Source organism: Citrobacter sp. wls710, from assembly GCF_005281115.1.
GTDB classification, from domain to species: domain Bacteria; phylum Pseudomonadota; class Gammaproteobacteria; order Enterobacterales; family Enterobacteriaceae; genus Citrobacter; species Citrobacter werkmanii.
This window is the reverse complement of sequence record NZ_SZXD01000040.1, coordinates 114,904-164,131: the sequence shown is the minus strand read 5'-3', so window position 1 is coordinate 164,131 and position 49,228 is coordinate 114,904. Positions and strand designations below refer to the sequence as shown.

Here is a 49,228-nt window from a genome sequence, read left to right as displayed (position 1 = left end):
GCAAAAGCTTGTCCTGCTACCCGCGCACGAGGTTGAGTAACGGGTACGGTCGCCCAAGATCGTCCACCTCTGTACGTCCCGTCACGCTGAATCCCATTTTTATATAGTATCCCTGGCGTCTGCTTACTGAAGTTGGCTGCTAACTGCGAGATTGAGTTTGCGTGTGGAGTTGGTGAGAGGTGGTGGCTCAGAAATAGAGTAAAACGATCGGCTGGAAGCTATCAGAAACTACAAAAGCAAAAACCCGCCTTGTGGGCGGGTTCTTTAAATAGTGGTGCCCGGACTCGGAATCGAACCAAGGACACGGGGATTTTCAATCCCCTGCTCTACCGACTGAGCTATCCGGGCAACGGGGCGCATTAAACCGTATTCACGTCTGTCAGTCAATCAAATTTCAGGAAAAAGGGTTCAACCGCTTAATATTGCGGCAATCTGTGCGTTTGTGCCTGAAGTTTGCACAAATCTTCCAGACCGCCATGATGTCGACAGGTAATGCTGAGCGCAAGAAGAGGGCTGTATAGCACAAGAGTGATTCGCTGCATTTTAATAAAACGCTGACCAGGGCGATTAACAGATTATTTCGCACCACCGTGGCGATGGTGCGTTTTCAGCGACTGATGCTCACTCACTTCGGCCTGTACGGGCTTGTTCGCTTAGGTTAGCGCGCCACCCATACGGCACTGGGCAAAGCGCAGAATATCTTCCGCCAGACGGTGTGCCGTTTCGACATCAGCATGGCTACGATTCACCAGCATGCGGCTCAGACATCCCTCCAGCACCAGTTCCATCTGTTTGGCGACCATGGCCGGGTCGTCAACTTCCAGCGTAGTCAGTAGCTCATGAGTGAAGTCATGCGCTGCTTTTTTTTGTTGGTCGGCTAACTGGTGGATTGGATGTCCAGGATCGGGATAAAACGTGCAGGCGGCAATGAACAGGCAGCCGGGATAGCGATTATTGCTCACGCATTCGGATAGCGCGCTGTAGCGTGCCAGTAATTTCTGTTCAGCGCTCAGGGTCTCATCCAGCAAAAGCTGACGCCGCCAAATATCCACCCGCTGGCTGAGGTAACGTAACGCATCATACAGGATGGCCTCTTTATCTGGCCAAAAGCGCTGTAGTTCATCAAGCGGATAATCGATACGTTCGGCCACCATTTCCAGCGTGGTATTGGCTATCCCTTGAACCTCAAGTAATTTCAGGGCTTCTCCCAGGACATCTTCACGTTGCACGGTATTCTCCTCCGTATTTCCTTTTGCAAGTGTCGCTCACGGTTGACGATCGCGCAAATGTGCGCTGAAGGTCGCTGCATCCATAAAACCCGTTACCCGAGCCTCCGGATGCTCTTTACCCTCGGCATCAAAAAACAGGATAGTGGGCAAACCTAAAACCTGTAGATGTTTCAGGAGAGCGACATCCTTGGCATTGTTTGCAGTTACGTCCGCCTGTAAAAGCACTGTGTCGCCTAGCGCTTGCTGAACCTGCGGATCGCTGAAGGTGTACTTCTCAAACTCCTTACAGGCCACGCACCAGTCGGCATACAGATCCAACATGACGGGCCTGCCTTTAGCTTGTGCCAGCGCCTGATTTAACGCCTCCACCGAGGCCACCGGCGTGAAGTTAAGGTGTGTCTGGGTTTGAGCATGCGGCGTGCCAAACGCCCAGTCCTGCAATGGACGTACACTGACAAGCGCTGCGGCTAACAGGACAATCTGCACGATGCGCATCCAGGCGTGCTTTGCCTGCAGGCTGGTAATGAATGCCCAGCTAAAGAACGCGACGCCCAACAGCGACCACAGGCGCACGCCCCATACGTCGCCAATGATGCGTTCAAGCAAGAAGACGGGAAGCGCCAGAATGACAAAGCCGAAAGCGGTTTTAACCTGTTCCATCCATGGACCGCTCTTAGGCAGCAGGCGGTTACCAAAGACGGTAATCAACATCAGCGGTAAGCCCATCCCCAGCGCGTACAGATACAGCGTACCGCCTCCCAGCCACATATTTCCGCTCTGAGCGATATACAGCAAAATCGCGCTTAGCGGCGCTGTTGTGCAAGGAGAACAGATGAGACCCGCAATCGCCCCCATCGTAAAGACGCTACCGGGAGAGCCGCCTTGCTGGCGGTTACTCAGCAACGTGAGGCGCGTTTGCAATGAGGAAGGGAGTTGCAGCGTGAACAGGCCGAACATAGACAGAGCCAGCAGCGTAAAGATGATGGCAAGACCGATCAGAACATAAGGATTCTGTAACGCCGCCTGAAACTGTAATCCGGCGGCGGCAACAACCAGACCCAGCGCAGTATAGGTGAGCGCCATTCCCTGAACGTAGATAAACGTCAGCAGCAGCGCTCGCCCGGTTGATAACCGTTGCTTGCCGCCCAGCACGATGCCGGAAATCAGCGGATACATCGGCAGTACGCAGGGCGTGAAAGCGATGCCAATGCCGATTAGCAATGCCCACAGCGCGGAAAAGGGAAGTTGGGCTGCGGGCTGTGATTTCTCTTCCGGGGCCTCAGTGACAGGTACGGTAGCCGGAGCCCCCCCGACAGCGGCTGACACTTCACTTAAAGGGACAGTTTTAGTTTCCGGCGGATAGCAAAAACCGGCGTCGGCACAGCCCTGGTACGTGACTGTTAATGTTGCGCCAGATGCGGCCCGATTAACCGTAACCGGAATATTCAACTGTTTACGGTAAATCTCACTTTTGCCGTAAAACTCATCTTCATGCCAGACGCCTGGCGGCAGTTTTACTTCGGCAATATCGGCCTGAGATGGCGTAATGCTTATCTGTTTGCGATAGAGATAGTAGCCATCTTTTACCTGCCATGAGAGGTTCAGATCGTGTTGGTTTTGCTGAAAATCAAAAACAAACGCCCGATCGGCAGGAACAAACTGCGAGCGGCCGGGCGCGTCAAATAATCCGGCAAAGGTAGATGTGCTGCACAGCAGCAGGATCAGCGTAAGGATGCGTTGAGCCATGAGCGGTAATCAAAGTCTCCGTGAGTGACGGGTAAAACCAGAAGTTCAGGTGTTTGATACGGGTGATGTGACTTCAGGCAATCGAGAAGGGCTTGCTGGTGCGTGACGGTGGTTTTTAAAATCATCTGGACTTCATATTCCTGCTCCAGTTTACCTTCCCAATAATAGAGGGAGGTTGCTCCGGGCAGAAGTGTCACGCAGGCTGCCAGCTTTTCCGCCAGCACTTTTGCAGCCAGATCCTGGGCGGTTGCTTCATCCGGAGCAGTACAGAGCACTACAACGGTATCGGGGATGGAAATATCCTGACTCTTTACATCAAGCATAAACACCTCGAAAGAACAGAGTAACCAGCTAAAGAGTGGTCACTATACAACGGACGAGGGAAGGATGTTAGCTAAAGCGGGGTGATGAAGCGGAGGAACTGCAGGGTGCAGAGGCACCCTGCAGGAAAATTTTACAGCATGAAGCTGCCCAGCAAGAAGCCGAAGCAGACAGCCAGAACCACACCCAGAGTACCTGGGATGAAGAACGGATGGTTAAAGACGAATTTACCGATACGGGTTGTACCGGTGTCATCCATCTGAACCGCCGCAACCAGAGTTGGGTAGGTTGGCAGAATGAACAGGCCGGAAACAGCTGCGAAAGAGGCAACAGCGGTCAGCGGGGAAACGTTCAGCGCCAGAGCCATCGGCATCAGTGCTTTAGCGGTTGCTGCCTGAGAGTACAGCAGCGCAGAAGCAAAGAAGAAGATGACAGCCAGCAGCCACGGATGGCCCTGAATTACGCTACCTGCAGTATCTTTGATCCAGTCAATGTTGTGAGATACGAAGGTATCACCCAACCACGCAACGCCCAGGATACAAATACAGGCGCTCATACCGGCTTTGAAGGTACTGGAGTTGAGGATGGAATCCGTTTCAACGCGGCAGATGATGGTGGTCAGCGTCGCGATGCTCAGCATGATGATCAGGATAGCGTTGGTGGTGTTCATCAGCGGTTTAGCGACCAGACCCAGGCTTGGGCTGTTGACGATCGCATAGACAACAACGCAAATTACGCCCAGCAGGAACAGCCAAACGGAGGTTTTTGCGCCTGCTTTGATTTCAACTTGTCTTTCACCACGCAGCTCAACCAAACCTTCTTCCAGACGCTTACGATAAATCGGATCGTCAGACAGTTTAGAGTTGAACAGCATAGTCACCAGGAAGGACATTACCAGAACGGCCAGCAGGGTGGACGGAATAACCACGGACAGCAGGTGAATATAGCTGATGCCATGACCTTCCATTACGGAAGACATGTAAACCACGGCTGCAGAGATTGGTGATGCTGTGATCGCAATCTGAGCAGAAACCACCGCAGTTGAGAGCGGACGGCAAGGTTTGATCCCTTGTTCCTTCGCAACTTCAGCGATAACCGGCAGAGTTGCCAGAGAGATGTTACCCGTACCCGCAAAGATGGTCAGGAAATAGGTCACGATGGGTGCAAGGATCGTGATGTATTTCGGGTTCTTACGCAGCAGTTTTTCAGTTTGATGAACCAGATAGTCCAGACCACCTGCAATCTGCATAGCTGAGATGGCAGCGATAACCGCCATGATAATGGAAATGACATCGAACGGGATATTACCGGGTTTTACGCCGATAGCGGCGAGAACCAGGACACCCAGCCCACCTGCAAATCCAATACCGATACCCCCAAGTCTGGCACCTAAAAAGATTGCCAGCAAAACGATGATAAGTTCTAAAACTATCATATTAGCCTTCCTTGTTGTTTAACAAGTTGATATTAAATTGTTGTTTTTAAGTAACTTCGTGCAAGAAAAAAGGCACGTCATCTGACGTGCCTTCTCTGGTACTACCCTACACGATTACTGTTCGCTTTCATCAGTATAACGTTTTGCTTTATAAGCCGGGTGCATCAGGTTCTGTACTGAGAAGATATCGTCCAGCTCGGCTTCGGTCAACAGGCCGCGCTCCAGGACAACTTCACGTACGCTCTTACCGGTTTCGGCACAAATTTTACCAACGATGTCGCCGTTGTGGTGGCCGATGAACGGGTTAAGGTAAGTAACGATACCGATAGAGTTGTAAACGAATGCTTCGCACACTTCTTTGTTAGCAGTAATGCCGCTAACGCATTTTTCCAACAGGTTGTAGCAAGCGTTGCTCAGAATGTGAATGGATTCGAACATTGCCTGGCCGATTACTGGCTCCATAACGTTCAGCTGCAGCTGACCTGCTTCAGACGCCATAGTGACAGTGATGTCGTTACCGATGACTTTAAAGCACACCTGATTTACGACTTCCGGAACAACCGGGTTCACTTTAGCTGGCATGATGGAAGAGCCAGCCTGCAGTTCCGGCAGGTTGATCTCGTTCAGGCCGGCACGTGGACCAGAGGAGAGCAAACGCAGGTCGTTACAGATTTTGGACATCTTCACAGCCAGACGTTTCAGTGCGCCGTGCACCATAACGTATGCGCCGCAGTCAGAAGTAGCTTCAATCAGGTCTTCTGCAGGAACACAGGCAAAACCGGTTACTTCAGCCAGTTTTTTCACTGCCAGCGGAGAGTATTCTTTCGGTGTGTTCAGACCCGTACCGATTGCCGTTGCGCCGAGGTTAACTTCCAGCAGCAGCTCTGCAGTACGCCCAATGTTTTTCACTTCTTCTTTCAGCAGGATGCTGAAAGCACGGAATTCCTGACCGAGGGTCATCGGCACAGCATCCTGCAACTGGGTACGACCCATTTTCAGGATGTCCTGGAATTCATCGGCTTTTTTCTCGAAGCCTTCACGCAGCTGGTTCAGAGCATCAATCAGTTTGATGATGGATGCGTATACCGCGATACGGAAGCCAGTTGGGTATGCGTCGTTGGTAGACTGACATTTGTTAACGTGGTCGTTCGGGTTCAGGTACTGATATTCACCTTTCTGGTGACCCATCAGTTCCAGACCGATATTGGCCAGCACTTCGTTGGTGTTCATGTTGACGGAGGTACCCGCACCACCCTGGTAAACGTCTACCGGGAACTGATCCATGCATTTTCCGTTATTCAGGACTTCATCACACGCCGCGATGATGGCATTTGCCACACTCTTAGGAATGGTTTGCAGTTCTTTGTTGGCCATAGCCGCTGCCTTTTTCACCATTACCATGCCGCGAACAAATTCAGGAATGTCGCTGATTTTGTTGTTGCTAATGTAGAAGTTTTCAATCGCTCTCAGAGTGTGAACACCATAGTAAGCGTCCGCTGGAACTTCCCTGGTACCCAACAAGTCTTCTTCGATACGAATGTTGTTTAACATGTGAACCTTCTTTTTCAAGCTGCCAATGATTTGACTAAACACACAGGATATATGTGATTTCGATTGTTTCTCGACCGACGATTATCCCCTGCATCGGTCTGATACCCGAGATCATATGCTGGTTCAGGATTTCTACCGTAATCTGGATCACTTAAAACGTGGAATTTACCCCTTATTTATTATTCTGTGAAATAGATCACCCCTTTAGGATTAACACTAAATATTAGTGTACAAGCGGCTTGAAATTTTGCTAATCACCACAATATCAAATCGATGCGATTAACATGATTTTTGGACAGACGTTGTACAAAACGCCTGTTATTAACAGGAGTCCCCTTTGCGCTGGATACCATTACTTGCCATTTTTCTCTATGTTTACATAGAGATATCTATTTTTATTCAGGTTGCCCATGTGTTGGGTGTTCTGATGACCCTGATTTTGGTTATTTTTACGTCGGTTATCGGGATGTCTCTGGTTCGTAATCAGGGATTTAAGAACTTTTTACTGATGCAACAAAAAATGGCGGCAGGTGAAAGCCCGGCTGCAGAAATGATCAAGAGCGTTTCGCTGATTATTGCCGGTCTGCTATTAGTGCTGCCTGGTTTTTTTACCGATTTCCTTGGTCTTCTTCTTTTACTACCCCCGGTGCAGAAGCATCTGACGATGAAACTGCTGCCACATTTGCGTTTTTCTCGTATGCCCGGCGGTGGTTTTAGCGCCGGAACGGGTGGGGGCGAGACCTTTGACGGTGAGTTTCAGCGTAAAGACGAGCATCGCGACAGTATTGAACATAAAGACGATCGTCGGGATTAAGTATCAGTTTGTAGGCCGGATAAGCGTTAGCGCCATCCGGCAAACATGTTTATATGCCGGATGATGGCGTCAGCGTCGACTTATCCGGCCTGCGGGGTAAAAACAGCCACAGCGCCGCCAGCATAATCAGCGCATAGAGACTCTTCCAACCGACCATCGCCAGCAATAGCAGACATAGCAAACCGCCAACGATCGCCAATGCGCGATAGTGTCCTTTCAGTAATCGACAACCTGCCAGCATGCACAGCAGATAAATCATAATAAAGATGCCGTTAGCGTAGACGATTAACGCGTCGAGATTGATTTGCAGCATATAGATGCACAAGGTACTGACCACGCAGCAACCTAGCACGGCGTTCAGCGCATTGCGCGGAAGATGACGAGGGGACAGACGCGCCAGATAACTCTCCGGCTTGTATTGCGCTTGCGACCAGACCAGCCGGGCGAAACTTTGAATATAAATGTTGAGACTGGCAAAGCAGGCCAGATAACCAATAATGCAGGCGACCCACAGTGCCTGTACGCCAAACAGCTGTACAACAATTTCGGGCAGTGATGCCGCCGCTGCCATTTGCTCGCCGTAAGCGTCAAAATGAAGGACGACGACGGTGCATGCCCAGTAGACAGAACCTGCCAGCAGTAGACCGATCATCAGCGCGCGCGGGAAGTCTCGCTCCGGATTTTTAAATTCAGAGGCCAGATGGGCAAATGCTTCAAGGCCGACAAAGCACCAGAACATCACCGACAGCGCGGCGAACAGTCCGGGAAGTTCAATTTCGCTAACCGCAGGGAAAGGGATTTCATTGGGTTTTAGATCGCCCGCCCACCAGATGGCGACAATCAGGGCCACGATCAGCCCGGCAATGACCGTTTGTAGGTTAGCGCTGGAGCTGGCGCCGCGGGAGCCTATGTACCAGACCAACGCCAGCGTGCCGAGTTCTGCCAGCAGAAGCTGCCCGTCATGCCAGCCAAACATCGCCTGGCCGAATCCTGCGGCAATATGTAATGCCGCAGGTAAGCCCACGGGGATTACTGATAAAAACAACCATCCGGTGACGCGCTCCAGGCGCGAGCCAAAGGCCATACCGACAAAATGCGCCACGCCGCCCGCGCTGGGGAAATGGCGGCCGAGCACGGCGAAGACAATCGCCACGGGAAAGACTAAAACAATTAGCACCGGCCAGGCCCACAAGCTATTGTTGCCAGCAACCAGCGCAGCCAGCGCGGGGACGGCAAAAACGCCTGTACCTAACAATGATGTCGACAACAGGCCAACGCCCTGAGCCAGTCCCAGCTCTTGTTTCAGTCCGCTCATAAGTTGTTATCCGGTTATGCCCGTTGACTGGGCTACAGCGCAGATTTTTGATGGTATCACAATCGGATTTGCTTATGACGACGTGACTGAAATCGTTATGGAATGTGAGGTGCGTCGGTGTTTTGACGGGATTTTCTGCTGATAAAAATTTTTTTTCGCTTGCCCCCTTGAAGGCACAAAACCCCATCCCCATCTATCTGGTCACTAGCCGGGAAACCGTTTACGGGCCGGCGTCACCCATAACTGATAAAGACTTTCTCAAAGGAGAGCTATCAATGAGTATTCGTCCGTTACATGATCGTGTGATCGTCAAACGTAAAGAAGTTGAATCCAAATCTGCTGGCGGCATCGTACTGACCGGTTCTGCAGCAGGTAAATCAACTCGTGGCGAAATCATCGCTGTCGGTAAGGGTCGCATCCTGGACAACGGTACCGTACAGCCGCTGGACGTGAAAGTCGGCGATATCGTTATTTTCAACGATGGCTACGGTGTTAAATCTGAGAAGATCGACAATGAAGAAGTGTTGATCATGTCTGAAAGTGACATCCTGGCAATTGTTGAAGCCTAATCCGCGAACGACACTGAACATACGAATTTAAGGGAAAGAGAAAATGGCAGCTAAAGACGTAAAATTCGGTAACGACGCTCGTGTGAAAATGCTGCGCGGCGTCAACGTACTGGCAGATGCAGTGAAAGTTACCCTCGGTCCAAAAGGCCGTAACGTAGTTCTGGATAAATCTTTCGGTGCACCGACCATCACTAAAGATGGTGTTTCCGTAGCACGTGAAATCGAACTGGAAGACAAGTTCGAAAACATGGGTGCGCAGATGGTGAAAGAAGTTGCCTCTAAAGCGAACGATGCTGCAGGCGACGGTACCACCACCGCAACCGTACTGGCTCAGTCCATCATCACTGAAGGTCTGAAAGCTGTTGCTGCGGGTATGAACCCGATGGATCTGAAACGCGGTATCGACAAAGCGGTCGCTGCTGCCGTTGAAGAACTGAAAGCGCTGTCCGTACCGTGCTCTGACTCCAAAGCTATTGCTCAGGTTGGTACCATCTCCGCTAACTCCGACGAAACCGTAGGTAAACTGATCGCTGAAGCGATGGACAAAGTCGGTAAAGAAGGCGTGATTACCGTTGAAGACGGTACCGGTCTGCAGGACGAACTGGACGTGGTTGAAGGTATGCAGTTCGACCGTGGCTACCTGTCTCCTTACTTTATCAACAAGCCGGAAACTGGCGCTGTAGAACTGGAAAGCCCGTTCATTCTGCTGGCTGATAAGAAAATCTCCAACATCCGTGAAATGCTGCCGGTTCTGGAAGCCGTAGCGAAAGCAGGCAAACCGCTGCTGATCATCGCTGAAGATGTTGAAGGCGAAGCGCTGGCAACTCTGGTTGTTAACACCATGCGCGGTATCGTGAAAGTCGCTGCTGTTAAGGCACCTGGCTTCGGCGATCGTCGTAAAGCGATGCTGCAAGATATCGCTACCCTGACCGGTGGTACCGTTATCTCTGAAGAGATCGGTATGGAGCTGGAAAAAGCAACTCTGGAAGATCTGGGTCAGGCAAAACGCGTTGTTATCAACAAAGACACCACCACCATCATTGATGGCGTAGGCGATGAAGCTGCAATCCAGGGTCGCGTAACTCAGATTCGTCAGCAGATCGAAGAAGCAACTTCTGACTACGACCGTGAAAAACTGCAGGAGCGCGTAGCGAAACTGGCAGGCGGCGTTGCGGTAATCAAAGTTGGTGCTGCGACTGAAGTTGAAATGAAAGAGAAGAAAGCTCGCGTTGAAGATGCCCTGCACGCAACCCGTGCTGCGGTAGAAGAAGGCGTGGTTGCTGGTGGTGGTGTTGCGCTGATTCGCGTAGCGTCCAAAATTGCCGGCCTGAAAGGTCAGAACGAAGACCAGAACGTCGGTATCAAAGTTGCGCTGCGCGCAATGGAAGCTCCGCTGCGTCAAATCGTTCTGAACTGCGGCGAAGAGCCGTCTGTAGTGGCTAACACCGTGAAAGCGGGTGACGGTAACTACGGTTACAACGCTGCAACTGAAGAATACGGCAACATGATCGACATGGGTATCCTGGATCCAACCAAAGTAACGCGTTCTGCTCTGCAGTATGCAGCTTCTGTTGCGGGTCTGATGATCACTACCGAGTGCATGGTTACCGATCTGCCGAAAGGCGATGCGCCTGACTTAGGTGCTGCTGGTGGTATGGGCGGTATGGGCGGAATGGGCGGCATGATGTAATCATGTTGTTCTGAACCTCTCAGAATTGAAAACCCCCGGGCAGAAATGTCTGGGGGTTTTTCTTTTGGTCATCTTTTTAGTATATGATTCAGCTACGGACATAACGTCCAACTAATTGATTATGGGGAATGACATGCACGTGAAATATTTAGCAGGGATCGTTGGTGCCGCGCTACTGATGGCGGGTTGTAGCTCCAGCAACGAACTGAGTTCAGCCGGACAAAGCGTACGCTTTGTCGAAGACAAGCCAGGCGCAGAGTGCCAGCTGATTGGCACCGCAACCGGTACGCAGAGCAACTGGCTTTCTGGTCAGCATGGCGAAGAGGGTGGGTCTATGCGTGGTGCAGCGAACGATCTGCGTAACCAGGCCGCAGCAATGGGTGGTAACGTGATTTATGGCGTCAGCAGCCCATCACAGGGAATGCTGTCCAGCTTTGTGCCTACCGCCAGCGAGATGAATGGTCAGGTTTATAAGTGCCCAAATTGATAAACGCGGTTGATGCCGGATGGCGACGCTAAAGCGTCTTATCCGGCCTACGGTACACATGATCGTAGGCCTGATAAGCGCAGCGCCATCAGGCATTCTGAGCTTTATGCGCAGACTGAACGCGTAAATGATGTAGCGCGCGCAAACACTGATCCTGATTGAGCTTTTGGGTTTTATCACCCGTCAATGTTCTGACAAACACCTGGCACGGTACACCGGCAAGTTTTTTCAGTCGTGGGCTGAAGTCCAGAAGGCGTCGGGTAATGGCCTCAGCTTCTTTACTGCCGGAAAGGGCGCGAGTTTTTACTACTGAGCCACAGAATTGAGCTTTACCCTTTTCATCCTTATAGCGGTAGATAATCGCCAGGTAATGGTTAAACAGGTTAAGTTTCCATTCTGGTTGTGTATATGAATCATATTCAAGATTGTCGTTTTGCTGGCAATCAACATCGTACAGCGGTAAGAAATCCAGCAGCGATGTAATTCTTAACGCTAATTCCTGCATGCCAGCATTATTTATTGCATGAATGATTGCATGGGCTAATACCTGGATCTGCAGTTCATTAATCAGTAATTGGTGGGTTTGTCCGTCATGTAGCGTCAGAGAAAATGCTAAGCTTTCTCCTTTGTCATCCACTAACATCAGCGAATTGATGCGACGGTTTATATCCGCATTTTTTAACTCATCTTCCTGAATTAACGGGATATTCTCGTGCATCTTTTTACTGGCTTTGTCGCGTTCTTTTTCATATTGCAAACGCGCTTCTTCGCTAAGCTGGTGCTTCGCATGGAGTCTGCTCTCCAGGGCGATAAGCAAATCTCTTAGCCCCAACGGTGAGAGAAAAAACAGCGACTCTTTATTTCTTGGTTCTTTGATCTTAAGTGCCAGAGCAACAAATTCATTCTTCTGACGAATAACACCGGTATTAATACCCTTAATACTAATAACCATCCAGGGTTCTCCCTAACCATATATTTATTGGAAATCTACATTTGTATTAATTTATAAAATTTGCAAATGAGTTGTTGCACAGTGCTAGTTAAAATAGCACATATTAAAAGTGCGACTCTACCTGCTCGGATATTAAATACTCGGGATTGGTAGTGAGTGTCCATAATCGGACACTCACTAAGAATTATTGCTGGCGTAATTGCAGGTCCAACGGCGTTTTACTAGGTTCTCCGCCAATTTCTCGCGCCAGTTTAGGGACCATGTAACCGGAAACCAGCGTCAGCAGTTCACGCATAATCTGACGCGCTTCCTCGTCGCTGACCATAAAGTGGGCGGCACCCTGCACTTTATCCAGTACATGCAGGTAATAGGGCATAACACCCGCATCAAACAATGCGTTGCTAAGGTCGGCCAGGGTTTGGGCGTTATCGTTAACACCACGTAGCAATACGCTTTGATTGAGTAGCGTAACGCCTGCTTTGCGCAGTCTGAGCATCGCCTGACGAAATGTCTCATCAACTTCATTGGCATGGTTAATATGATTGACCAGCAGAATTTGCAGTGAAGAGTGAGCAAAACGTTCGGTCAGCCCTTCGGTAATACGCGCCGGGATCACAATTGGTAAACGGCTGTGAATGCGCAGACGCTTAATGTGTGGAATGGTTTCCAGCTGCGTGAGCAGCCAGTCCAGTTCGTGATCCTTGGCCATCAACGGATCGCCGCCGGAGAAGATGATTTCATCCAGTTCTGGATGGGCGGTAATATAGTCCAGAGCGACTTGCCAGTTGCGCTTGTTGCCCTGATTTTCGGCGTACGGGAAGTGTCGGCGGAAGCAATAACGACAATTTACCGCGCAGCCGCCTTTGACCAGCAGCAGCGCCCGGTTGCGATATTTGTGCAGCAGGCCGGGAACCACACTGTGCTGTTCCTCCAGCGGATCGGTCGAGTAACCGGGGGCGGCAACAAACTCTTCCTCGGCGGTAAGTACCTGACGCAGAAGCGGATCGTTTGGATTGCCTTTCTCCATGCGCGCAATAAACGCGCGCGGCACGCGCAGGGCGAAAAGTCGTCTCGCGTCGCGTCCGGCCAACAGTTTTTCATCTGCGTCTATATTCAAAAGATGCAGAAGTTCATCGGGATCGGTCACAACATCGGCAAGTTGCGATAACCAATCTTCTCTGGATGGGGTATTTAGGGTTACAATATGCGCCATTTTGTGGCTTAGCTACCAGTTAACAATTTTCAGAGGGCCTTATGGCAACGTACTATAGCAACGATTTTCGTGCTGGTCTTAAAATCATGTTGGACGGCGAACCTTATGCGGTTGAAGCCAGCGAATTCGTTAAACCAGGTAAAGGCCAGGCGTTTGCGCGCGTTAAGCTGCGTCGCCTGCTGACCGGTACTCGCGTAGAGAAAACCTTCAAGTCTACCGACTCTGCCGAAGGCGCAGATGTAGCCGACATGAACCTGACCTTCCTGTATAGCGACGGTGAATTCTGGCACTTCATGAACAACACCACTTTCGAACAGCTGGCTGCAGACGAGAAAGCGGTAGGCGATAACGCTAAATGGCTGCTGGACCAGGCTGAATGCATCGTGACCCTGTGGAACGGTCAGCCGATCTCCGTGACGCCGCCGAACTTCGTTGAGCTGGAAATCGTTGATACTGACCCGGGTCTGAAAGGCGATACCGCTGGTACTGGCGGCAAACCGGCTACCCTGTCTACCGGCGCAGTCGTTAAAGTTCCGCTGTTCGTACAGATCGGTGAAGTGATCAAAGTGGATACTCGCTCAGGCGAATACGTTTCCCGCGTAAAATAAGACACTTATTTGATCTTGTGGCGCAGGTTGCTGCGCCATACTTTTTCCAGGGCAGGAATGATGAAACGTCTTCTCAGTCTTGTAATGCTAATCCTTTTCACCAGCACTCTACTGGCGGGCTGTAATACCGCACGCGGCTTCGGTGAAGACATCAAACATCTCGGCAATTCAATCTCTCACGCCGCCAGTTAAACTTCTCACATAATCTGAAAAACGGTTGTTTATCCATCACACTTCCGGATCTTGTCTATTATTAAGTAGCTATACACAAACAATATTGGCTAGAAAAGGAAGACGTTATGATTAAGAAGACAATTGCTGCGATCTTTTCTGTGTTGGTACTTTCTTCCGTATTAACCGCGTGTAATACCACGCGAGGCGTAGGGGAGGATATTTCTGACGGCGGTAATGCTATCTCTGGTGCGGCGACAAAAGCTCAGCAATAATGCTCAACGGTACGACGCTGGGTCGTACCGTTAACTCTCCCTGTGTGGGAGTGAGAGGAACGGTGAGAAGCGGTTCCCCAGATGAAGCTTCAGACGAATATTTCGTTTATAGGTATACACCGTTTTGCCATGAATGCTGAGCGTGGCGGCTATAACCTGGTTACTCACGCCATCCATCCACATTGACAATACTTTCTCCTCCTGCGGCGTAAGCAGTGGCGTCGCATTTTCGGCTAATGCTAATGTGGGGCGATCTTGTAGCGCTTCCTGAATCGTGTGTGTAAGTGCGTTTAGCGAGGTGTGTTTGGTTAATACCGAATAGGCGGTGGCTTGAGAAGCCGGGATGGACGCGTGCTGTCTGTCCGCTGATTGCAGTAAGATCAGAGGTATGACGCCACAGCTCATGAAAAAGGGCTTAACTGGCGGAGTGGAATGCGCCTCGCTAATAAAACTGTATAAATCCGCAATGACCAGATGCGGTTTCCACTGCAAAATATGCTCTTTTGCCAACAGAAGATTATTAATTCCTGATACCAGAAATGAGGAGTTAAACCTGCCAGAATGATTAAGCAATGCCTCTATCCCTGTGCGGGTAAAGTGGCATCGGTCAATCACTAAAATTTTAAGCATAAACTTTTCGCATTCAGAAGAGGGGCAATAGACTTCCTGATTTCAGAAAGCCCTTCATCATAGAGAACTCCGATGAGTGCCAAATGCGGGAACTACGCCGCTAATTATGCTTAATTCTTGCTTTTAACAGACGGTGAATAAAAAGGTTGAAATTCATTTTCTGTCGGGCAAAAATGCCATTTCACACACAGCTTTGCAGGACGACCTGCAAACGCTTCTTTCACCGGGGACGGCCCCATTGTTCTGGAGCCTGATATGTCCTGGATCGTTTTATTAATTGCCGGTTTGCTCGAAGTTGTCTGGGCGATTGGCCTGAAATATACCCACGGTTTCACACGTCTGACGCCAAGTATTATCACTATTGCGGCCATGATCGTCAGTATCGCCATGCTCTCCTGGGCGATGCGTACTTTGCCAGTTGGGACCGCCTATGCCGTCTGGACCGGTATTGGGGCCGTCGGGGCGGCCATTACCGGGATTCTGCTGTTGGGTGAATCCGCCAGTCCGGCGCGTTTGCTGAGTCTGGGGCTGATTGTGGCTGGTATTATTGGTCTGAAGCTTAGCACTCACTAAGTACCAGGCTGTTTTACCCAAATCAGTTTATTGACGTCAAACCCTTCCCGGGTCGCGATAGCCAACATTTGCTGCTTCATTTCATCTGAAATGGTGGGGGTCCGTGAAAGGATCCACAGGTAATCGCGATCCGGACCGCAAACCAGCGCGTGGCGATATTCCCGGTCGAGCGCAATCACGTTATACCCGCCGTAAAAGGGGCCGAAGAATGACACCTTGAGCGCAGCCCGATTTGGGTCGCCAGTGAAATAGGCTTTACCCTCCGTTTTTTGCCACATCTCTCTGTCCGGGTTATAGCCCTTATTGATCACGTTGATACCGCCGTCGTCGCGCAAGCTATACGTTGCGGTCACTTTTTCCAGTCCACGTTCGAAGCGATGGTCTAAACGTGCAATTTCATACCAGGTACCAAGAAAGCGTTTAGCGTCAAAGTTATTCACAACGGTAACGCCTTTTGGCGGTGTAGGGGTACTGCAGGCGACAACCAGAAATGCAGCGGTAACTGCAGCAACGACGGGCAGAATACGCATAAGATTTTCCTTGCTGTTTTTTTGTTAAGTGTAGATGACAGCAGGAAAAAGAAGAGGAAGAAACAAGGTCCGCTATAGCGGACCTCGTCGTCAGTTACTGTAATTTTTCAAGAATGCGCCAGGCTGCATCGACGCGAGCAGGATTTGGATAGCTTTTGTTTGCCAGCATCACGATGCCAAGATTTTTTTCTGGAACGAAAGCAACGTAGCTGCCAAATCCGCCAGTGGAGCCGGTTTTATGCACCCATGAGGCCTTCACGGCCGGGGCTGGCGGATTGACCTCAACGGCGGGAAGCGCCGCTAACGCGACTTTACTGTCGCTACCGTTGATTATCGAGTCGGCATTCACCGGCCAGTTCAGCATCTCCCAGCCTAATCCCTGGTACATATCGCCAATACGCCAGTAACGAGCCTGCGCGATTTCAATTCCCTGTCGGAGCGTTTTCTCTTGTACCTGGCTGGCGTCCATGTTGGCCTGAACCCAGCGGGTCATATCGACAAGACTGGATTTTACCCCATAGGCTTCGGCATCAAGCTGCCCCGGAGATACATGCACGGGCCTTCCTTCGCGATAGCCCCAGGCATAATCCTTTTGTTCGCTCTGCGGAACCGTAATCCAGGTATGCGTCAGTTTTAATGGTTGCAGGACGCGTTTGGTCATCGCCTCTTCATAGCGCATTCCTGAAGGTTTCACCGCCAATGCGCCAAACAGACCAATACTGGAGTTAGCATAGAGACGTTTAGCACCCGCGGCCCATTGCGGCTGCCAGTTTTGATAAAAGCGCAGTAATGCCGCTTTATCTGTAACATCGTCAGGTACCTGAAGCGGCAGACCACCCGCCGTATAGGTGGCCAGGTGCAGCAGGCTGATACCCTGCCATTGTTTGCCAGTTAATTCGGGCCAGTATTGGGTGACCGGATCGCTGAGCTTAATTTCACCACGGGCGATAGCATCGCCGCCCAGCACACCGTTGAACGTCTTACTGACTGAGCCTAGTTCAAACAGCGTTTGCTGGGTGACAGGACGGTTTTTGGCGATATCGGCTTTACCCCAGGTAAAGTAATAAGGTTTTCCCTGGTAAATAATTGCCACGGCCATACCCGGAATAGCCTGTTCTTGCATCAGCGGTGTGATGGTGCGGTTTACGATATCGGCAATCTGTTGTTCTGTTTTTTCGGCGGCAAACGTTGAGACAGAGGCTGTCAGCAGCAACGCGCAGCATAACGATTTTTTCATCATGAAATCAGTTCCGTAATAAAAAGCAAAAGGGTGTCCGGGCCCGTCAGACGCAATCAGTTTGTTTGATTTGCAGTGTGTTGACAAACGGTTAAATTTAGCAGCAGATATAAGTTTTTCTAACAGGCCAGATGATGACGCGTAGCTATATCCCCCTTAACTCGCTGCGGGCTTTTGAAGCCGCGGCCAGACACCTTAGCTTTACCCGCGCTGCAATTGAGCTCAACGTAACGCACTCTGCCATCAGCCAGCATGTCAAAGCGCTGGAACAGCAGCTAAATTGTCAGCTTTTTGTGCGCGGCTCTCGTGGGTTGATGCTGACGACGGAAGGGGAAAGTCTGTTACCTGTACTTAATGATTCTTTCGATCGTATGGCGGGGATGCTAGATCGTTTTGCCACTAAACAAACCCAGGAAAAACTTAAAATCGGGGTAGTGGGGACCTTTGCGATCGGTTGTCTTTTTCCTCTACTCAGCGACTTTAAGCGTAACTATCCGCATATTGATTTGCATATTTCCACCCACAATAACCGCGTGGATCCCGCCGCTGAGGGACTGGACTATACCATTCGTTACGGGGGAGGAGCCTGGCATGATACCGACGCACAATATTTGTGTAGCGCGCTGATGTCCCCGCTTTGCTCGCCAGAATTAGCCGCACAGATCAAGGTACCTGCAGACCTCCTGAAATTCCCGCTATTACGATCTTATCGGCGAGATGAATGGACGCTTTGGATGCAGGCCGCCGGAGAAGCGCCTCCGTCACCGACGCACAACGTGGTGGTGTTTGATTCTTCCGTCACAATGCTGGAGGCCGCGCAGGCAGGGATCGGAGTGGCGATTGCCCCGGTAAGAATGTTCACACATTTGCTTGGTAGTGAACGTGTCGTTCAGCCGTTTCTAACGCAGATTGATCTGGGGAGCTATTGGATAACGCGTTTGCAATCCCGACCTGAGACATCTGCAATGCGTGAGTTTTCCCGTTGGCTCCCCGCCAATGGCGGGCCTGATAGTTAACGCATGCAATTAGATGGTCAGGATACCAATGGCCGTTACAACGGTCAGGATAGCTGCCAGTCCATAGAATACCCATTTGCCAGCAGGCACGTGGATTTTCAGGTCATGCATCGCGTGGTGCATACGGTGTAAACCGCACCACAGCGGCAGGACAATCATCAGGAACAGGAATGCGCGACCGATAAAGCTCTGCGCGAATGCCAGGACGCGTTCATAGCTGAAGGCATCAGGAACAAAGCCCAGCGGCAGCATAATGCCTACCAGCAGGATCATTACCGGCGCAATGATTGCGCTCCACATACCGCCTGCACCAAACAGGCCCCAGAATACGGGTTCGTCAGAGCGTTTTGGATTTGGATTAATCATTCCGGACTCCTTACCAGAACAGGGCAACAAACAGTATTACTACTGTCGCAACCACAGTAACCGCCCAAAGCCCTTTGATGATTGGCTCTGGCCCCATTTTTTCGTCTTTTACGATGATGTTGGCCGCTTTCGGCGCCAGCTCAAACCAGGTCTTGGTATGCAGCAGCGCGGCTGCCAGGGCGATGATGTTAAGGATCACCACCACCGGGTTCTGCAGGAACCCGACAAAGCCAGCCCAGGATTCCACACCGTGCTTAAGCGCAAACAGGCCGAAGATCAGTTCAATACTGAACCAGACAGCCGGAACGGCTGTGCCTTCACGCAGCATGTAAAAGCGATAAAACGGCAGTTTTTTCCACCAGGTGGACGTCATTGGCCGCACATAGGCGTTGCGTTTAGTCGTCATGTTGCACTCCTTAGCGTGGTTTCAGGGTTGCGATAAGAAAGTCTTTTGAACTTTCAACTTTACCCTGCTGAATGGCCGCAGCCGGATCGACGTGTTTCGGGCAGACTTCGGAGCAGTAGCCCACGAAAGTACAACTCCAGACGCCATTCGGGCTGTTCAATTGAGCCATACGCTCTTTCTTACCGTGGTCGCGGCTATCTTCGTTGTAACGATGCGCCAGCGTAATCGCAGCCGGTCCAATGAACTCAGGGTTCAGGCCGAACTGCGGGCACGCGGCATAGCACAGACCACAGTTGATGCAACCGGAGAACTGATGATACTTCGCCATCTGCGCCGGAGTCTGGGTGTTTGGGCCCTGATCCGGTGTACGCGGGTTACCGATGATGTACGGTTTGATCGCTTCCAGGCTTTCGATAAAGTGCGTCATGTCGACGACCAGATCGCGCTCAATCGGGAAGTTGCCCAGCGCTTCAACCTTCATACCGTTGGTGTAATCACGCAGGAAGGTTTTGCACGCCAGCTTCGGCACGTTGTTGACCATCATGCCGCAGGAGCCGCAGATTGCCATACGGCAGGACCAGCGATAGCTCAGGTCCGGCGCCAGGTTATCCTTGATGTAGCCCAACGCATCGAGCAGAGACGTGGTTTCATCGTAAGGAACTTCGTAGAAAGCACTGTGTGGCGCGGTATCGGTTTCCGGGTTATAGCGCACCACCTCAACTTTCAGGTTTTTCATCTCAGCCATTCGCCTTCTCCTTCTTATCGGCTGCTTCCGCTTCGCCACCGTAAACACGTTTAGCCGGTGGCAGAGTGGTGATTTTCACGTCGCTGTATTCCAGGCGAGTCGTGCCGTCAGCATCGCGGAAGGCGAGGGTGTGTTTGAGGAAGTTCACGTCGTCACGCTCGGTGCAGCCTTCATCCAGACGCTGATGCGCGCCGCGGGATTCTTTACGCGCCAGAGCGGAGTGCGCCATACATTCAGCAACGTTCAGACCGTGACCCAGTTCGATGGTGTACAGCAGGTCGGTGTTGAAGACGCTGGAGGTATCAGTGATACGCACGCGCTTGAAGCGCTCCTGCAGCTCAGCCAGCTTATCAACGGTTTTCTGCATGAGTTCCGGCGTACGGTAGATACCGCAACCTTCTTCCATGGAGATCCCCATTTCGTCACGGATCTTAGACCAGTTTTCGTTACCTTCCTGGTTAACCAGATCTTTCAGACGTTTTTCAATACCGGCAACCTGTGCATCAAGCGCGGCACTGTTTGCAGCGCCAGCCGTTGCAGCACGTTCCGCAGCCTGTTCGCCGGCCATACGACCGAAGACCACCAGTTCCGCCAGGGAGTTAGAGCCCAGACGGTTAGCGCCATGCAGACCAACAGAGGAACATTCGCCGACAGCGAACAGACCTTTAATGCGGGTTTCACAGTGCTGATCGGTTTCGATACCGCCCATGGTGTAGTGCGCGGTCGGACGTACCGGGATCGGTTCTTTAACCGGATCGACACCCACGTAGGCTTTCGCCAGTTCGCAGATGAACGGTAAACGTTCGAGCAGTTTTTTCTCGCCGAGGTGACGCAGGTCGAGGTGAACCACATCGCCACGCGGAGTGGAAATGGTGTTGCCTTTGCGCCATTCGTGCCAGAAAGCCTGAGAAACTTTGTCGCGCGGACCGAGTTCCATATATTTGTTTTTCGGCTCGCCCAGTGGGGTTTCCGGACCCATGCCGTAGTCTTGCAGATAACGGTAGCCATTTTTGTTGACCAGAATACCGCCTTCACCACGGCAGCCTTCAGTCATCAGGATACCGGAGCCTGGCAGACCCGTCGGGTGATACTGAACGAATTCCATATCACGCAGCGGAACGCCGTGGCTCAGCGCCATGCCCATACCGTCGCCGGTTACGATGCCGCCGTTGGTGTTGTAACGGTAAACACGACCTGCGCCGCCCGTTGCCATCACGACTGCGTTAGCACGGATCTGTACCAGCGTGCCTTCCATCATGTTCATCGCGACGACGCCGCGAGCATGACCGTCGTCAACCAGGATATCCAGAACGAAGTGTTCGTCAAAGCGTTGAATCTGTGGGAACTGTAAAGACGTTTGGAACAGCGTATGCAGCATGTGGAAGCCGGTTTTATCCGCGGCAAACCAGGTACGCTCGATTTTCATGCCGCCGAAGCGACGTACGTTGACGCTACCGTCTTCACGACGGCTCCATGGGCAGCCCCATTGTTCCAGTTGCGTCATTTCAGTTGGGCAGTGGTGGACAAAGTAATCCACGACATCCTGCTCACACAGCCAGTCTCCGCCTGCTACCGTATCGTGAAAATGGTAGTCAAAGCTGTCATGATCCTGCGCGACAGCAGCAGAGCCGCCTTCGGCAGCAACGGTATGGCTGCGCATTGGGTACACTTTTGAGATCAGTGCGATTTTAGCGTTGGGATTTGCTTGTGCGGCAGCAATTGCAGCACGTAATCCCGCGCCACCGGCGCCTATAATGGCAAGATCGGCTTGAAAGGTTTGCACGACATTCCTCCAGATTGTTGTTATTTCATCCCCGCCTGAACTCAGATGCTTCATCGGCTTCAAACAGGTTATGAACGCGTTTCCACTGCTCCTTTATAGGTACAATAGTATAGTCTTAGGGATGTGCGGGAAATTTGACGTGTTCGATTTTTTTAGCGTGTCAAAGGGGGGAATTATCATTGAATTTGATTAATTTAATTACTAAACCACCCCATGTCGCTTTTTTTACCCGATTGCCTGTGCTGATTACTACCGCGTGAAATTTGTCTCGTTAGCGCGATACGAGTAGACTTCGTGCCCTTGTCTTAAATCGGAGAAACAACCATGAGCGAAACGGCAACCTGGCAGCCGAGCGCGTCCATCCCCAATCTGTTAAAACGTGCAGCAATTATAGCGGAGATTCGCCGCTTTTTTGCCGATCGTGGCGTGCTTGAGGTTGAGACCCCTTGTATGAGTCAGGCAACGGTAACGGACATCCATCTGTTCCCGTTCGAAACACGTTTCGTCGGCCCTGGACATTCCCAGGGAATGAATCTCTATTTAATGACCAGTCCGGAATATCATATGAAGCGCCTGCTGGTGGCAGGATGTGGCCCGGTATATCAACTGTGTCGCAGCTTTCGTAATGAAGAGATGGGGCGTCATCATAACCCTGAGTTCACCATGCTCGAGTGGTATCGTCCCCACTACGATATGTATCGCCTGATGAATGAAGTGGATGATTTGCTCCAGCAGGTGCTGGACTGCTCTCCCGCGGAAAGCCTTTCTTATCAGCAGGCCTTCCAGCGTCATCTGGAGATAGATCCACTGTCTGCAGACAAAACCCAACTGCGGGAAGTGGCGGCTAAGCTGGATCTCAGCAACATCGCCGATACCGAAGAAGACCGGGACACCTTACTGCAACTGCTGTTCACGATGGGCGTTGAGCCGCATATCGGCAAAGACAAACCGACGTTTGTTTATCATTTCCCCGCCAGCCAGGCATCATTGGCGCAAATCAGTACCGAAGATCACCGCGTGGCTGAGCGTTTCGAGGTGTATTACAAAGGTATTGAGCTGGCGAATGGTTTCCATGAGTTGACCGACGCGCGCGAGCAGCAGCAACGGTTTGAACAGGATAACCGCAAACGTGCCGCACGCGGCCTGCCACAGCAACCTATCGATACCAACCTGCTTGAAGCGTTAAAAGTGGGCATGCCGGATTGCTCTGGCGTGGCGCTCGGCGTTGACCGTCTGGTGATGCTGGCATTGGGCGCGGAAAGCCTGGCTGAGGTTATCGCATTTACCGTCGATCGCGCGTAATTCACGCTCTCTCCATACAAAGTGGCGGATAAACCGCCACTTTGTAGCATATTTTTTCAATTACCCTCTAATAGCCACAATTTACATCTGGATGTTTGGTATCTTTCAGGTATCAATTCTGTGTTAATTTTTTATCGCTGAACTCCGCAATGAGAGCAGTGCCAATCGGTGAGCGGCGTTTGTTAAACGCTTGCCAGAGTAAGGGATGGTTTAATGACCCAAACAATAAAAAAGATGAGCCTGATTGGTCTCATCCTTATGATATTTACGTCTGTTTTTGGTTTTGCTAACAGCCCCTCCGCGTTCTATTTAATGGGGTATAGCGCGATTCCATGGTATATATTTTCCGCATTATTATTTTTTATTCCATTTGCTTTAATGATGGCGGAAATGGGTTCTGCCTATCGGAAAGAAGAGGGGGGAATCTATTCGTGGATGAATAATAGCGTTGGCCCACGCTATGCGTTTATCGGCACGTTTATGTGGTTTTCTTCCTATGTGATATGGATGGTAAGCACGGCGGCAAAAGTCTGGGTACCTTTTTCGACCTTCTTATTTGGCGCAGACATGACGCAGCACTGGCGTATTGCGGGGCTTGAGCCTACGCAGGTTGTCGGTCTGCTCGCCGTCGGCTGGATGATTCTGGTGACCTGCGTGGCCTCACGGGGGATTAATAAGATTGCCCGTATTACGGCTGTAGGTGGAATTGCCGTAATGTGTCTTAATTTAGTTTTGTTGTTAGTGAGTGTCGCTATTTTGTTATTAACGGGTGGCCACTTTGCGCAGGATATTAATTTTATCTCCTCGCCTAATCCGGGATATCAGTCCGGTCTGGCAATGTTGTCATTTGTTGTATTTGCTATTTTTGCTTACGGCGGAATTGAGGCCGTGGGTGGACTGGTAGATAAAACAGAAAAGCCAGAAAAGAACTTCGCGAAAGGGATCGTCTTTGCCGCTATTGTCATTTCTGTCGGTTATTCACTGGCCATATTTTTATGGGGCGTTAGCACCAACTGGCAACAGGTATTAAGTGATGGCTCGGTCAACCTCGGCAACATCACCTATATCCTGATGAAAAGCCTCGGGATGACGTTGGGTAATGCGCTGCACCTTTCCCCGGAAAGCGCGATGGCGTTGGGCGTATGGTTCGCGCGTATCACCGGCTTTTCTATGTTCCTCGCCTATACTGGCGCTTTTTTCACGCTCAGCTACTCGCCGCTGAAAGCGATTATTCAGGGAACGCCGAAGGCATTGTGGCCCGCGCCGATGACCAGGCTGAATGCGGTGGGGATGCCGACGACGGCAATGTGGTTGCAGTGTTTACTGGTGAGCCTGTTTATCCTGCTGGTTTCGTTTGGCGGCGACACGGCCTCAGCGTTTTATAACAAACTGACCCTGATGGCGAACGTCTCCATGACGCTGCCGTATCTGTTCCTTGCGCTGGCTTTCCCATTCTTTAAAGCGCGTACGGATCTGGAAAGGCCGTTTGTGATTTTTAAAACGCGGGCGGCGACGTTACTGACAACAGGCGTGGTGGTATTGGTGGTGACGTTTGCCAACGTGTTCACCATCATCCAGCCGGTGATTGAAGCCGGGGACTGGAACAGCGCATTGTGGATGACCGGCGGCCCGATCTTCTTCTCGCTGCTGGCGATGGCGATTTATCAGAACTACAGCCGCCGCATGGCGAAACAGTTTCGCTGGGTGACAGACTGAGGAAAGGTACATATTGAATTTTCCCAAAGCCCGAATGGAACACCCTCCGGGCTTTTTCATATAAAATAATTTCGAGATTTTTATCAGAATGATATTTGCATATATATTTTATGATTGTTTACATATCACATCCAGGGAAGTGATTTCTTATGGTGAAAATCATTGCTACTATGAATCTATTTGTAAATATAATTTTTGATTGCTTTTTCTATACATGTGATGTCTATCTCATTACTAATTGAGAACCATAGCTATTGTCGGGTCAATGCTAAATTAACTTTGGTGATGAATTTTCATGATGATTAGCTCTCCACCTTTTTGTGAGATCGATGAATATGGTTTTCCTCATTGGAATGGGTTAGATTTTTTTCGATGGTATGCCTTACCTACTAATTGGCGTTTTATGACTGGGAAAGCATATCTCTGGTATTATAAAACAGCTTGGTTAGTTCACCATAGGGCAATTATAAAACAATACGCTTTTGAAGCAAGAATCCCTGAATTACTCCTTGCAGGTGTTGCTGTTGCTGAAGTAGGCGGAACTCCAGAGAGATTTAAAGGTGTTGGTGTTCTGCAATTTAGACAGATAATTGAAGAAATATTGGGAAAGAACAGTAATGAATCGTCTAATGCTACATCGGTCGGTTCAATTGCTATCCAGATAGGTGTTGCAGCCAAAACTATAGGTATCCACCCTGATAAATTGACTCATTTTCAGCAATTTCGCCTGTCGCAGTGTTTACTTGATAACAGCTTTAACATTCGGGTTGTAGCATTCCATTTACATGATCTTATTTTATATGATAATCCAGACGCTGATACTTTGTACTTGACTGACGAGCAGATAATATTGGCAGGTTCCAGATATAATCGTGGAATAATGAGAAGTAAAGATGATATTGTTCAATCAATTAGTGAGTTGCCCGGTTCTCCGGGGCGTGAATATAGTGAATATGGTCGTCGAATTATAGAAAAGAAAGATATAATACTTAAAATTATGCGAGGCGGTTAATGAGTTGGAAGTCTTTTACGTTGAATTTTATCTGGAGTATAGTAAGTATTATATCGATAATTATATTTTCAACGCAGGACAAGGAATGGTTTATCGATGGCAGGGGAATCAATGATATCTGTGATGTCATGAAATATATTGAGAATGATGATATTCGAACTGTGGGTATAGCTTTAACTCTACCTCTGTTTATTCCTTTTATCTATGCAACTGTATGGAGAAGGCAACGTAGTATCTGGCAATATTCTGTTATAGCGGCTCTCCTGTTCTTTTGGTTATGGCGCTTTGTTATACGATACCAATTATGTTGGTAAATAAGACGTTGGGTAGTGCTCAACACACCCAACGTTCATCTTATTGTGACACGATTTACAAACTCCCCGCCGGGCGGTTGCCTCTGCCCGCAGAACTTAACGTTCTTCCCGTTTGTTTACTGCCAAGGCTCTCCAGACGCATCTGGAACGGCGGGAATGGCATATCAATACCGTGTTCGCGGAAGCCTGCCAGAATCAGCTGGTGGATCTCATGACGCAGCGGCATACGGTGTCCCATCTCTGCGGCATAAATACGCAGTTCGAAGATTTGAATCCCCTGCTGCAGATCTACCAGAAAGACTTCTGGCGCCGGGTTATCGATAACCAGCGAACAGCGCTGCGCGGCAGTCAGCAAAATCTGCGTGACCTCCTCGCTGTTAGCCTCTGACGGCGCCGGGATAGTTAACACCACACGGGTGACCGAATCTGACAACGACCAGTTGATAAACTGCTCGGTGATAAAGGCCTTATTGGGCACGATGATCTCTTTGCGGTCCCAGTCGCTGATGGTGGTGGCGCGAGTGTTAATCTTCGTCACGCTACCGGTAAGATCGCGAATGGTCACCGTGTCGCCAATGCGAATCGGTTTCTCAAACAGGATAATCAGGCCGGAAATAAAGTTGGCGAAGATTTCCTGCAAACCAAAGCCCAGACCAACACCGAGAGCAGCCACCAGCCATTGCAGTTTGGACCACTCAATGCCGATCATCGAGAAGCCAACCAGACCGCCAATCAGCATCAGCAAATACTTGGTAATGGTGGTAATGGCGTAACCGGTGCCGGGGGTTAAATCCAGATGTTGCAGCAGCGCCAGCTCCAGCAACGCGGGCAGGTTGCGCACTAACTGGGTGGTGATGATAAATACCAGTATTGCGATGAGCACCGCGCCCAGCGTGATTGGCTCTAAGCTTTCCACGCCCTGAACCGTAGAGGTGACATCCCACAACGAGATGTTTTCCAGGAAGCCAAATGCGGAATGAATTTCCGACCACAGCACAATGACTGAAAGCAGGGCGATAAGCATCAAAATAGAGCGCACCAGACGCAGCGATTGTGCGCTGATCGCGTCCAGATCCACTTCGCTTTCATCAACATCAATCGCGCCTTCAAGACTGGTGGAGTGCGGCGGTTCTTCTTCACCCCGCGCGCGCTGTGCCAGCATTTCGGCGCGTCGATGCTTGGCGCGGTCGAACGCCAGGCGACGGCGCTGGATCAGCATCCAACGGCGAATAACGTGATACACCACCAGTAACAAGAACCAGATAGCCACGGACGTTTCCAGACGTGCCAGTAGAGCTTGTGATGTGGCGAGATAGCCGACTGCGGCCGCGAGGATGGCAATCAGCGGAGCGCCCATCAACATATTCCACAGCATGCTGTTGACCATGTTATCGCTGTTGCCCTCTTTATCGAGGTACAGCGGTATCCCGGCGCGCTTCAGGCTCAGAGTCACGACCGCCAGCGCGCCGCAAATCAAGATAAAGCACAAGCGTCCCAATGAGGCGGAGAATTCCCGGTCATTGAGGTTATCAAACATGATTACCGCCATGATCAGCGGGACAATCAGCCCGATACTCATCAGGTAATAGTGCATGGCCTTCGCGACGCGATTACGCGGCCAGCCAAAATGGGCAATGAACAGACCGTTAGGGCGTGCAAAGGTGGCGCAAATCATCACCGCCCACAGCATGGGCACCGTGGCGGTTACGCCATCGCCGATTGCGACAGCCAACGGATAAGGCCAGGCTTCCTGCAAGCCGTAACCCAGGGTGGCCCACAGCACCGGTAGCGGTGAGGCGACGAGTATCGACCAGAATACCGTGCGTATCGTCAGCCAGAAGTGGTCCTGGGTCACTTTACCCACTCGCGCGGACGAGCGTTCAAGAAAACGGGTAAAGTGTTTGCGAGAATAGAGGCTAAATCCAACCAGCACCAGCGCACCGAACAGTGGTAGCAGCGTTTCCTTGCTGGTCAGCATCATGATGCTGGCTTTACCTAACTGATTAAAGGTATCTAATGAGATCAGACGCCGCAGATCCTGAACAATGTCGACAGGCCATGAGAGGGAGATAGGGCTGACGTCAGACGTCCAGAACAGATAGCGATGCGTCGCTTCGTTGACCTCTTTTAGCGCATCTTCCAGTTGGCTATTGGAGACTTTTAGCTTGGTCAGTTCAAGGATCAGCGTATCGCCACCCTGTAACAGTGAGTTCAGCAATTCACGCTGAGTGCGCAACTGGGCGTTGAGGATGCTGCTCTGTTCCGCGGTCAGCGGTTGCCCATCGGCCTGATGGATCTGGCGCAGTTGCGGCTGTTTATTGAGGAGATCTTCATAGCGCATACGATGCACGCGTAGCTGCGCCATTTCGGTATCTAACTGCTGAGGTTTGGGCATTTCGGGCAGACGAGATACCTGCGCGCGTAGCGCTTCTCCCAGCATATTCGAAACCCCAAGCCACTGGGACTGTTCGCGCAGCGTATTCAACGCCTGACGCACCTGCAGCGTTTGGCTGGTGGCCTGACGCTGTTGCGATGCGACTAGGTCCATTCGCTGTGCCTGTTGGTTTAAGGCCTGGGACAGTTCGCGGTTAACCTTGAACTGGTCAACAATGCCTTCGGGCAATCCCGCACTGTTTTCCGCCAGCAGTTCGGTGCTCTCCAGCGCTCGTTCAGCTTCACGCTGCCGCTGACTGTTGAGTTGATTACGTAATGCCTGCAGATAAGCGTCGAGCTGTTGGCTCTGTTTTTCCGCCAGTTCGGAGCGCATACGTGCCAGTTCCTGGCGGTTATTGGCGGAAAGCTGCGCCAGCTCCAGTTCATCGACCAGGGCTTTGAGTTTGGCTGATTCAGCCTGCATCGCCTGATTCTGCGCGGGATTGGCGTTGGCGGTACCAATACGCCGCTCAAGCTCATTTAGCTGGCGGCGGGCATCGGTTTGCTGTTGAGGAAGCTGGCTTAACGAGTCGGCGATTTCCCGGGCGCGATCCTGCTCCTGCTGGGCCTGACGACTCTTTTCCAGCAACTGACTGCTGACCTGGAGGATCTCCTGGTTTAACGCATCAGTTGTCAGTCCGCTTGGTACGTTGCGCGGTTCGTCACGCAGATTGCTAAGCTGTGCGCGTAGCGTTGCGGAGAGCTTGGGGAAGTTATCAATAACTTGCTGATATTGCGCAGCGCGCTCAAGAGAGCCTTTACGCTCCTCAAGGGCATTCAGTGCGGACTGGAGCGCCTCAACGGTTTCTGGCTGAGCGGGTTTCGCCGCCTTGGCCTGCTCCAGTTCCTGGGTGAGTTGTTTGGCGTCGGGGGCCGTCGCAGCGTACGCCCCCAGGCTGAGGCACCAGGCCATCAGAAAAGTGATAATCAGGCGCACAGCAGCGATTCCTATGTTTAAGTTTCGTCTTTTTTGTCGTCAACCAGCGGGCTGGCGTCGTGTTCTGCTTCGATCTCTTCTTTCGGCAGTGGGGCAGGTTCTGCCTCTGGCGTCACGAAAGTCTCTGTTGAGATGGCCATTGGCTGACCGATTTTCGTGACTGAAAGGTCCTGCAATTGCTCAACCAGGTTAACTTTGCCCGGTGCAAACAGGTTGATGACAGTAGAACCGAGCTTAAAGCGGCCCATTTCCTGACCTTTGAGCAGTGCCACTGACCCTTCGCTTTCGCCTTCCGGCCAGGTCCAGCGTTTAATTACGCCTTCACGCGGCGGGGTAATGGTGCCAGCCCAGACGGTTTCAATACTGCCAACGATAGTTGCCCCGACCAGAATTTGCACCATCGGGCCAAACTCGGTATCAAACAGGCAAATAACGCGTTCGTTACGGGCAAACAGGTTCGGTACGTTTTGCGCCGTCAGGATGTTTACAGAGAAGAGGTCACCCGGCACGTACATCATTTCGCGCAGGATACCGTTACAGGGCATATGTACGCGGTGGTAATCGCGTGGTGATAAGTACGTGGTAACAAACGTACCGTTGCGGAATTTGTCCGCCATCTGGTAGTTGCCGGCCAACAGCGCTTCAAGCGTATAGCTGTGCCCTTTGGCCTGTAACAGCTTGTCTTCTTCGATGTTACCTAATTGGTTAATCACACCGTCAGCAGGCATCACCAATACATTAGGATCGGTGTTAATTGGACGAGCTTCGTCGCGCAGGGGACGAACAAAGAAGTCGTTAAAGGTGCGATAGCTGGCTGTATCCGGCTTTTGCGCCTCTTTCATATCGACCTTGTAATATTTCACGAACAGATCGATCACCAGTTTGGTCAGCCATCCCGCTCGTTTGCTCGCACCCCAACCCGCCAGGCGAGTGAGCCATAGTTTCGGCAGAATGTATTGTAGCGAAAGCTTAAATGAGTTTAACAAGGTAGCCTCCAGGCCATAATTTGTTCCCGATCCGGCATACGGGCCGGATCCTGAAAAAGGGGGGACGATTCTAGCGATGCTTAGCTTAGTTGTCAGTTGTCTGTATCAGAAAAGTTTTTACGCGTTTTTACCTGCGCCATGCTTTCCAGGATGCGGTGATAATTTTCAAACCGAGTTTCGGCTATTTCCCCTTTTTCTACAGCCTCACGGATAGCACAGCCTGGATCGGTATCATGCTTGCAGTCGCGGTATTTACAATGACCCAGGTAGTCATGGAATTCGACAAAACCATGGGTGATTTGTTCCGGTTCCAGATGCCACAGTCCGAACTCGCGTACGCCCGGGGAGTCAATAACGTCGCCACCATGTGGGAAGTGATACAGGCGAGAAGCGGTAGTGGTGTGCTGCCCAAGACCGGAGTTATCGGAGACATCGTTGGTCAGGATCGCTTCCTGCAGGCCGAGAAGATTATTGAGCAGGCTGGATTTACCTACACCCGACTGGCCAGCAAAAATGCTGATGCGATCGGTTAATGCTTCTTCAAGCGGTTTCAGACCGTCTTTAGTGCGGCTTGATACCATCAACACGCGATAGCCAATGTTGCGATAGATATCCATCTGTTCGTTAACAAAGGCCATGCCCTCGGCATCCAGCAGATCGATCTTATTCAGTACGATAATCGGTTCGACGTGTAGCGTTTCGCAGGCAACCAGATAGCGGTCGATAATATTGAGTGACAGCTCGGGTAAGATGGCTGAGACAATAACAATTTGGTCGATGTTGGCAGCAATCGGCTTTACCCCGTCGTAAAAGTCGGGACGTGTCAGTACCGAGGTGCGCTCGTGTACCGCCTCTACGATGCCTTTGACATTTACGCCTTCTGCGGCCTCTTTACCTGGACGCCAGACGACGCGATCGCCGGTAACCAGCGAACGAATTGTGCGGCGGATGTTGCAGCGGTGAATGTCGCTGTCAGCAGATTCCACGTCGGCATGCATGCCAAAACGGCTGATCACGATGCCTTCAGCAGTTTCGCCAAACAGGTTGTCGTCATAGTCGGGCTTCTCCGCGGACGTTTTAAGACGACGCTGGTGATTGGCGTTCACACGGCGCTGTTGGCCTTTGGAGAGTTTATTCTTACTCAATCGGACTGGCTCCTGGTCGCCCATGATGGGCAAAACATTTATGATACACGCAATTTTAGATGAATATAGTCACACTGAATGTGACGCTGAAGGGTGGAAAATAGCATGAGTGCCAATGAAAACAACCTGATTTGGATCGATCTGGAGATGACAGGTCTGGATCCCGAGCGCGATCGCATTATTGAGATCGCCACGCTGGTGACGGATGCCAACTTAAATATTCTGGCTGAAGGACCGACGATTGCAGTGCACCAGTCCGACGAACAACTCGCATTAATGGATGACTGGAACGTACGTACGCATACCGGTAGCGGGTTGGTGGAGCGTGTGAAGGCGAGCACCATGGGCGATCGCGAAGCAGAACTGGCTACGCTGGCATTTTTGCAAGAATGGGTTCCGGCAGGAAAATCACCTATCTGCGGCAACAGCATCGGCCAGGATCGTCGTTTCCTGTTTAAATACATGCCGGAGCTGGAGGCGTATTTCCATTACCGCTATCTCGACGTCAGCACGCTGAAAGAGCTGGCGCGTCGTTGGAAGCCGGAGATCCTTGCTGGCTTCACCAAGCAAGGAACGCATCAGGCGATGGATGACATCCGTGAGTCGGTTGCTGAGCTTGCTTACTATCGCGAACATTTTATTAAGCTTTGATTTTATTCTCCGGTGGCTTGCGTCACCGGGGTTTTGACGCTAAATTGTTCAACCTGATTGTAAAGTAATCACTTGAACGGATTTTCAAAAAAAACGTATTCAGGGGGGTTGCAGCTAAACGGATTTCTCGTATAATGCGCCTCCCGTAACGACGCAGAAATGCGAATTACGGCAGCAACAAATTTGCGGGAATAGCTCAGTTGGTAGAGCACGACCTTGCCAAGGTCGGGGTCGCGAGTTCGAGTCTCGTTTCCCGCTCCAAAATTTGAAAGTGCTTGTTAAGCACAGACGCACCCAAGCGGGAATAGCTCAGTTGGTAGAGCACGACCTTGCCAAGGTCGGGGTCGCGAGTTCGAGTCTCGTTTCCCGCTCCAAATTCTTATCTCAAAAAAATATCCACAACGAAGAATCGCGTTGGGGACGTTTTGTTTCGTCGTTGACATACTCTTGTAAACAGACTTATCCACAGGCCCGGGTATTATTCCTGGAATGCAAAAAACTTCGCCTGGTTAATAGTATCATTTTAACACATTGAAATTATTGGATTAATTATCATTTCAAATTGTTAATGCGATCACTTGACGATTTTTTCCCTCTTGAATATCAATGTGTTTTTATTTTTATACACAAGCTGTGGATGACTTAAGCGTCGCGCGGTAGACCCTTTTCGATGACCCTGACTAAACGTTGTTTCTTCGGCAACTGCACCTCAACTACGCAGGCGTTTCGCTTCTCAATTTGCTGAGCAACCGCCCACTCTATGTGTTCGTCGAGAAGTGAGTGCTCACCTCTACGGTTTTCCAGGGCGTTAATTACGGCTTCATCCCAGGGTGCATTGCCCAACGCAACAGCGATATTTCGCAGCCAGCGCAGATGACCGATACGACGAATGGCAGACCCCTCAGTGACTTTTAAAAACCACGCTTCGCTCCAGCTAAACAGCTCTATTAACTCCGGAGCATGAAGCTGCTTGCGTGGGCTAAAGTCATCCTCGACCGTCAACTGCGAATAGCGGTTCCAGGGACAAATGAGCTGACAATCATCGCAGCCGTAAATGCGATTCCCCAACAAGGGTCGAAACGCTTCAGGGATAGCGCCTTCCAGTTCGATAGTGAGATAAGAGATACAACGGCGCGCATCTACGGTGTAGGGTTCAACGATGGCCCCGGTGGGACAGATGGTCATACAGGCGACGCATTTCCCGCATCCTTCTTCTACTGGCTTATCGACCGGCAAGGGCAGGTTGACCAGCAATTCACCGAGGAAGAAAAATGAACCGGCTTCGCGATTGAGGATAAGTGAGTGCTTACCTGTCCAGCCAAGCCCGGCTTTTTCCGCCAGCGGACGCTCAAGAATGGGCGCGGAATCGACAAAAGGTCTAAAATTCAGCGAAACGCAGTGTTGTTGAATCATCTCGCCCAGCTTTTTTAAGCGGTTACGCAGCAGCTTATGGTAGTCGCGCCCAAGCGCGTAGCGACTGACGTAACCCAGAGAGGGGTTTTTCAACGTGCTGGCAAAGGCCGCCTTGGCAGGGAGATAGTTCATACGTACGCTGATGACACGTAGCGTACCAGGCAATAATTCGTGAGGTCGGGCGCGCATCATGCCGTGACGGGCCATCCAGTCCATCTCGCCGTGATAGTGTTGATCCAGCCAGGCCTGCAGTTTGGGCTCCGCTTCGCTGAGGTCGGTATCGGCAATACCGACCTGCTGAAAGCCAAGCTCCAGCCCCCACTGCTTAATATTTTGCGCTAACTGATTGAGATCGAGGGGCTCTGACATGATGGACCATACAATGAAGAAAAACCCCGCAAGTATACCACACTCCATCTGGCACGCCGATGACATCAGGCGGATGGAGCGAGAGGCAGCAGACAGTTTAGGGCTGACGTTATACGAACTGATGCAACGGGCGGGAGAGGCTGCGTTTCAGGTCTCGCGCGAAGCCTATCCGCATGCCCAGCACTGGCTGGTGCTGTGCGGCCATGGTAACAATGGCGGCGATGGCTACGTGGTGGCAAGGCTCGCCAAAGCGCAAGGGCTTGAGGTCACGCTATTGGCGCAAGAGAGTGACAAACCGCTCCCGGAGGAAGCACAGCATGCGCGCGACGCCTGGCTTAATGCCGGTGGCGTCATTCATGCTGCGGATATCACCTGGCCTGGTCGCGTGGACGTCATCATCGACGCGCTGTCAGGGACTGGCTTAAAGTACGCGCCGCGTGACTCTCTCTCGGTATTGATTGAACGTGCCAATACTTACCCAGCTCCCATCGTGGCGATCGATATTCCTTCCGGCCTGCTGGCACAAACCGGAGCGACACCGGGATCGGTCATCAATGCGGCGCATACCGTCACCTTTATTGCACTCAAACCAGGCCTGTTAACTGGTAAAGCGCGCGATGTCACCGGACGCCTGCATGTTAACGCGCTTGGGTTGGACGACTGGCTGGTTGGGCAGAATGCGCCAATTCAACGTTTTGATGCTCAACAGCTTGCGCACTGGCTAACGCCACGCCGACCTACCTCGCACAAAGGTTCCCACGGTCGGCTGGTGATTATCGGCGGTGACCACGGGACGGCAGGCGCAATACGTATGGCCGGTGAAGCGGCGCTGCGTGCAGGAGCCGGGCTGGTCAAAGTGCTGACCCACAGTGAAAACATCGCGCCGATTCTGACCGCCAGGCCGGAACTGATGGTTGATACGCTAACGCCGCAGACTCTGGATGAAAGCCTGGCGTGGGCGGATGTTGTTGTGATTGGCCCTGGGCTTGGTCAGCAGGAGTGGGGCAAAAAAGCGCTGCAAAAGGTCGAGAATTTTCGCAAACCGATGCTCTGGGATGCCGATGCACTGAACCTGCTGGCAATCAACCCCGATAAACGTCACAATCGCGTGATCACGCCGCATCCGGGAGAAGCCGCGCGACTGCTGGGCTGTTCCATTGCAGAAATTGAAGACGATCGCTTACTTTGTGCACAACGTCTGGTAAAACGGTACGGAGGCGTGGTAGTGCTGAAAGGCGCGGGTACGGTTGTTGCTGCTGAACAGGCTGAGTTGGGTATTATTGATACCGGCAATGCAGGCATGGCCAGCGGCGGAATGGGTGATGTGCTTTCCGGTATTATTGGCGCATTGCTCGGACAGAAGCTTACCCCGTATGATGCAGCATGTGCGGGATGTGTTGCGCACGGTGCGGCGGCGGATGTGCTGGCGGCGCGTTTTGGTACGCGCGGCATGCTGGCGACCGATCTCTTTACTACGCTACAGCGTATTGTTAACCCTGATGTGATTGACGTTTATCATGATGAATCGAGTAATTCCACTACCTGATGAACAGGCGACTTTAGACCTTGGATTGCGGGTAGCCAAAGCCTGTGACGGCGCGACGGTAATTTATTTGTACGGCGACCTGGGTGCGGGCAAAACCACTTTCAGCCGTGGATTCCTGCAGGCGTTAGGCCACAAAGGTAATGTAAAAAGCCCGACTTACACGCTGGTTGAACCCTATTCGCTCGATAATTTGATGGTTTATCACTTCGATCTGTATCGACTTGCGGACCCGGAGGAGCTGGAATTTATGGGGATCCGTGATTATTTTGCCAATGATGCCATCTGCCTGGTGGAATGGCCACAACAAGGTAAAGGTGTACTGCCAGACCCGGACGTCGAAATACACATTGAATACCAGGCACAAGGTCGAGAGGCGCGCGTAAGCGCAGTCTCCTCATCGGGTGATTTATTGCTGGCGCGTTTAGCCGATTAACCTTAAGGGTGGCGGGATGATTTATCGCATCAGAAACTGGCTGATGGCAACCCTGGTCCTGCTGTGCGCGCAGGCAGGGGCCGCCAGCCTCTCCGATCTTCAGGTTTCCAATGGTGATCAACAGGCGCGGATTACGCTGAGCTTTATTGGCGATCCTGAATACGCCGTTTCGCAGGATGGGAAACGAACCGTCGCGCTGGATATTAAACAAACCGGTGTGATTCAGGGATTACCGCTGCTGTTTAGCGGTAATAATCTGGTCAAATCTATTCGTTCCGGTACGCCAAAAGACGCGCAGTCTCTGCGCCTGCTGGTGGATTTAACCGAGAACGGTAAAGCAGAAGCCGTTAAACGACAAAACGGCGGCAATTATACCGTCGTGTTTACCATCAAAGCGGATACGCCGCCGCCACCGCCTCCGGTGGTCGCGAAGCGTGTCGAGGCGCCGGTTGTCGCCCCGCGTCCTGTCGAGCCTGCACGTAACCCGTTTAAAGCGGAAAACGACCGCACCACGGCGGTTACCAGCAGTAATACGTCCACGCGACCTGCGGCGCGCGCCAGCACCAACAGCGGCGACAAAGTGGTTATCGCCATTGATGCCGGGCACGGTGGACAGGATCCCGGCGCAATTGGCCCCGGCGGTACGCGTGAGAAAAATGTCACGATTGCCGTGGCGCGTAAACTACGCAGTTTGCTGAATGATGACCCGATGTTTAAAGGTGTTCTCACCCGCGATGGCGATTACTTCATCTCGGTGATGGGGCGTTCCGACGTTGCGCGTAAACAAAACGCCAACTTCCTGGTTTCGATTCATGCGGATGCCGCGCCAAACCGGGATGCCACTGGCGCTTCCGTCTGGGTACTGTCAAACCGCCGGGCGAACAGTGAAATGGCAGGCTGGTTGGAGCAGCACGAGAAGCAATCGGAACTGTTAGGCGGTGCGGGTGATGTGCTGGCCAACAGCCAGGCCGATCCTTACCTCAGTCAGGCCGTGCTGGATCTGCAGTTCGGTCATTCGCAACGCGTCGGGTATGATGTGGCGACCAGCATGATCGGTCAGTTAGAACGTATTGGCTCAATGCATAAACGTCGGCCGGAACATGCCAGCCTGGGCGTATTACGTTCGCCTGATATCCCGTCAGTGCTGGTTGAAACCGGCTTTATCAGTAACAACAGCGAAGAGCGTCTGTTGGCGAGCGATGATTACCAGCAGCAACTGGCCGAGGCGATTTACAAAGGATTGCGTAACTATTTCCAGGCGCACCCGATGCAAACCGGGCCGCAGGGAGCGCCGGCGCAAACCGCCAGTGCCGTGTCGCCTGGCAACACGTTAACAAATTAAGGATTAGCCATGCCGATTCAGGTTCTACCGCCACAGTTGGCGAACCAGATTGCCGCGGGCGAGGTGGTAGAACGGCCTGCGTCAGTGGTGAAAGAGCTGGTGGAAAACAGTATCGATGCTGGTGCGACGCGCATTGATATTGATATTGAGCGTGGTGGCGCGAAGCTTATCCGTATTCGTGACAACGGCTGCGGGATTAAAAAAGACGAGCTGGCGCTGGCGCTGGCGCGTCACGCCACCAGTAAAATTGCCTCGCTTGACGATCTCGAAGCCATCGTGAGCCTCGGGTTTCGCGGCGAAGCGTTAGCCAGCATTAGCTCAGTCTCTCGTTTAACCCTGACGTCGCGCACGCAAGAGCAATCTGAAGCCTGGCAAGCCTATGCCGAAGGGCGCGACATGGATGTCACAGTGAAACCCGCCGCGCATCCGGTGGGCACCACGCTGGAGGTGTTGGATCTGTTCTACAACACCCCGGCGCGGCGCAAGTTTATGCGCACCGAGAAAACCGAATTTAATCATATCGACGAGATTATCCGCCGCATTGCGCTGGCGCGGTTCGATGTGACGATTAATCTGTCGCACAACGGCAAAGTGGTGCGTCAGTACCGTGCAGTGGCAGCAGATGGGCAAAAAGAGCGCCGACTGGGCGCGATTTGCGGTATGCCGTTTCTGGAACATGCGCTGGCGATTGAATGGCAGCATGGCGATTTGACGCTGCGGGGCTGGGTAGCCGATCCGCACCACACGACGACGGCGCTGGCGGAAATCCAGTACTGCTACGTGAATGGCCGGATGATGCGTGACCGCCTGATCAACCACGCTATCCGCCAGGCCTGTGAAGATAAGCTGGGCGCCGATCAGCAGCCTGCATTTGTTTTATACCTGGAAATCGATCCGCATCAGGTGGATGTCAACGTGCATCCCGCCAAACATGAGGTCCGTTTCCATCAGTCGCGTCTGGTGCATGATTTTATCTACCAGGGCGTATTGAGCGTCCTGCAACAGCAGCTTGAAACGCCGCTGCCGTTGGCTGATGACGACGAGCCCGCCCCCCGGCACATCCCGGAAAACCGCATTGCAGCCGGACGTAACCATTTTGCTGAGCCCGCTCCGGCGCGTGAAGCTGCTGCACCTCGCTACTCTGCCCCCGCTGGCGGTGGTGGTCGTCAGGCGGGCGCCAGCTGGCCTCATGCCCAGCCTGGATATCAAAAGCAGCAGGGTGAGATTTATCAGCAACTGCTGCAAACGCCAATTCCAACGCATAAAGCGCCGGTATCTGAAGCGCCATCAGCACCGCTGACCGGCAATAGTCAAGGTTTTGGTCGGGTGCTAACGATTGTCGGTGCGGACTGTGCCTTACTCGAATGTGATGGTCATATTCGGTTACTGGCATTACCGGTGGCGGAACGTTGGCTGCGTCAGGCGCAGTTAACGCCGGGAGAGGGGACTGTTTGCGCCCAGCCGTTGCTGATTCCTTTACGTCTAAAAGTGACCGCCGATGAAAAAGCGGCGCTGCAGAAAGGGCAGAGCCAACTGGCCGATCTGGGCATTGAATTTCAACTGGATGCGCAGCATGTGACCATCCGGGCAGTGCCTTTACCCTTACGCCAACAAAATTTACAAATCTTGATTCCTGAACTGATAGGCTACCTGGCGCAGCAGTCCGTATTTGAACCGGGCAATATTGCACAGTGGATTGCACGTAACCTGATGAGCGAGCATCCGCAGTGGAGCATGGCCCAGGCGATTACGCTGCTAGCGGATGTTGAGCGGCTTTGCCCACAACTCGTGAAGGCACCGCCGGGTGGTCTGTTACAACCTGTTGATTTACATTCGGTAATGAATGCCCTGAAACATGAGTGATACCCGTAAGGCGAGCCTGCCAAAGGCGATTTTTTTAATGGGGCCAACGGCCTCCGGTAAAACGGCATTAGCAATTGAATTGCGTAAAGTTTTGCCTGTAGAGTTGATAAGCGTTGATTCCGCCCTTATTTACAAAGGGATGGATATCGGTACAGCCAAGCCTGATGCAGATGAATTACAGGCCGCGCCGCACCGATTGCTGGATATCCGCGATCCGTCGCAAGCGTACTCCGCCGCTGATTTTCGCCGCGATGCGTTAGCCGAGATGGCCGATATCACCGCCGCGGGGCGTATCCCGCTGCTGGTGGGCGGCACAATGTTATATTTCAAAGCATTGCTTGAAGGGCTGTCGCCGTTACCGTCGGCAGACCCGGACGTCAGGGCCAGAATTGAGCAGCAGGCGGCAGAGCACGGGTGGGACGCATTGCACCGACAGCTTCAGGAGATCGATCCCGTGGCTGCCGCGCGTATTCATCCAAATGATCCGCAAAGACTTTCCCGGGCACTGGAAGTTTTTTTCATTTCGGGTAAAACTTTAACGGAGCTGACGCAAACGTCAGGAGATGCTTTGCCGTATGAGGTGCATCAGTTTGCAATCGCCCCGGCGAGCCGTGAACTGCTCCATCAGCGAATTGAGCAGCGTTTTCATCAGATGTTAGCTTCAGGTTTTGAAGCAGAAGTCCGGGCGCTTTTTGCCCGTGGAGATTTGCATACGGATTTGCCTTCCATTCGTTGTGTGGGGTATCGCCAGATGTGGTCATACATTGAAGGCGAAATTTCATACGATGAAATGGTTTATAGAGGTGTTTGCGCCACGAGGCAGTTGGCGAAGCGGCAGGTAACCTGGTTGCGTGGTTGGGAAGGGGTGCACTGGCTTGACAGTGAAAAGCCTGACCAGGCGCGAAACGAAGTATTACAGGTTGTTGGTGCTATCGCGAACTGAATGTGTACAATTGAAACGTATCGTGCGCAATTTTTCAGAATCGAAAGGTTCAAAGTACAAATAAGCATATAAGGAAAAGAGAGAATGGCTAAGGGGCAATCTTTACAAGATCCGTTCCTGAACGCACTGCGTCGGGAACGTGTTCCAGTTTCTATTTATTTGGTGAATGGTATTAAGCTGCAAGGTCAAATCGAGTCTTTTGATCAGTTCGTGATCCTGTTGAAGAACACGGTCAGCCAGATGGTTTATAAGCACGCGATTTCTACTGTTGTCCCGTCTCGCCCGGTTTCTCATCACAGCAATAATGCCACCGGCGGCACTGGCAGCAACTACCATCACGGTAGCAACGCGCAAGGTTCATCTGCGCAACAGGACAGCGAAGAAACCGAATAAGGTTGATCGCTGTTTTACATACGGGGAGCCAGCGAACCTGCGTTCCCCGTTGATACATATTAAGGGGTTGACGCTTGTTTGACCGTTATGATGCCGGTGAGCAGGCGGTACTGGTACACATCTATTTTTCGCAAGACAAAGATATGGAAGATCTCCAGGAGTTTGAATCTCTGGTTTCTTCCGCCGGTGTCGAAGCAATGCAGGTGATTACCGGGAGCCGTAAAGCACCGCACCCGAAGTATTTTGTTGGTGAAGGTAAGGCAATCGAAATTGCCGAAGCCGTAAAAGCGACTGGCGCTGCGGTGGTGATTTTTGATCATGCTCTAAGCCCTGCCCAGGAACGTAACCTGGAACAATTGTGCCAGTGTCTGGTTATCGACAGGACTGGTCTTATTCTGGATATTTTTGCCCAGCGTGCGCGAACCCATGAGGGTAAGTTGCAGGTTGAGCTGGCGCAGCTGCGCCATATGGCTACGCGTCTGGTCCGTGGCTGGACCCACCTTGAAAGGCAAAAGGGCGGGATTGGTTTGCGCGGTCCGGGTGAAACCCAGCTCGAAACCGACCGTCGTTTGCTGCGTAATCGCATTTTGCAGATACAGTCGCGCCTGGAAAAAGTTGAAAAGCAACGTGAGCAGGGGCGACAGTCGCGTAAGAAAGCGGATGTCCCGACCGTATCACTGGTGGGATATACCAACGCCGGAAAATCCACCCTGTTCAATCAGATAACTGAAGCCCGGGTCTACGCAGCGGATCAGCTGTTTGCGACCCTGGACCCGACCCTGCGCCGGATCGACGTTGCGGATGTCGGTGAAACCGTGCTGGCGGATACCGTAGGGTTTATCCGCCACTTACCGCACGACCTGGTGGCGGCGTTTAAAGCCACCTTGCAGGAAACACGTCAGGCGACATTGCTGCTGCACGTTATTGATGCAGCAGATTTTCGTGTGCAAGAAAACATCGAGGCCGTTGATACGGTGCTTGAGGAGATCGATGCGCATGAGATCCCGACCCTGCTGGTGATGAATAAAATCGATATGCTGGATGACTTTGAACCGCGTATCGACAGAGATGAAGAGAATAAACCCATTCGCGTTTGGGTTTCAGCGCAAACGGGAATAGGAATACCACAGCTTTTTCAGGCTTTGACTGAGCGGCTTTCCGGTGAGGTAGCGCAGCATACGTTGCGTTTGCCGCCGCAGGAAGGGCGTCTGAGAAGCCGGTTTTACCAACTTCAGGCAATAGAAAAAGAGTGGATGGAGGAGGACGGCAGCGTAGGTCTGCAGGTTCGTATGCCGATCGTAGACTGGCGTCGCCTCTGTAAACAAGAACCGACCCTGGCAGATTACATTATCTGACCGGGAGGAAATGCCTGGGGATTTTTTGCCCAATACTCATCGAATTTTGGGTTGCAGGTCGGCGGTAACGCCCCTGTAGTGCAAAAAACGGGGTATATCACCGCATAACAAATATGGAGCACAAACATGGCGTGGAATCAGCCCGGTAATAACGGACAAGACCGCGACCCGTGGGGAAGCAGCAAACCTGGCGGCAACCCTGAGGGAAATGGAAACAAAGGTGGTCGCGATCAGGGACCTCCCGATCTGGATGATATCTTCCGCAAACTGAGCAAAAAGCTCGGTGGTCTGGGCGGTGGTAAAGGTACTGGTTCTGGCGGCGGTAGTTCATCGCAAGGTCCGCGTCCGCAACTGGGCGGTCGGGTCTTTACTATCGCAGCGGCCGCTATCGTCATTATCTGGGCGGCCAGCGGTTTCTATACCATTAAAGAAGCGGAACGCGGCGTGGTGACACGCTTCGGTAAATTCAGCCATTTGGTTGAGCCGGGTCTGAACTGGAAACCGACCTTTATCGACGAAGTGACCCCGGTCAACGTTGAAGCCGTGCGTGAACTTGCCGCATCCGGCGTCATGCTGACATCTGACGAAAACGTCGTGCGCGTTGAAATGAACGTGCAGTACCGCGTAACCGATCCGCAGCGTTACCTGTTTAGCGTAACCAGCGCGGATGACAGTCTGCGTCAGGCAACCGACAGCGCACTGCGTGGCGTTATCGGTAAATACACTATGGACCGTATCCTGACCGAAGGGCGTACCGTTATTCGTAGCGATACCCAGCGTGAACTGGAAGAAACGATCCGTCCGTACAACATGGGTATCACCCTGCTGGACGTCAACTTCCAGGCAGCACGTCCGCCGGAAGAGGTTAAAGCCGCGTTTGACGATGCGATTGCCGCGCGTGAAAACGAACAGCAATACATCCGTGAAGCGGAAGCGTACACCAACGAAGTGCAACCTCGTGCGAATGGTCAGGCGCAGCGTATTCTGGAAGAAGCGCGTGCTTACAAAACGCAAACCATCCTGGAAGCACAGGGTGAAGTGGCTCGCTTCGCTAAAATTCTGCCGGAATATAAAGCCGCACCGCAAATTACTCGCGAGCGTCTGTATATCGAGACCATGGAAAAAGTGCTGAGTCATACTCGCAAAGTTCTGGTTAACGATAAGGGCAGCAATCTGATGGTTCTGCCGCTGGATCAAATGCTGAAAGGCGGTAGTGCGCCAGCAGCCAAGAGCGACAGCAGTTCAAACCTGCTGCGTCTGCCGCCAGCGACGACCTCCAGCACTGGAGCAAGCAACACCTCGTCCACCAGTCAGGGCGATATTATGGACCAACGCCGCGCCAACGCGCAGCGTAACGACTACCAGCGTCAGGGGGAATAACGATGCGTAAGTCAGTTATTGCGATTATCATCATCGTTCTGGTAGTTCTGTTCATGTCTGTCTTTGTGGTCAAAGAAGGCGAGCGCGGTATTACGCTGCGCTTTGGTAAAGTTCTGCGTGACGATGACAACAAGCCGTTGGTCGTTGCACCAGGCCTGCACTTCAAGATTCCGTTTATTGAATCCGTGAAAATGCTGGATGCGCGTATCCAAACCATGGACAACCAGGCCGATCGCTTTGTCACCAAAGAGAAGAAAGACCTGATCGTTGACTCTTACATTAAGTGGCGCATCAGCGACTTTAGCCGTTACTACCTGGCAACGGGCGGTGGCGACGTTTCTCAGGCGGAAGTTCTGCTGAAACGTAAGTTCTCTGACCGTCTGCGTTCTGAAATTGGTCGTCTCGACGTGAAAGACATCGTTACCGATTCCCGTGGTCGCCTGACTCTGGAAGTCCGTGACGCGCTGAACTCCGGTTCTGCTGGCACGGAAGATGAAGTCGCGACACCGGCGGCGGATAGCGCGATTGCCGAAGCGGCTGAACGTGTTCAGGCTGAAACGAACGGTAAAGTACCGGTCATCAACCCGAACAGTATGGCGGCATTGGGCATTGAAGTGGTTGACGTGCGTATTAAGCAAATCAACCTGCCTGCTGAAGTGTCTGAGGCCATCTACAACCGTATGCGCGCTGAGCGTGAAGCGGTAGCTCGTCGCCATCGTTCACAAGGTCAGGAAGAAGCGGAAAAACTGCGTGCAACGGCGGATTATGAAGTAACGAAAACGCTGGCAGAAGCTGAACGTCAGGGCCGCATCATGCGTGGTGAAGGCGATGCGGAAGCGGCTAAGCTGTTTGCCGATGCGTTCAGCCAGGATCCTGACTTCTACGCTTTCATCCGTAGCCTGCGCGCTTACGAGAAGAGCTTCGAAGGTAACCAGGACGTGATGGTCATGAGCCCGGACAGCGATTTCTTCCGCTACATGAAGACACCGAATACCGCGACACGCTAAAATAGTTTCAGCGGTTTTAAACCAGCAAAACCACCGGCGTCCCCAGGGATGCGGTGGTTTTCTTTTTATATAAGGTCGATGAATGAATTCAACAATCTTACTGGCGCTCGCGCTGGTTTTGGTGCTGGAAGGCCTGGGTCCTATGCTTTATCCCAGCGCATGGAAGAAAATGATCTCCGCGATGGCGCAACTTCCCGAAAATACTTTGCGTCGTTTTGGTGGAGGTCTTGTGGTCGCGGGCGTTGTGGTCTACTACATGTTGAGGAAAACGATTGGCTGATCAATAAGTAGCCTAATTTGCGGATTTTAGCATGCAAAAAGTGCTGTATATCTGAAAAAGCGGTGGTAGAATCCATTTTTAAGCAAACGGTGATTTTGAAAAATGGGTAACAACGTCGTCGTACTGGGCACCCAATGGGGTGACGAAGGTAAAGGGAAGATCGTCGATCTTCTGACTGAACGGGCTAAATATGTTGTGCGCTACCAGGGTGGTCACAACGCAGGCCATACTCTCGTAATCAACGGTGAAAAAACCGTCCTCCATCTTATTCCATCAGGTATTCTTCGCGAGAATGTCATCAGCATCATCGGTAACGGTGTTGTACTGTCTCCGTCCGCGCTGATGAAAGAAATGAAAGGGCTGGAAGATCGTGGTATCCCGGTTCGCGAGCGCCTGCTGCTGTCTGAAGCGTGTCCGCTGATCCTTGATTATCACGTTGCGTTGGATAACGCTCGTGAGAAAGCGCGTGGCGAGAAAGCGATCGGTACTACCGGTCGTGGTATCGGTCCGGCTTATGAAGACAAAGTGGCTCGTCGCGGTCTGCGCGTTGGCGATCTGTTTGATAAAGCAACCTTCGCTGAAAAACTGAAAGAAGTGATGGAATATCACAACTTCCAGTTGGTGAATTTCTATAAAGTCGAAGCCGTTGACTACCAGAAAGTGCTGGATGATGTGATGGCGATTGCCGACATCCTGACCTCTATGGTTGTTGATGTTTCCGATCTGCTGGACCAGGCGCGTAAGCGTGGCGATTTCGTCATGTTCGAAGGCGCGCAGGGTACGCTGCTGGATATCGATCACGGTACCTATCCGTACGTAACCTCCTCCAACACCACTGCGGGTGGCGTGGCGACCGGCTCCGGCCTGGGTCCACGTTATGTGGATTACGTTCTGGGCATCATCAAAGCTTACTCTACTCGTGTCGGCGCAGGTCCGTTCCCGACTGAGCTGTTTGATGACGTTGGTGAGTTCCTGTGCAAACAAGGTAACGAGTATGGCGCAACCACCGGCCGTCGTCGTCGTACCGGTTGGCTGGACTCCGTTGCCGTACGTCGTGCAGTACAGATTAACTCCCTGTCTGGCTTCTGCCTGACCAAACTGGACGTGCTGGACGGTTTGAAAGAGGTGAAAATCTGTGTCGCTTACCGTATGCCGGATGGCCGTGAAGTTACAACGACTCCGCTGGCGGCTGACGACTGGAAAGGTATCGAGCCGATTTACGAAACCATGCCGGGCTGGTCTGAATCCACCTTTGGCGTGAAGGAACGTAGCGGTCTGCCGCAGGCAGCACTGAACTACATCAAGCGTATTGAAGAACTGACCGGTGTGCCGATTGATATTATCTCAACTGGCCCAGACCGTACTGAAACCATGATCCTGCGCGACCCGTTCGACGCATAATTCTGGTTATGGCGTAGCGTCGGATGGCGCTGCGCTTGCACTATCTTAGGCCGGATGAGGCGTTTTGCATCAGAATCCGGCTTAAAATCACGTAAGTTCCTCGCTTTTTTCCTTCCCGAACTGAAATAAATTAGCGACCTGGCTGGTGGCTGGTTTATCATCAATATAATTAATACCACCAGGTTTATCCGTTTTATCCCTTTTCCTGAGGTTGATGTGCAGTTAACAAGTTTCACCGATTACGGATTACGTGCGCTAATCTACATGGCGTCACTTCCCGAAGGACGTATGACCAGTATTTCTGAGGTGACAGAAGTCTACGGCGTGTCCCGTAATCATATGGTCAAAATAATCAATCAACTTAGCCGGGCGGGCTTTGTTACTGCTATTCGAGGAAAAAATGGCGGTATCCGCCTGGGTAAACCCGCTAAGGATATTTGTATTGGTGATGTGGTTCGCGAGCTGGAACCCTTATCGCTGGTCAACTGTAGCAGCGAGTTTTGCCACATAACCCCTGCCTGCCGACTCAAACAGGCGCTTTCTAAAGCAGTGCAAAGTTTTCTCACGGAACTGGACAACTACACACTTGCTGATTTGGTTGAAGAAAATCAACCGCTTTATAAATTATTGCTGGTGGAGTGACGAAAATCTTCATCAGAGATGACAACGGAGGAACCGAGATGTCACAAGATCCTTTCCAGGAACGCGAAGCTGAAAAATACGCGAACCCTATCCCGAGCCGGGAATTTATCCTCGAACATTTAACTAAACGTGAAAAACCGGCCAACCGCGATGAGCTGGCCGCTGAACTCAACATTGAAGGTGAAGAACAGCAAGAAGCGCTGCGTCGTCGCCTGCGCGCGATGGAGCGTGACGGGCAACTGGTCTTCACTCGTCGTCAGTGCTACGCGCTGCCGGAACGTCTTGACCTGCTGAAAGGTACCGTTATTGGCCACCGTGATGGCTACGGCTTTCTGCGCGTCGAAGGCCGCAAAGATGACCTGTACCTGTCCAGCGAGCAGATGAAAACCTGCATTCATGGCGATCAGGTGCTGGCGCAGCCGCTGGGCGCGGACCGTAAAGGTCGTCGCGAAGCGCGTATTGTGCGCGTACTGGTGCCGAAAACCAGCCAGATTGTCGGCCGCTACTTCACCGACGCTGGGGTCGGGTTTGTCGTCCCGGACGACAGCCGCCTGAGCTTCGATATCCTTATTCCGCCGGAACAGGTGATGGGGGCTCGTATGGGCTTTGTGGTCGTGGTTGAGCTGACCCAGCGTCCAACCCGTCGCACCAAAGCGGTGGGTAAAATCGTTGAAGTATTGGGCGACAACATGGGCACCAGCATGGCTGTTGATATGGCCCTGCGTACCCATGAAATCCCGTATATCTGGCCGCAGGCAGTTGAAAAACAGGTTGCCGGACTGAAAGAAGAAGTGCCGGAAGAAGCGAAAGTGGGACGTGTCGATCTACGCGATCTCCCGTTGGTCACTATTGATGGCGAAGATGCGCGTGACTTCGACGATGCGGTTTACTGCGAGAAGAAACGCGGCGGTGGCTGGCGTTTATGGGTGGCGATTGCTGACGTAAGCTATTACGTTCGTCCGCCGACTCCGCTGGATCAGGAAGCGCGCAGCCGTGGCACGTCTGTCTACTTCCCGTCGCAGGTTGTCCCGATGCTGCCGGAAGTGCTGTCTAACGGATTGTGTTCGCTCAACCCGCAGGTAGACCGTCTGTGTATGGTGTGCGAAATGACCATTTCGTCGAAAGGTCGGTTAACCGGCTTTAAATTCTACGAAGCGGTAATGAGCTCCCATGCGCGTCTGACCTACACCAAAGTCTGGCACATGCTGCAAGGCGATCAGGAATTGCGCGAGCAGTACGCGCCGTTAGTGAAACACATTGAAGAGCTGCATAATCTCTACAAAGTGCTGGATAAAGCCCGTGAAGAGCGCGGCGGTATCTCATTTGAAAGTGAAGAAGCGAAGTTTATCTTCAACGCTGAACGTCGTATCGAACGTATTGAGCAGACGCAACGTAACGACGCGCACAAACTGATTGAAGAGTGCATGATCATGGCGAATATCTCAGCGGCGCGATTCGTTGAGAAAGCCAAAGAGCCAGCGTTGTTCCGTATTCACGATAAGCCGACGACCGAAGCGATTACCTCCTTCCGTTCCGTACTGGCTGAACTGGGTCTGGAACTGCCTGGCGGCAACAAACCTGAGCCGCGCGATTACGCTGAACTGCTGGAGTCGATTGCTGACCGTCCTGATGCGGAAATGCTGCAAACTATGCTGCTGCGCTCGATGAAGCAGGCGATTTACGATCCGGAAAACCGTGGTCACTTCGGCCTGGCGCTGCAATCTTATGCGCACTTTACCTCGCCGATCCGTCGTTACCCGGATCTCTCTTTGCACCGTGCAATTAAATATTTGTTGGCGCAGGAGCAGGGCCATAAAGGCAACACCACGGAAACCGGTGGTTATCATTATTCGATGGAAGAGATGCTGCAACTGGGCCAGCACTGTTCGATGGCCGAACGCCGTGCTGACGAAGCTACGCGCGACGTCTCTGACTGGCTGAAGTGTGACTTCATGTTGGATCAGGTAGGTAACGTCTTTAAAGGCGTGATCGCCAGCGTGACCGGGTTTGGCTTCTTTGTCCGTCTTGACGAACTGTTTATCGACGGTCTGGTGCATGTCTCCTCCCTGGATAACGACTACTACCGCTTTGACCAGGTTGGGCAGCGCCTGACGGGTGAATCAAGCGGTCAGATGTATCGCCTGGGCGATCGCGTGGAAGTTCGCGTGGAAGCGGTCAACATGGACGAGCGTAAAATCGATTTCAGTTTGATCTCCAGCGAACGTGCGCCGCGCAATGAGGGGAAAACCGCGCGCGAAAAAGCCAAAAAAGGCGATGCAGGTAAAAATACCGGTAAACGTCGTCAGATGGGCAAAAAGGTGAATTTCGAGCCGGACAGCGCTTTCCGCGGCGAGAAGAAAGGCAGAGCCAAACCTCAGGTGGATAAAAAAACGGCTGAGAAGAAAGGCGATAAAAAAGCGAAAAAGCCATCAGCAAAAACGCTTAAAATCGCTGCCGCCACCAAAGCTAAACGCGCGGCGAAAAAGAACGTCGCACAATAACAGTCATAAACTGTAAGCCGGGCAACTGTCATGTTGCCCGGCGTTACGCACAAACTATTAACGAGTACATTCATGAGTGAAATGATTTACGGCATCCACGCGGTGCAGGCTCTGCTGGAACGTGCGCCTGAGCGCTTCCAGGACGTCTTTATTCTCAAAGGTCGTGAAGATAAACGCCTGCTGCCGTTGATCCATGCACTGG

At 51.9% G+C, this 49,228-nt stretch carries 47 protein-coding genes, 3 tRNA genes and 1 pseudogene (1 of these 51 cut by a window edge); 30 read left to right on the top strand and 21 right to left on the bottom strand.

What is annotated here, in order from left to right:
* Positions 1-16 precede the first annotated feature (16 nt).
* The 7 genes and pseudogenes from FDX14_RS20055 to aspA form a co-directional block, all read right to left on the bottom strand.
* Positions 17-112 (bottom strand): annotated as a pseudogene (locus FDX14_RS20055) (acetyltransferase); the annotation flags it as partial.
* A gap of 160 nt (positions 113-272) precedes the next feature.
* A tRNA-Phe gene (locus FDX14_RS20050) sits at positions 273-348 on the bottom strand.
* Positions 349-653: 305 nt separating this feature from the next.
* The gene (locus FDX14_RS20045; RefSeq protein WP_006686267.1) at positions 654-1,229 is read right to left on the bottom strand and encodes a transcriptional regulator; all 576 of its coding nucleotides are present in this window, start codon (positions 1,227-1,229) and stop codon (positions 654-656) included.
* 36 nt (positions 1,230-1,265) lie between these two features.
* Entirely contained in the window at positions 1,266-2,975 is a 1,710-nt protein-coding gene (locus FDX14_RS20040; protein WP_137350110.1) for a protein-disulfide reductase DsbD, read from the bottom strand.
* On the bottom strand, positions 2,951-3,298 hold the full coding sequence (cutA, locus tag FDX14_RS20035) for a divalent cation tolerance protein CutA (protein WP_003025447.1): 348 nt from the start codon (positions 3,296-3,298) through the stop codon (positions 2,951-2,953). The genes FDX14_RS20040 and cutA overlap by 25 nt, the downstream gene beginning before the upstream one ends.
* Positions 3,299-3,429: 131 nt before the next feature.
* Positions 3,430-4,731, bottom strand: coding sequence for an anaerobic C4-dicarboxylate transporter DcuA (dcuA, locus tag FDX14_RS20030; RefSeq protein WP_038636462.1), 1,302 nt, complete (start codon positions 4,729-4,731; stop codon positions 3,430-3,432).
* 114 nt (positions 4,732-4,845) lie between these two features.
* Positions 4,846-6,282: an aspartate ammonia-lyase gene (gene aspA, locus FDX14_RS20025; protein ID WP_032940252.1), complete on the bottom strand. Its 1,437-nt coding sequence runs from the start codon at positions 6,280-6,282 to the stop codon at positions 4,846-4,848.
* A gap of 337 nt (positions 6,283-6,619) precedes the next feature.
* On the opposite strand from aspA, the gene FDX14_RS20020 reads away from it, so the two are divergent.
* Entirely contained in the window at positions 6,620-7,096 is a 477-nt protein-coding gene (locus FDX14_RS20020; protein ID WP_006686272.1) for an FxsA family protein, read from the top strand.
* A gap of 49 nt (positions 7,097-7,145) precedes the next feature.
* Here FDX14_RS20020 and yjeH read toward each other — a convergent pair whose 3' ends face one another.
* Positions 7,146-8,411 carry an L-methionine/branched-chain amino acid transporter gene (gene yjeH / locus FDX14_RS20015; protein ID WP_137350109.1) on the bottom strand — a complete coding sequence of 422 codons (1,266 nt, stop codon included), beginning with the start codon at positions 8,409-8,411 and terminating at the stop codon, positions 7,146-7,148.
* A 275-nt stretch (positions 8,412-8,686) separates the two neighbouring features.
* Between yjeH and FDX14_RS20010 the strand changes: the two genes are divergently transcribed.
* From FDX14_RS20010 to FDX14_RS20000, 3 genes are all read left to right on the top strand, one after another.
* Entirely contained in the window at positions 8,687-8,980 is a 294-nt protein-coding gene (locus tag FDX14_RS20010) for a co-chaperone GroES (protein WP_000027827.1), read from the top strand.
* A 43-nt stretch (positions 8,981-9,023) separates the two neighbouring features.
* The gene (gene groL / locus FDX14_RS20005) at positions 9,024-10,670 is read left to right on the top strand and encodes a chaperonin GroEL (RefSeq protein ID WP_006686275.1); all 1,647 of its coding nucleotides are present in this window, start codon (positions 9,024-9,026) and stop codon (positions 10,668-10,670) included.
* Between the two features lie 133 nt (positions 10,671-10,803).
* Entirely contained in the window at positions 10,804-11,157 is a 354-nt protein-coding gene (locus FDX14_RS20000) for a DUF4156 domain-containing protein (protein ID WP_042312852.1), read from the top strand.
* Positions 11,158-11,245: 88 nt separating this feature from the next.
* On the opposite strand, the gene yjeJ is transcribed toward FDX14_RS20000, so the two are convergent.
* The gene (gene yjeJ / locus FDX14_RS19995; RefSeq protein ID WP_061382720.1) at positions 11,246-12,109 is read right to left on the bottom strand and encodes a YjeJ family protein; all 864 of its coding nucleotides are present in this window, start codon (positions 12,107-12,109) and stop codon (positions 11,246-11,248) included.
* Between the two features lie 184 nt (positions 12,110-12,293).
* Positions 12,294-13,322, bottom strand: a complete 1,029-nt coding sequence (epmB, locus tag FDX14_RS19990; protein WP_042312847.1) for an EF-P beta-lysylation protein EpmB — start codon at positions 13,320-13,322, stop codon at positions 12,294-12,296.
* A gap of 41 nt (positions 13,323-13,363) precedes the next feature.
* Between epmB and efp the strand changes: the two genes are divergently transcribed.
* The 3 genes from efp to ecnB all read left to right on the top strand — a co-directional run bounded on the left by efp (position 13,364) and on the right by ecnB (position 14,376).
* Positions 13,364-13,930 (top strand): elongation factor P, encoded by a 567-nt coding sequence (gene efp / locus FDX14_RS19985; RefSeq protein ID WP_042312845.1) that lies wholly within the window; start codon positions 13,364-13,366, stop codon positions 13,928-13,930.
* Positions 13,931-13,987: 57 nt separating this feature from the next.
* Positions 13,988-14,122, top strand: coding sequence for a lipoprotein antitoxin entericidin A (gene ecnA / locus FDX14_RS19980; protein WP_016151394.1), 135 nt, complete (start codon positions 13,988-13,990; stop codon positions 14,120-14,122).
* Positions 14,123-14,229: 107 nt separating this feature from the next.
* Positions 14,230-14,376 (top strand): lipoprotein toxin entericidin B, encoded by a 147-nt coding sequence (gene ecnB, locus FDX14_RS19975; RefSeq protein ID WP_032940256.1) that lies wholly within the window; start codon positions 14,230-14,232, stop codon positions 14,374-14,376.
* A gap of 30 nt (positions 14,377-14,406) precedes the next feature.
* On the opposite strand, the gene FDX14_RS19970 is transcribed toward ecnB, so the two are convergent.
* On the bottom strand, positions 14,407-15,006 hold the full coding sequence (locus FDX14_RS19970; RefSeq protein WP_042312843.1) for a LuxR C-terminal-related transcriptional regulator: 600 nt from the start codon (positions 15,004-15,006) through the stop codon (positions 14,407-14,409).
* Positions 15,007-15,261: 255 nt separating this feature from the next.
* On the opposite strand from FDX14_RS19970, the gene sugE reads away from it, so the two are divergent.
* Positions 15,262-15,579 carry a quaternary ammonium compound efflux SMR transporter SugE gene (gene sugE, locus FDX14_RS19965; RefSeq protein WP_000118520.1) on the top strand — a complete coding sequence of 106 codons (318 nt, stop codon included), beginning with the start codon at positions 15,262-15,264 and terminating at the stop codon, positions 15,577-15,579.
* On the opposite strand, the gene FDX14_RS19960 is transcribed toward sugE, so the two are convergent.
* Together FDX14_RS19960 and blaCMY are read right to left on the bottom strand one after the other, a co-directional pair.
* Complete coding sequence (locus FDX14_RS19960) at positions 15,576-16,109, bottom strand: lipocalin family protein (RefSeq protein WP_137350108.1); 534 nt, start codon at positions 16,107-16,109, stop codon at positions 15,576-15,578. The two genes, sugE and FDX14_RS19960, sit on opposite strands and share 4 nt — an antisense overlap.
* Positions 16,110-16,203: 94 nt before the next feature.
* Positions 16,204-17,349 (bottom strand): CMY-2 family class C beta-lactamase, encoded by a 1,146-nt coding sequence (gene blaCMY, locus FDX14_RS19955; RefSeq protein ID WP_042312838.1) that lies wholly within the window; start codon positions 17,347-17,349, stop codon positions 16,204-16,206.
* Positions 17,350-17,480: 131 nt separating this feature from the next.
* Here blaCMY and ampR point away from each other — a divergent pair, with 131 nt between their 5' ends.
* On the top strand, positions 17,481-18,362 hold the full coding sequence (ampR, locus tag FDX14_RS19950) for a LysR family transcriptional regulator AmpR (RefSeq protein WP_137350107.1): 882 nt from the start codon (positions 17,481-17,483) through the stop codon (positions 18,360-18,362).
* A gap of 9 nt (positions 18,363-18,371) precedes the next feature.
* Here the strand turns inward: ampR and frdD are convergent, their stop codons facing one another.
* The 4 genes from frdD to frdA are packed head-to-tail and all read right to left on the bottom strand — an operon-like array spanning position 18,372 to position 21,662.
* Entirely contained in the window at positions 18,372-18,728 is a 357-nt protein-coding gene (frdD, locus tag FDX14_RS19945; RefSeq protein ID WP_003025535.1) for a fumarate reductase subunit FrdD, read from the bottom strand.
* A 10-nt stretch (positions 18,729-18,738) separates the two neighbouring features.
* Positions 18,739-19,134 (bottom strand): fumarate reductase subunit FrdC, encoded by a 396-nt coding sequence (gene frdC / locus FDX14_RS19940; RefSeq protein ID WP_006686290.1) that lies wholly within the window; start codon positions 19,132-19,134, stop codon positions 18,739-18,741.
* 10 nt (positions 19,135-19,144) lie between these two features.
* The gene (gene frdB, locus FDX14_RS19935) at positions 19,145-19,879 is read right to left on the bottom strand and encodes a fumarate reductase iron-sulfur protein (RefSeq protein WP_006686291.1); all 735 of its coding nucleotides are present in this window, start codon (positions 19,877-19,879) and stop codon (positions 19,145-19,147) included.
* Positions 19,872-21,662, bottom strand: a complete 1,791-nt coding sequence (gene frdA / locus FDX14_RS19930) for a fumarate reductase (quinol) flavoprotein subunit (protein ID WP_038636496.1) — start codon at positions 21,660-21,662, stop codon at positions 19,872-19,874. The genes frdB and frdA overlap by 8 nt, the downstream gene beginning before the upstream one ends.
* Before the next feature lie 324 nt (positions 21,663-21,986).
* Here frdA and epmA point away from each other — a divergent pair, with 324 nt between their 5' ends.
* The 4 genes from epmA to FDX14_RS19910 all read left to right on the top strand — a co-directional run bounded on the left by epmA (position 21,987) and on the right by FDX14_RS19910 (position 26,006).
* Entirely contained in the window at positions 21,987-22,964 is a 978-nt protein-coding gene (gene epmA / locus FDX14_RS19925; protein WP_003830517.1) for an elongation factor P--(R)-beta-lysine ligase, read from the top strand.
* Between the two features lie 213 nt (positions 22,965-23,177).
* Positions 23,178-24,680 carry a glutamate/gamma-aminobutyrate family transporter YjeM gene (yjeM, locus tag FDX14_RS19920; protein WP_137350106.1) on the top strand — a complete coding sequence of 501 codons (1,503 nt, stop codon included), beginning with the start codon at positions 23,178-23,180 and terminating at the stop codon, positions 24,678-24,680.
* A 295-nt stretch (positions 24,681-24,975) separates the two neighbouring features.
* Positions 24,976-25,692: a hypothetical protein gene (locus FDX14_RS19915; RefSeq protein WP_077949328.1), complete on the top strand. Its 717-nt coding sequence runs from the start codon at positions 24,976-24,978 to the stop codon at positions 25,690-25,692.
* A complete protein-coding gene (locus FDX14_RS19910; RefSeq protein ID WP_079225638.1) occupies positions 25,692-26,006 on the top strand; it encodes a YjeO family protein in 315 nt (104 codons plus the stop codon). The genes FDX14_RS19915 and FDX14_RS19910 overlap by 1 nt, the downstream gene beginning before the upstream one ends.
* A gap of 55 nt (positions 26,007-26,061) precedes the next feature.
* Here FDX14_RS19910 and mscM read toward each other — a convergent pair whose 3' ends face one another.
* From mscM to rsgA, 3 genes are all read right to left on the bottom strand, one after another.
* Positions 26,062-29,376 carry a miniconductance mechanosensitive channel MscM gene (gene mscM, locus FDX14_RS19905; protein ID WP_137350105.1) on the bottom strand — a complete coding sequence of 1,105 codons (3,315 nt, stop codon included), beginning with the start codon at positions 29,374-29,376 and terminating at the stop codon, positions 26,062-26,064.
* Between the two features lie 17 nt (positions 29,377-29,393).
* Positions 29,394-30,362, bottom strand: a complete 969-nt coding sequence (gene asd, locus FDX14_RS19900) for an archaetidylserine decarboxylase (protein WP_061382723.1) — start codon at positions 30,360-30,362, stop codon at positions 29,394-29,396.
* Between the two features lie 92 nt (positions 30,363-30,454).
* A complete protein-coding gene (rsgA, locus tag FDX14_RS19895; protein WP_170973605.1) occupies positions 30,455-31,507 on the bottom strand; it encodes a small ribosomal subunit biogenesis GTPase RsgA in 1,053 nt (350 codons plus the stop codon).
* Between the two features lie 105 nt (positions 31,508-31,612).
* On the opposite strand from rsgA, the gene orn reads away from it, so the two are divergent.
* The 3 genes from orn to FDX14_RS19880 all read left to right on the top strand — a co-directional run bounded on the left by orn (position 31,613) and on the right by FDX14_RS19880 (position 32,532).
* Positions 31,613-32,158, top strand: a complete 546-nt coding sequence (gene orn / locus FDX14_RS19890; protein WP_006686300.1) for an oligoribonuclease — start codon at positions 31,613-31,615, stop codon at positions 32,156-32,158.
* A 185-nt stretch (positions 32,159-32,343) separates the two neighbouring features.
* Positions 32,344-32,419: transfer RNA gene (locus tag FDX14_RS19885), tRNA-Gly, on the top strand.
* 37 nt (positions 32,420-32,456) lie between these two features.
* Positions 32,457-32,532, top strand: a tRNA-Gly gene (locus FDX14_RS19880).
* Positions 32,533-32,800: 268 nt separating this feature from the next.
* Here the strand turns inward: FDX14_RS19880 and queG are convergent.
* Positions 32,801-33,940, bottom strand: a complete 1,140-nt coding sequence (queG, locus tag FDX14_RS19875; protein WP_137350103.1) for a tRNA epoxyqueuosine(34) reductase QueG — start codon at positions 33,938-33,940, stop codon at positions 32,801-32,803.
* Here queG and nnr point away from each other — a divergent pair.
* From nnr to rlmB, 14 genes are all read left to right on the top strand, one after another.
* Positions 33,939-35,486: a bifunctional ADP-dependent NAD(P)H-hydrate dehydratase/NAD(P)H-hydrate epimerase gene (nnr, locus tag FDX14_RS19870; RefSeq protein WP_137350102.1), complete on the top strand. Its 1,548-nt coding sequence runs from the start codon at positions 33,939-33,941 to the stop codon at positions 35,484-35,486. The genes queG and nnr overlap by 2 nt on opposite strands.
* On the top strand, positions 35,458-35,919 hold the full coding sequence (tsaE, locus tag FDX14_RS19865; protein ID WP_008786002.1) for a tRNA (adenosine(37)-N6)-threonylcarbamoyltransferase complex ATPase subunit type 1 TsaE: 462 nt from the start codon (positions 35,458-35,460) through the stop codon (positions 35,917-35,919). Before nnr ends, tsaE begins: the two co-directional genes overlap by 29 nt.
* A 16-nt stretch (positions 35,920-35,935) precedes the next feature.
* Positions 35,936-37,261 carry an N-acetylmuramoyl-L-alanine amidase AmiB gene (amiB, locus tag FDX14_RS19860; RefSeq protein WP_042312814.1) on the top strand — a complete coding sequence of 442 codons (1,326 nt, stop codon included), beginning with the start codon at positions 35,936-35,938 and terminating at the stop codon, positions 37,259-37,261.
* A gap of 9 nt (positions 37,262-37,270) precedes the next feature.
* Complete coding sequence (gene mutL / locus FDX14_RS19855; RefSeq protein ID WP_137350101.1) at positions 37,271-39,124, top strand: DNA mismatch repair endonuclease MutL; 1,854 nt, start codon at positions 37,271-37,273, stop codon at positions 39,122-39,124.
* Entirely contained in the window at positions 39,117-40,067 is a 951-nt protein-coding gene (gene miaA / locus FDX14_RS19850; protein ID WP_038636521.1) for a tRNA (adenosine(37)-N6)-dimethylallyltransferase MiaA, read from the top strand. Before mutL ends, miaA begins: the two co-directional genes overlap by 8 nt.
* A gap of 84 nt (positions 40,068-40,151) precedes the next feature.
* Positions 40,152-40,460: an RNA chaperone Hfq gene (hfq, locus tag FDX14_RS19845; RefSeq protein WP_003025584.1), complete on the top strand. Its 309-nt coding sequence runs from the start codon at positions 40,152-40,154 to the stop codon at positions 40,458-40,460.
* Between the two features lie 74 nt (positions 40,461-40,534).
* Positions 40,535-41,815: a ribosome rescue GTPase HflX gene (gene hflX / locus FDX14_RS19840; protein WP_042312807.1), complete on the top strand. Its 1,281-nt coding sequence runs from the start codon at positions 40,535-40,537 to the stop codon at positions 41,813-41,815.
* Between the two features lie 126 nt (positions 41,816-41,941).
* Complete coding sequence (gene hflK, locus FDX14_RS19835; RefSeq protein ID WP_042312805.1) at positions 41,942-43,195, top strand: FtsH protease activity modulator HflK; 1,254 nt, start codon at positions 41,942-41,944, stop codon at positions 43,193-43,195.
* A gap of 2 nt (positions 43,196-43,197) precedes the next feature.
* On the top strand, positions 43,198-44,202 hold the full coding sequence (hflC, locus tag FDX14_RS19830) for a protease modulator HflC (protein WP_042312803.1): 1,005 nt from the start codon (positions 43,198-43,200) through the stop codon (positions 44,200-44,202).
* A gap of 82 nt (positions 44,203-44,284) precedes the next feature.
* Positions 44,285-44,482, top strand: coding sequence for a DUF2065 domain-containing protein (locus FDX14_RS19825; protein ID WP_042312802.1), 198 nt, complete (start codon positions 44,285-44,287; stop codon positions 44,480-44,482).
* Between the two features lie 102 nt (positions 44,483-44,584).
* Positions 44,585-45,883 (top strand): adenylosuccinate synthase, encoded by a 1,299-nt coding sequence (purA, locus tag FDX14_RS19820; protein WP_003025606.1) that lies wholly within the window; start codon positions 44,585-44,587, stop codon positions 45,881-45,883.
* Between the two features lie 216 nt (positions 45,884-46,099).
* Positions 46,100-46,525 carry a nitric oxide-sensing transcriptional repressor NsrR gene (gene nsrR, locus FDX14_RS19815; RefSeq protein WP_038636528.1) on the top strand — a complete coding sequence of 142 codons (426 nt, stop codon included), beginning with the start codon at positions 46,100-46,102 and terminating at the stop codon, positions 46,523-46,525.
* 38 nt (positions 46,526-46,563) lie between these two features.
* Positions 46,564-49,026 (top strand): ribonuclease R, encoded by a 2,463-nt coding sequence (rnr, locus tag FDX14_RS19810; RefSeq protein WP_079225631.1) that lies wholly within the window; start codon positions 46,564-46,566, stop codon positions 49,024-49,026.
* Positions 49,027-49,098: 72 nt separating this feature from the next.
* Positions 49,099-49,228, top strand: partial view of a 23S rRNA (guanosine(2251)-2'-O)-methyltransferase RlmB gene (gene rlmB, locus FDX14_RS19805; RefSeq protein WP_038636534.1) — the beginning only. 602 nt of this gene lie beyond the right edge of the window; 130 of the gene's 732 nt are visible here — the first part of the coding sequence; it begins with the start codon at positions 49,099-49,101; the stop codon falls past the right edge of the window.

What these genes read in the sequence shown, in the direction of transcription:
- purA (WP_003025606.1), top strand. Translation starts at nt 44,585, where the DNA reads ATGGGTAACAACGTCGTCGTACTGGGCACCCAATGGGGTGACGAAGGT.
- epmB (WP_042312847.1), bottom strand. Translation starts at nt 13,322, where the DNA reads ATGGCGCATATTGTAACCCTAAATACCCCATCCAGAGAAGATTGGTTA.
- ampR (WP_137350107.1), top strand. Translation starts at nt 17,481, where the DNA reads ATGACGCGTAGCTATATCCCCCTTAACTCGCTGCGGGCTTTTGAAGCC.
- epmA (WP_003830517.1), top strand. Translation starts at nt 21,987, where the DNA reads ATGAGCGAAACGGCAACCTGGCAGCCGAGCGCGTCCATCCCCAATCTG.
- FDX14_RS20040 (WP_137350110.1), bottom strand. Translation starts at nt 2,975, where the DNA reads ATGGCTCAACGCATCCTTACGCTGATCCTGCTGCTGTGCAGCACATCT.
- amiB (WP_042312814.1), top strand. Translation starts at nt 35,936, where the DNA reads ATGATTTATCGCATCAGAAACTGGCTGATGGCAACCCTGGTCCTGCTG.
- frdB (WP_006686291.1), bottom strand. Translation starts at nt 19,879, where the DNA reads ATGGCTGAGATGAAAAACCTGAAAGTTGAGGTGGTGCGCTATAACCCG.
- orn (WP_006686300.1), top strand. Translation starts at nt 31,613, where the DNA reads ATGAGTGCCAATGAAAACAACCTGATTTGGATCGATCTGGAGATGACA.
- FDX14_RS19970 (WP_042312843.1), bottom strand. Translation starts at nt 15,006, where the DNA reads ATGCTTAAAATTTTAGTGATTGACCGATGCCACTTTACCCGCACAGGG.
- yjeJ (WP_061382720.1), bottom strand. Translation starts at nt 12,109, where the DNA reads ATGGTTATTAGTATTAAGGGTATTAATACCGGTGTTATTCGTCAGAAG.
- dcuA (WP_038636462.1), bottom strand. Translation starts at nt 4,731, where the DNA reads ATGATAGTTTTAGAACTTATCATCGTTTTGCTGGCAATCTTTTTAGGT.
- mutL (WP_137350101.1), top strand. Translation starts at nt 37,271, where the DNA reads ATGCCGATTCAGGTTCTACCGCCACAGTTGGCGAACCAGATTGCCGCG.
- hflK (WP_042312805.1), top strand. Translation starts at nt 41,942, where the DNA reads ATGGCGTGGAATCAGCCCGGTAATAACGGACAAGACCGCGACCCGTGG.
- ecnB (WP_032940256.1), top strand. Translation starts at nt 14,230, where the DNA reads ATGATTAAGAAGACAATTGCTGCGATCTTTTCTGTGTTGGTACTTTCT.
- miaA (WP_038636521.1), top strand. Translation starts at nt 39,117, where the DNA reads ATGAGTGATACCCGTAAGGCGAGCCTGCCAAAGGCGATTTTTTTAATG.
- FDX14_RS19915 (WP_077949328.1), top strand. Translation starts at nt 24,976, where the DNA reads ATGATGATTAGCTCTCCACCTTTTTGTGAGATCGATGAATATGGTTTT.
- blaCMY (WP_042312838.1), bottom strand. Translation starts at nt 17,349, where the DNA reads ATGATGAAAAAATCGTTATGCTGCGCGTTGCTGCTGACAGCCTCTGTC.
- rnr (WP_079225631.1), top strand. Translation starts at nt 46,564, where the DNA reads ATGTCACAAGATCCTTTCCAGGAACGCGAAGCTGAAAAATACGCGAAC.
- tsaE (WP_008786002.1), top strand. Translation starts at nt 35,458, where the DNA reads ATGATGAATCGAGTAATTCCACTACCTGATGAACAGGCGACTTTAGAC.
- groL (WP_006686275.1), top strand. Translation starts at nt 9,024, where the DNA reads ATGGCAGCTAAAGACGTAAAATTCGGTAACGACGCTCGTGTGAAAATG.
- frdC (WP_006686290.1), bottom strand. Translation starts at nt 19,134, where the DNA reads ATGACGACTAAACGCAACGCCTATGTGCGGCCAATGACGTCCACCTGG.
- frdD (WP_003025535.1), bottom strand. Translation starts at nt 18,728, where the DNA reads ATGATTAATCCAAATCCAAAACGCTCTGACGAACCCGTATTCTGGGGC.
- cutA (WP_003025447.1), bottom strand. Translation starts at nt 3,298, where the DNA reads ATGCTTGATGTAAAGAGTCAGGATATTTCCATCCCCGATACCGTTGTA.
- efp (WP_042312845.1), top strand. Translation starts at nt 13,364, where the DNA reads ATGGCAACGTACTATAGCAACGATTTTCGTGCTGGTCTTAAAATCATG.
- sugE (WP_000118520.1), top strand. Translation starts at nt 15,262, where the DNA reads ATGTCCTGGATCGTTTTATTAATTGCCGGTTTGCTCGAAGTTGTCTGG.
- ecnA (WP_016151394.1), top strand. Translation starts at nt 13,988, where the DNA reads ATGATGAAACGTCTTCTCAGTCTTGTAATGCTAATCCTTTTCACCAGC.
- FDX14_RS19910 (WP_079225638.1), top strand. Translation starts at nt 25,692, where the DNA reads ATGAGTTGGAAGTCTTTTACGTTGAATTTTATCTGGAGTATAGTAAGT.
- hfq (WP_003025584.1), top strand. Translation starts at nt 40,152, where the DNA reads ATGGCTAAGGGGCAATCTTTACAAGATCCGTTCCTGAACGCACTGCGT.
- nnr (WP_137350102.1), top strand. Translation starts at nt 33,939, where the DNA reads ATGATGGACCATACAATGAAGAAAAACCCCGCAAGTATACCACACTCC.
- yjeH (WP_137350109.1), bottom strand. Translation starts at nt 8,411, where the DNA reads ATGAGCGGACTGAAACAAGAGCTGGGACTGGCTCAGGGCGTTGGCCTG.
- FDX14_RS20000 (WP_042312852.1), top strand. Translation starts at nt 10,804, where the DNA reads ATGCACGTGAAATATTTAGCAGGGATCGTTGGTGCCGCGCTACTGATG.
- hflC (WP_042312803.1), top strand. Translation starts at nt 43,198, where the DNA reads ATGCGTAAGTCAGTTATTGCGATTATCATCATCGTTCTGGTAGTTCTG.
- FDX14_RS19960 (WP_137350108.1), bottom strand. Translation starts at nt 16,109, where the DNA reads ATGCGTATTCTGCCCGTCGTTGCTGCAGTTACCGCTGCATTTCTGGTT.
- queG (WP_137350103.1), bottom strand. Translation starts at nt 33,940, where the DNA reads ATGTCAGAGCCCCTCGATCTCAATCAGTTAGCGCAAAATATTAAGCAG.
- yjeM (WP_137350106.1), top strand. Translation starts at nt 23,178, where the DNA reads ATGACCCAAACAATAAAAAAGATGAGCCTGATTGGTCTCATCCTTATG.
- aspA (WP_032940252.1), bottom strand. Translation starts at nt 6,282, where the DNA reads ATGTTAAACAACATTCGTATCGAAGAAGACTTGTTGGGTACCAGGGAA.
- FDX14_RS19825 (WP_042312802.1), top strand. Translation starts at nt 44,285, where the DNA reads ATGAATTCAACAATCTTACTGGCGCTCGCGCTGGTTTTGGTGCTGGAA.
- FDX14_RS20010 (WP_000027827.1), top strand. Translation starts at nt 8,687, where the DNA reads ATGAGTATTCGTCCGTTACATGATCGTGTGATCGTCAAACGTAAAGAA.